Below are 57,671 nucleotides of genomic sequence, written 5' to 3'. Positions count from 1 at the left end.
AGATTTACGAGAACCTTTGAATCCAAGAGCACCAGCTGATGACCAAGCAATTGCATTACCATGCACATCTGTAATCATAACAATAGTGTTATTGAATGTAGCGTGAATATGAGCAACACCAGATTCGATGTTCTTTTTCACACGACGTTTACGTGTTGGTTTAGCCAATTTTTTTACCTCCTATTTTATTTTTTCTTACCTGCAATCGCAACAGCTTTACCTTTACGAGTGCGAGCGTTATTTTTAGTGTTTTGTCCACGGACAGGAAGTCCACGACGGTGACGGATACCACGATATGAACCGATTTCCATCAAACGTTTGATGTTCAAGTTTACTTCACGACGAAGGTCACCTTCAACTTTAATTGCATCAACTTCACGACGGATAGCATCTTCTTGGTCTGATGTTAAATCTTTAACACGGATATCTTCTGAAACACCAGCTGCAGCTAAGATTTTCTTAGAAGTAGCAAGACCGATACCATACACATAAGTAAGTGAAATTACTACACGTTTTTCATTTGGAATATCAACTCCAGCAATACGAGCCATTTTTTCTCCTTTCTATAATTATCCTTGACGTTGTTTGTGTTTTGGATTTGATGGACAAATTACCATAACACGACCGTTACGACGAATAACTTTACAGTATTCGCAAATTGGTTTGACTGATGGTCTTACCTTCATTTTTTAATCCCTCCAATTATTTCGATTATTTAAAGCGGTATGTGATGCGTCCACGTGTCAAATCGTACGGACTCATTTCAACAGTAACACGGTCACCTACCAAAATACGAATGTAGTTTTTACGGATCTTTCCTGATACAGTTGCCAAGATTTGGTGTCCATTTTCTAACTCAACAGTAAACATTGCATTAGGCATCGTCTCAACAACTTTACCTTCAATTTCAATCACATCTTCTTTTGCCACGCAAAAGTCCCCCCCTAAATTTCGATTTGATGTCCTCTGAACACAGAGGTAACAATTATAAGCCAGACTAGCCTATTATATCATGTCTTTTCTACTTATGCAAGTAGAAAATTCTTAAATTATTTTAATGATGAGATAGCTTTAACAATATCTGCAAAAACATCATCAATGTCTTGATTACCTTGAATATCAAAGACAATACCTGCTTTGCGGTAATGTTCAATGATTGGTGCACCTTGAGCGATATTAACATCAAGACGGCGTTTTACAGTTTCAGGTTTATCGTCTTCACGTTGGTAGAAATCATCTTCATTGTAGTCACCAACTGGTGGATTGAATACTTTGTGGAAAGTTTCGCCAGTTTTACGGTTGATAATACGACCACTTAAACGCTCAATAAGTGATTCTGGGTTAACTTCAATGTTAATCACACCATCTAATTTAAGCTCCAAGTTGTTAAGTGTTTCATCTAAAGCGTGTGCTTGTTCGATAGTACGTGGATAGCCATCAAGCAAAAAGCCTTTTCCTGCGATGTCATCTTGTGCTAAACGTTCTTTAACGATACCGTTAGTAACTTCATCGGGTACAAGTTCACCTTTGTCAATGAATGATTTTGCAAGGACACCCATTTCAGTTTTATTTGCCATTGCAGCGCGGAACATATCTCCAGTAGAAATATGAGCTACACCAAATTTTTCAACAATTTTTGCTGCTTGAGTTCCTTTACCAGCACCGGGTAAACCCATGATTAAAAGATTCATGATAGTCTCCTTATTTTGTTTTTAAATAAATTTAACACCGTAGTGCTAAATTTATTCAAAAACAAAATAGAAAGGTTGACTAGGTCAACCTGTATTCTATTCTGCTGTGTTCATGAAACCAACATACTGTCTCTTCAAAAGATAGCCTTCAAGTTGTTTCATACCTTCAATACCGGTTGAAATCAAGATAAGTAAACTTGTTCCTCCAAGAGCAATACTGCTAGATAGGTTCATTGCTTGTTGAGCGATAATTGGAGTTAATGAAATAAACGCCAAGAAAATTGAACCCACAGTAGCTAATTTCTTCAAGAGTGAAGACATGTATTCTTCTGTTTCACGTCCAGGTCGAACACTAGGAATATATGACGCACCTTTTTGTAAGTTTTCTGCTGTTTTTTCAGGATTAACTTGCACAAAAGTATAGAAGAATGAGAATAAAATAATTAGCACCGCGTAAACTACCATACCGCTTGGTGTTTGGTAATTCAAGAATGATTCTAGAGTAGTTAACCAAGGAATGTCTTTTCCATTTGAAATCAACGGAATAATCGTACTTGGAATTGTTGTAATCGAGCTAGCAAAGATAACGGGAATGACGCCGGCCGGATTAATTTTTAAAGGAAGGTAAGAACTTGTAGGCGCACCTTGAACAAGTTTTGTATATTGAATTGGAATTTTGTATTCTGCTTGTTGAACAAAGGTTGTAAAAAATACAATTGCCAATACTGCCACAATCAACAAAGCTACAAAGATGTATGAAGATAATAAATCACTTGAACGTACATTCACAAAGAAATCTTCATAAATTGTTGAGATAGCATTTGGAATCGATGAAATGATACCTGCAAAGATAATCATTGAGACACCATTACCAAAACCTTTGTCGGTGATTTGCTCACCAAGCCATGTCACAATCATACTACCTGTTGTTAACAAGGCACCAATGAGAAGATAAGTCTTAACATTTGGTGTTGATACCAATGAAATATTTGAAAGAGTATTAAATCCTGCTGTAATACCAATAGATTGAACGAAAGCTAGGACGAGTGAAATATAGCGCGTTGCTTGATTAAGCTTACGGCGTCCTACTTCACCTTGTTTACTCCATTCAACAAATTTAGGTAAGATATCCATTTGCAACAGTTGAACGATGATAGATGCTGTGATATATGGGCTAACACCCATAGAAAATACAGAGAAATTGCTCATAGCATTACCAGAAACAAGGTTCAACATATTTAAGAAGGGAAGCTCCCCTAATTGTTCAAGACTTTTCGCATTGATACCTGGCACGGTAATATGTGTTCCAATGCGGAAAACCAAGATGATAAAAAGTGTAAAGAAAATTTTATTTCTAACATTTTTTACCTTTAGTGCATCTTTAAGTAATTTAAAGAACATACTAAGTCCTCCTCATTAGATGACTTCGATTGAACCACCTTTTGCAGTGATAGCTGCTTCAGCAGATTTTGAGAATTTAGCTGCTTTGACAGTCAATTTTTTAGTCAATTCGCCATTACCAAGAACTTTTACACCTGATTTTTCAGCACGGATAATTCCAGCTTCTTTAAGAACAACTGGAGTTACTTCAGTACCGTCTTCAAAGACGTTAAGTTGGTCAAGGTTTACAAGAGCGTATTCTTTAGCATTGACGTTCAAGAAACCACGTTTTGGCATACGACGGAACAATGGAGTTTGTCCACCTTCAAAACCAAGACGTACTTTACCACCGCTACGAGCTTTTTGACCTTTTTGACCACGTCCAGCTGTTTTACCATTACCAGATGAAGTACCACGACCTACACGGTTACGTACTTTACGAGAACCTTCTGCTGGTTTAAGTTCATGAAGTTTCATTATTAATTTTCTCCTTATTTGTAAAATGCTAGCGCCTCTATGAGGGGAAAGGACTCCCCATAGAAACTCGCCTATACTATATCTAGTTTAAGTCGCAAGAGGTTTCTCCGCGACTTAAACTTAAAATTATTATGTTAATTATTTAACATCTTCAACAGTTACCAAGTGTGAAACTGCAGTAACCATTCCACGAATAGCTGGTGTGTCTTCCTTGACAACTGAACTATTCAATTTACCAAGTCCAAGAGCAGCAACTGTTTTGCGTTGTGCAGGAATGCGTCCGATTGGAGACTTAGTCAAAGTAATTTTAATTTGAGCCATTATTATCCCCTTTCTTAAGCTAAATCAGAAACTGAAACACCGCGAAGAGCAGCAACGTCTTCTGCACGTTTAAGTTGTTTCAAACCTTCAACAGTTGCACGAACAATATTGATTGGAGTGTTTGAACCAAGTGATTTAGATGTAACATCTGCAACACCTGCCAATTCAATGACGGCACGTACAGCACCACCAGCGGCAACCCCAGCACCTTCTACAGCAGGTTTCAACAATACTTTAGCTCCACCGAATTCTGAACGAACTTCGTGAGGAATTGTTGTACCAACCATAGGTACTTCGATTAAGTTTTTCTTAGCGTCTTCAACAGCTTTACGAATAGCTTCTGGTACTTCTTGAGCTTTACCAGTACCAAAACCTACACGACCATTACGATCACCAACAACTACAAGAGCAGCAAAGCGGAGACGACGTCCACCTTTAACAACTTTTGTAACACGGTTGATAGCAACAACGCGTTCTTCAAGTTCAACTGCATTATCTTTAAATGCCATTATTAAGTGTCCTCCCTATTAGAATTTCAATCCGTTTTCACGAGCTGAGTCAGCCAAAGCTTTAACACGTCCGTGATAGAGATATCCACCGCGGTCAAACACCACTTCAGAAATACCTTTAGCTACTGCGCGTTCAGCAACAAGTTTACCGACAACAACGGCTTGTTCTGTTTTAGTTCCTTTAGAAACTTCTTTATCAAGAGTTGATGCACTTGCGAGCGTTACACCCGCTACGTCATCAATAACTTGAGCGTAGATGCCTGTATTAGAACGGAAAACGTTCAAACGTGGGCGATCAGCAGTTCCAGAGAGTTTACCGCGAACGCGACGGTGGCGTTTTTGGCGGATTTTATTTTTATCTGGTTTCGAAATCACAATTTTCACCTCTTAATTAATTGATTAATGTCAAAACGACACATTATAAATGCTAGAACATGGACTTTGCAAAAGTAAGTCTTGCAAAATTTCCCACAATCTATTATTTACCAGTTTTACCTTCTTTACTACGTACGTATTCACCAACGTAGCGGATACCTTTACCTTTGTAAGGCTCTGGAGCACGAAGGCTACGGATGTAAGCTGCTGTTTGACCAACAACTTCTTTGTTGATACCGTTAACAACGATAGTAGTTGCAGATGGAACTTCAAATGAAACACCTTCCGGAGCTTCTACTTCGTCTTGGTGAGATTTACCTACAGAAAGTACAAGTTTTGAACCTTGAAGTTGAGCACGGTAACCAACTCCGCGCATTTCAAGTTCTTTTTTGAAACCTTCAGAAACACCAACAACCATGTTGTTCAAGTTAGCACGAGTTGTACCGTGGATTGTTTTCATTTCTTTTGAGTCATCTGGACGGTGAAGTGAAACTTCAGTGCCTTCAACTTTGATTTCAATATTTTTATTAAACTCACGAGTGAGTTCGCCTTTAGGTCCTTTGACAGTTACTACGTTATCATTGTTAGTAACTTCTACACCAGCAGGCAAGTTGATAACTTTATTACCAATACGTGACATAGTTTTTATTTTCTCCTGTTAGATTGTCAAGCCGCATATGCGACAAGTTTTCACGGGGCGACTATTATACAGAATAACTGTATCTATAGTCCATTATTTTTAGTAAGAAACTTTTTCAACAAAATTTGAAAAGAAACTTTATCTTACCAAACGTAAGCAATAACTTCTCCACCAACGTTCTTTTGACGAGCTTCTTTGTCAGTCAAAAGCCCTTCTGATGTAGAGATGATTGCAATTCCAAGTCCGCTAAGGACTTTAGGAACATCTTCACGCTTTGCGTAAACACGAAGACCTGGTTTAGAGATACGTTTCAAGTTAGTGATAACACGTTCACCGTTTTGTCCGTATTTAAGGAATACGCGGATAATACCTTGTTTGTCATCTTCGATAACTTCAACGTTTTTCACGAAACCTTCGCGTTTAAGAATTTCAGCAATTCCTTTTTTGATATTTGATGCAGGTACTTCAAGCACTTCGTGTTTTGCTTGGTTAGCATTACGAATGCGTGTCAAAAAGTCTGCAATTGGATCAGTCATAACCATTATATATTTCTCCTCTTACTAGTAGTTTGAATATTTCACTTGCTAGTTAATGTCGCCCGAGTGGGCTGGTTGTATACTTCTCAGATGAAAAGCGAATTTGAACTCGCCCTATGAACTGTGCAAAATAGATAAATCGACTCGTTTGCAAGCAAACATCTTCGATTTCCTAATTTTGCTTTGTTCATCACGGGTTTAGTACCATAATTTTACCAAGACGCTTTAGTAACGCCTGGGATTTGGCCTTTGTAAGCTAACTCACGGAAGCAAACACGGCAAAGTTTAAATTTGCGGTAAACTGAATGTGGACGGCCACAACGTTCGCAACGAGTGTAAGCTTGCGTAGAGAATTTCGCAGGGCGATGATTCTTAGCAATCATAGATTTTTTAGCCAATTGATTTACCTCCTAAATTATTTTGCAAAAGGCATTCCAAGACCTTTAAGCAATTCACGACCTTCTTCGTCAGTGTTAGCTGTAGTTACGATAACAATATCAAGACCACGGACTTTATCAACATCATCAAAGTTGATTTCTGGGAAGATCAATTGTTCTTTCACACCAAGTGTGTAGTTACCACGTCCGTCAAAAGATTTTGTTGGGACACCGTGGAAGTCACGTACACGTGGAAGTGAAACAGTAACCAATTTATCTAAGAATTCGTACATACGTTCACCACGAAGGGTAACTTTTGCACCGATCGCTACACCTTCACGAAGACGGAAGCCAGCAATTGATTTCTTAGCTTTAGTAATCAATGGTTTTTGACCTGAGATAAGTGCCAATTCAGCAGCAGCTTTTTCAAGGTTTTTAGAGTTATTTACAGCATCACCAACACCCATGTTAAGAACGATTTTCTCAACTTTTGGAACAGCCATAACTGAAGTATAGTTGAATTTTTCAGTCAAAGCAGGAACGACTTCGTTAGTGTATTTTTCTTTTAAGCGATTTACCATTACTTATACTTTCTCCTTTCCTTCGTGATTAATCAAGCACTTCGCCTGATTTTTTGTTGTAACGAACTTTTTTGCCGTCTACAACTTTGTAACCAACACGTCCTGCTACACCATTTTTGTCAAGAACTTGTACATTAGACACATGGATTGGTGCTTCTTTTTCTACGATAGCACCTTGAGGGTTTTCGTTGTTTGGTTTTTGATGTTTTTTAACAATAGCAACACCTTCGACAACAACTTTGTTGACTTTAGGAAGAGCTTTAAGAACTACAGCTTCAACGCCTTTGTCCTTACCAGCAATAACGCGAACTTTGTCGCCTTTTTTTACAAACATTTGGTTTTTCTCCTATTATTTCTTACGCCCTAATGGGCACCCTGCAAATGCAGGGGACTTAGTTTGTGTTTTTTATTGATTAAAGTACTTCTGGTGCAAGTGATACGATCTTCATGAAGCCACCTTCACGTAATTCACGTGCAACAGGGCCGAAGATACGAGTTCCACGAGGAGTTTTGTCATCACGGATGATTACTGCAGCGTTGTCATCAAATTTGATGTATGAACCGTCTGGACGGCGTGCACCAGATTTAGTACGAACAACAACAGCTTTTACGACATCACCTTTTTTAACAGCTCCACCAGGAGTAGCTTGTTTTACAGAAGCAACGATTACGTCACCGATGTTAGCGAATTTACGTCCTGAACCACCAAGAACTTTGATAGTCAAAATCTCACGAGCACCGCTATTATCAGCAACTTTCAAGCGAGTTTCTTGTTGAATCATTTCAAATTTCTCCTTTTAGTTTGATTAGATAATAACAGCTTCTTCCACTACTTCTACAAGACGGAAGCGTTTTGTAGCTGAAAGTGGACGAGTTTCCATGATACGAACGATATCGCCTTCTTTAGCAACGTTGTTTTCATCATGTGCTTTGTATTTTTTAGAATAGTTGATACGTTTACCATAGACTGGGTGGTTACGTTTAGTTTCAACTACAACAGTGATTGTTTTATCCATTTTGTCAGATACTACGCGTCCAACAAGGGTTTTACGTTGATTACGTTCCATTATTAGAATTTCTCCTTTCCCAATCTATTATTTCTTTTCAGATTGCACTGTTTTTACGCGTGCAATTTGTTTTTTAACTTCGTTCAAACGAGCAGTTTGATCAAGTTGACCTGCTGCAGCTTGGAAACGAAGATCGAAAAGTTCTTTCTTAAGTTCGTTTTCTTTCTTAGCAAGCTCTTCTTGAGAAAGACCACGAAGCTCTTTAACAAAATCTTTAATTTCTTGAAGTTTCATGATTTCTCCTTATTCTGCTTCACGTTTCACGAATTTAGTCTTAACTGGCAATTTGTGGCTAGCAAGACGAAGTGCTTCACGTGCAACTTCCTCAGATACACCAGCGATTTCAAACATCACTTTACCACGTTTAACTGGTGCTACCCAACCTTCAGGTGCCCCTTTACCAGATCCCATACGTACACCGATAGCTTTAGCAGTGTATGATTTGTGTGGGAAGATTTTAATCCAAACTTTACCACCACGTTTCATGTAACGAGTCATTGCGATACGGGCAGCTTCGATTTGACGGTTTGTGATCCAGTGGCTAGTAGTAGCTTGAAGACCGTATTCACCGAATGCGACTTCTTTACCACCTTTAGCTTCACCGCGCATTTTTCCACGGAATTCGCGACGGTGTTTAACACGTTTAGGTACTAACATTTGTTATTTGCCTCCTTTAGTGTTTTTACGAGCTGGAAGAACTTCACCACGGTAAATCCAAACTTTAACACCAAGTTTACCGTAAGTAGTGTCAGCTTCTTCCCAAGCGTAGTCAATATCTGCACGAAGTGTATGAAGTGGAACAGTTCCTTCTGAATAGCCTTCACTACGAGCGATATCAGCACCGTTCAAACGACCAGATACTTGAGTTTTAATACCTTTAGCACCTGCACGCATTGTACGTTGGATAGCTTGTTTTTGAGCACGACGGAAAGCAACACGTTGTTCAAGTTGACGTACGATGTTTTCACCAACAAGGTGTGCGTCCAAATCAGGTTGTTTGATTTCAACGATGTTGATGTGAACTTGTTTTCCAGTCAATTTGTTAAGTTTAGCGCGAAGAGCGTCAACATTAGCTCCACCTTTACCGATAACCATACCTGGTTTAGCAGTGTGAAGTGAAACAATTACTTTATTTACAGCACGTTCAATTTCAATACGTGAAACTGAAGCGTCTGCCAATTCTGTTTGAATGAATTTGCGGATTGCAAGATCTTCATGAAGGTAATCCGCGTATTCTTTTTCAGCATACCATTTCGCATCCCAATCACGGATGATTCCGACACGCATACCAATTGGATGTACTTTTTGACCCACGATTTTACCTCCTTATTTTTCTGACACAACTACTGTGACGTGAGTTGTGCGTTTGTTGATTGGTGAAGCTGAACCTTTAGCACGTGGACGGAAACGTTTCATAGTTGGTCCTTCGTTTGCGAAAGTTTCAGATACTACCAAATTAGCTTTTTCCAAACCAAAGTTGTTTTCTGCATTAGCGATAGCAGAGTTAAGAACTTTTTCAACTACGCGAGCTGCTTTGTTTGGGGTGAATTTCAAGATTGCGATTGCGTCAGCAACATTCTTACCACGGATAAGATCAAGTACAAGACGTGTTTTACGAGGTGAAACACGGACTGTACGAGCCATTGCTTTAGCTGAAGTAATTTCTGCCATTGTGTCCTCCTCCTATTAACGACGTGTTTTCTTATCGTCAGCTGCGTGACCTTTGTAAGTACGAGTTGGCGCGAATTCACCAAGTTTGTGACCTACCATGTCTTCTTGGATGTAAACTGGTACGTGTTTACGTCCATCATAAACTGCGATTGTATAACCAATGAAACTTGGGAAAATCGTTGAACGACGTGACCAAGTTTTAATTACTTTTTTCTTTTCGTCATTTGCTTGAGCTTCAACTTTTTTCATCAAATGCTCATCGACGAAAGGTCCTTTTTTAAGACTACGTCCCATTTTGTAGTTTTCTCCTTTAAAATATAGTACCACAGCGGCCTGTGTGCAAAATGCACACTACCGAGCTGGCGGATGATTATTTAACTAAGCGACTGAATTATTTATCGTTACGACGACGAACAATAAGTTTGTCAGATTTAGCTTTTTTGTTACGAGTTTTAAGACCAAGCGCAGGTTTACCCCAAGGAGTAGATGGCGCTTTACGTCCAACTGGTGCTTTACCTTCACCACCACCGTGTGGGTGATCATTAGGGTTCATTACAGAACCACGAACTGTAGGACGGATACCCATCCAACGGCTACGACCAGCTTTACCAAGGTTTACAAGTGATTGCTGTTCGTTACCAACTGTACCGATTGTAGCACGGCAAGTACCAAGAATCATACGAACTTCGCCTGATTGAAGACGAACAAGCACGTATTTACCTTCTTGACCAAGGACTTGTGCAGAAGCCCCAGCAGCACGAATCAATTCAGCACCTTTACCTGGTTGAAGTTCGATATTGTGAATAACTGTACCAACAGGGATGTTAGCAAGCGGAAGAGCGTTACCAACTTTAATATCTGCATCTGGGCCTGAAACGATACGTTGACCAACTTCAAGTCCTTTAGGCGCAAGGATATAAGCTTTCACACCGTCAGTATAATGTACAAGAGCGATGTTAGCTGTACGGTTTGGATCATACTCAATAGTTTTTACAACTGCTTCAACGCCATCTTTGTTACGTTTGAAGTCAATCAAACGGTAGTGACGTTTGTGACCGCCACCCTGGTGACGTACAGTGATGCGACCGTTGTTGTTACGACCAGCTTTGTTTTTAAGTGAAACAAGCAATGATTTCTCAGGAGTGCTTGTAGTGATTTCAGCAAAATCCAAAGAAGTCATATTACGACGACCATTTGTCGTTGGTTTATAAGCTTTAATACCCACGTTATTTCCTCCTTAGATTATTCAGCTTCAGCTGCAAACAACTCGATTGCTTTAGAATCAGCTGTAAGAGTGATGATAGCTTTTTTAGTTTTTGAAGTGAAACCAGTGTAACGACCAACACGTTTTGCTTTTGGTTTAACTGTTACAGTGTTCACGTTTGCAACTTTAACTCCATCAAAAGCAGCTTCAACAGCTTGTTTGATCAAAAGTTTGTGCGCACGAGAGTCAACTTCGAATGTATATTTACCTGCTTCGAGGTCGTACATTGATTTTTCAGTGATTACTGGTTTTTTGATTACGTCGTACAAATTCATTATGCAAGAACCTCCTCGATTGTAGAGATTGCTTCTTTAGTAACAAGAAGTTTGTCGCTGTTTACGATATCAAGAACACTTGCAGTTGTTGCAGTTGCAACTTTAACGTTTGGAAGGTTACGTGCAGAAAGAGCTGCAAATTCGTTTCCTTCTTCAAGGATTACAAGTACTTTTGAGTCAACGTTAAGAGCTGAAAGTACGTTTGCGAATTCAGCAGTTTTTGGAGCTGTAAACGAAAGGCTTTCTACAGCTACAAATTTATCTTCAGCAACTTTAGCTGAGTAAACTGATTTCAATGCAAGGCGACGAACTTTTTGTGGAAGTTTGTATCCGTATGAACGTGGAGTTGGTCCGAAGACTACACCACCACCACGCCATTGTGGTGAGCGGATAGAACCTTGACGAGCACGTCCAGTTCCTTTTTGACGCCATGGTTTACGACCACCACCAGATACGGCAGAGCGGTTTTTAACTGCGTGAGTACCTTGGCGAAGGCTAGCACGTTGGCTGATAACGACATCAAATACTACTGATTCGTTTGGTTCGATACCGAAGATAGCGTCGTTCAACTCAACTGAGCTAACTTCTTTACCAGTTTGGTCAAATAGTTTTACGTTTGCCATTTTAACTGTTTTCTCCTTTCTTATTATTTAGCAGCCTTAACTGCTGATTTGATAGTGATAAGAGATTTCTTAGCACCCGGTACGTTACCTTTGATAAGAATAACGTTTTTCTCTGGGATAACTTGAACAACTTCAAGGTTTTGGATTGTCACACGGTTCCCACCCATACGTCCTGCTAAGTGTTTGTTTTTGAAAACACGGTTAGGCGCAACAGGTCCCATAGAACCTGGACGACGGTGATAACGAGAACCATGAGCCATTGGTCCACGAGATTGACCATGGCGCTTGATAACACCTTGGAAACCTTTACCTTTAGATGTACCAGTTACATCAACAACATCTCCAGCTTCGAATGTATTAACTGTGATTTCTTGCCCAACTTCCAAGCCTTCAATGTTTTTGAATTCACGAATGAAGCGCTTAGGAGCTGTGTTAGCTTTTGCTACATGGCCTTTGGCAGGTTTGTTGCTCAATACCTCACGTTTGTCGTCAAAACCAACTTGAACTGCTTCATAACCGTCTGTTTCAACAGTTTTCACTTGAAGCACAACGTTTGGAGTTGCTTCGATGACAGTAACAGGGATAAATTCACCAGATTCAGTGAAGATTTGAGTCATTCCCACTTTTTTCCCTAAGATTCCTTTTGTCATGAGAGAATATTTCCTTTACTTTAATTTATTTAAAAAGTTTTTAACGAGCGTTTTTTGTGCTCAATCATCAAATCCTTATTAGAGTTTGATTTCTACGTTAACACCACTTGGAAGATCCAATTTCATCAAAGCGTCAACTGTTTTTTGAGTTGGGTTGATGATATCGATCAAGCGTTTGTGAGTACGCATTTCAAATTGTTCGCGTGAATCTTTGTATTTGTGAGTCGCACGAATAACTGTGTACAAGCTACGTTCAGTTGGAAGTGGAACTGGTCCAGCAACTGTAGCACCTGTACGTGTTGCAGTTTCAACAATTTTTTCTGCCGCTGTATCAAGTGTACGATGTTCGTATGCTTTCAAACGGATACGGATTTTTTTGTTTGCCATCTTTTTCTCCTTTTCGTCTATTTAAGATAATAGGCTAGCTCCTCAAGAAAACCAACACACCTTTGCGTGGCAATGCAACCGAGCGTGTCGCAACCTCTTGTATCATAGCTAAAGTTACTGTATTTACAGCACCAGTATATAATATCAGATTTGACAAGAGTTTGCAAGGTTTTTTATCGGATTTTTTTAGTTTTTTTCCAAGAAAATATTTTCAGGTACTACCAACATTTTAAGCATTGACAAAAAAATCAGGCAATCACCTGATTTCTTACATATATAGTTAGCAAAAAGCACTTTGAGTAGGAAGAAACTATCTTTGGAACAAAAAGATGTTATTTATTTCTTGATTCTAGAATTAATTTTTTGAGGACAGGACCTAATAAAAAGATTTGAATTGAAAACACCATTGGAAAATTAAACGTTAGCGTGGTTAAAACCGTTGGAATGAAATTTCCCCATGGATGCTTAAATAAAATAGATGAAACAACTGCCATACTTGGATACATCACACAGACTGTGGAAATCCTTCGTATCGTTGGTCACATGAACGCAGGAATTTCTTCAGACTTTGCCAGTATTGACATCAAGCGAACTGCAATTGGTCCACTGAAGAAGTCTTGAATGAGAAAAACGATGCTTGTAATCCACCACACTTCTTTCAATACGTCCAAAACTAAACATAGTTGGCACCACCGTTATTAAGTGATAAATTGCAATATTCCATGCAAAAACTCATAGTAAATGCCATCCAAAACAATTCCGTTTTTAGAGCAATCTATTCTAAAATGAATAATTTTAAACAACAGAGGAGTGGGCAAAACCACTCCTCTATCGCTGAACAAATTCTAAAAAGCGACTAGCTGCTGAGCGTATTTGAGAAATACTTTTCCTGCTTCATTGAGTTTAACTTGACGTGTCGTTCGGTCAAATAGAGTTGTTCCAAGTTCAGCTTCCAAAGATTTTATATGTTTTGACAAGCTAGATTGCGAAGTAAATAAGTTCTCCGCTGCTTCTAGATAATTTTCTGTCTTTGTTAAGGCAATAAATTCTTTCACATGATTCAGTTTCGTAGCGTTACTTCCTGAAATAAGTTCTTTATTGTAGCATAACAAAAATCACAAAACTTTTCTAATGATTATTTTTTTAAATTAGGTTGTGTCAATTGCTTCATATATTTTTTGTAAAGGGAGTATAAGAAAAGCCAACGGAAAATATTATCTACTAATGTCGCTAACCAAACACCTGTCAAACCAAGTTTTAGGCTAACTCCCAACACATACCCTGAAATAATTCGAATGACCCACATTCCAAATGTTGTGGCGTAAAATGGCAGTTTTGCATTACCTAAACCTTGCCACGCTGCTGTGTAAATAAGTGTACCTGCTGTTGCTGGACCACCGACAAAAGAATAAAACAACACAACAAGGCTAGCTGCCAGCGCTGTTTGGTTGGTCGTGAAAAGATAAGTCAAATGACTACCAAATACATAAACCAAGGCACCGACACAAAGCATCATAATCATCGAAATCAAATACGAATCACGTACCAGTTGTTTAATATCTTTGGTATTTTTTTGTCCAAGACCATGTGCTACAAGAATAACAGTTGCTGTCGCAACACCCATTCCTGGCATATAATTAAACTGCGTCAAGGTTTCCCCAATAGCATTTCCTGCAACGAATTCTGTACCAAATTTGACAATAATCGCAACGATAACCACATCACCAGCACGCATCATTAGACGTTCACCAGCCGCAGGCAAGACTATTTTCAACAAATCACTATCCAAATGCCATTTTATCGTTTTTAAAATATTGCTCATCGGCAATTGACTTGCTAACAACAATGTACCGATAAAACGTGACAAGACCGTTGAGCAAGCAACACCAGCAATACCCCAGTGAAAAACAAAAACAGATACCGCAGAAAAAATCGCATTTAAAACATTGCTCAATAAACTAACATACATTGGTAACTGTGGTTTGCCTAAAGCACGCAAAAACGCGCTCAGCGTTGTCATCAAACCAAGACTAACAATCAAACCACCAACAATCGCCAAATACAGACCACCTGCTTGTGTGACTGTTGTTTCTGTTCCTAGCCAATGAAGAATTGTTTTTCCAAAAAGCAAGGAAAAAAGCCCTAGAACTAAACTGAGACCTAGTGTTACCAAAATCGCCTCAGACTGATATTGCACCGTCTTTTCATTATTTTTTTCACCACGACTTTTAGCTACCAGACTTGAAACCGCAGCTCCGAGAGCAATGAAAATAGCTTGATAAATTGTAATAATATTATTAGCAACAGAGACACCTGAAACGGCAATCAAACCAACCTGAGCAACAAGGTAATTGTCAACCACTCCCATCAGCATCTGCAGCAAATTTTCCATCATAGCAGGAAAAGCCAAGTGAATAATTTTCTTTGTTTGTTTCATACCCTTATCGTAACAGAAAGAAAAGCTGAGAACCAGCCTCAGCTTCTACTTTTATAAATTTAAAGTCCTAAATAATTTTCAACTGCTTTTTGCATATCACCTGTTGCCACAACCGTTTTGTGACGAACCTCAGCTGTTTCAAGTCCATTGACAGCTTTTGGAATGGCAACACCTGATAATTTTTCAAGTTCCTTAACAGCAATAAAATCATCTGCAGGTGCTTGTCCACTAACAGCTTCAACTGCCACACGTGGGAATTTATATGGACTTGCTGTTGAAGCAATCACGGTTGGTGTTTTATCACTTGTGCGCTCTGCGTATTTTTGATAAACAGCTGACGCAACTGCTGTATGTGGGTCCTCAATGTAATCAGATGCTTCATAGACACGTTTGATTTCAGCAGACGTTTCAACTTCTGTTGCATAGCCTGCTTCAAATAAATCAAGAATCGATTGGTCAACATCAGGAAGTGTGTATTCACCCTCTGAGACCAATTGTTCCATCAATGCTTTCGTCTTAGCAGCATCATTTCCCAACAAATGGAAAATCAAACGTTCTAAGTTAGATGATACCAAGATATCCATTGAAGGACTTGTTGTGACTTTAAACTCACGTTTTTTATCATAAGTCCCTGTTGTGAAGAAGTCGGTTAAAACTTTGTTTTCATTTGAAGCACAGATTAATTTACCAACTGGGACACCAATTTGGCTTGCATAGTAAGCTGCTAGAATGTTACCAAAGTTTCCTGTTGGAACTGTAAAGTTTACTTTGTCGCCTGCTTTAATATGACCAGCTTTAACAAGTTGTGCATAAGCATAAACATAATAAACAACTTGTGGTACCAAACGCCCAACATTCATTGAGTTCGCTGATGAAAATTGTGTCTTGTGCGCAAGCAATTTTTCACGCAAATCAACGTCGTTAAACATACGTTTTACATCTGTTTGCGCATCATCAAAGTTACCAGTAATGGCTACAACGTGTGTGTTATCACCAGTTTGTGTTGTCATCTGAAGCTCTTGAATTTTGCTGACACCGTCTTTTGGATAGAAAACAATGATTTCTGTTCCTGGGACATCTGCAAAACCAGCCATTGCAGCTTTACCAGTATCACCTGATGTCGCTGTCAAAATCACGATTTTGTTATCAACGCCTTGTTTTTTAGCTGACGTTGTCAAAAGGTATGGCAAGATTGACAATGCCATGTCTTTAAACGCAATAGTTGACCCATGGAAAAGTTCAAGATTATATTGGTCACCTAATTTAACCAGCGGTGCGATTTCTGGTGTATCAAATTTAGCATCGTAAGCAGAATCAATACAGTAAGCCAACTCTTCTTCTGTGAAATCGTCTAAAAATGCAGACAATACAAGCTTAGCCACTTCTTGGTAAGAAGCATCTTTTAAAGTTTCAAAATCCAATGCCACTTCTGGAAGTGAGACAGGGGTAAATAAACCACCGTCAGTTGCCAATCCTTGTAAGATAGCTTGACTAGCAGTTACTTTGTTATTTTCATCACGAGTTGATTGGTAAATTAACGTCATCACAAATTCCTCATATATATAGATAGTCTTTTGTCTATTTTACCATAATTATCAGAAAATTTATACAAATTTATGATAATTATCGAAAAAAGGGAGTGAGACAAATAAAATCTCCAGTGAAGATTTTATTCATGAGCCTAAAAATTAAAAAGCGAATCAGTAGTTTCAAAGAAACTTGATTTTCAGCAAGTCTTAATTTCTTGTTGCTGATCTAAAACGGTCTATCCCCAGACCGTTTTTGACACTTACTTCGTAAGTTTTATTTCCCGATTGATTATAAAGGTTCCCCGAACCTTGATAACTCACCTCCGCATGGCTCGAAAGATTTGGGGAATCTTTCGAGGTAGGAAATAGAGTCAAGTGAAGCTTGACATCAAAAAGGTTTGGGGAACCTTTTGAGGTTGGAAATGAAGCCAAGCATAGCTCGACTTCAAAAGGGTTGTAAAAGCTTATTAGAACCCACTCAACTACTGCATCTTGTAAATAATAACTATATAAAAAAGCTGAGAATTTTGTCTCAGCCTCTCTAATTTCTTATCTTCCCCAACGTGAATCAACACCAGCAATAGAAATCCAGACGCTTGCCAAGACGTCGTAGAATAAATCAGCCACCTTTTCTTTCTCCTTTCTTCTCACGTTTTATGTCACCTGTATTATAACGCTTCAAACCTATGCTGTAAAGGTATTTTTAAAACTGTTTTGATGTTATTATTTCTTACATGAAATGATAAAAAATTGACATTTTGAACAAAAAAACCAACCGAAGTTGGTTTCTGAAACAAACTAAGAATCCGATTCTCCTTTGGCTGGATTTTTAGCGGATTTTTCAATTGCTTTTTGAATCGTTTTTACATAAAGGTCTGCACCAGTCGTATCACTATCACTGTAATGTACGCCATCAGTACCACTCCAGATTTCTGGGTGTTTAGTTGCTGCTTTATACCAATCTGCCACCGTAACATAATTATAAGTATCAGCCAAAGTCAGCTCATAATCACGAACTTCTTTGACTTGAGCTTCATTATTAGCATTGTAAGGTGTCACAATAATCAAACGATAGCCATCTGGCAGAGCATCAATAAACTGCTGCAAATCTTCTTGGTAATTATCTAGCGAATTAACCCCCACCGCAAGAACTGTTGTTTGCGATAATGTTCCGCTTGAAATTTCATTTTGGAAAATCTCAAAAGCATCATCAAAGCTTCGGCTAACCGCAGCATCCACTTGAGCATCTGGAAGTAAGCTTGAAAATGAAGCACTTGAGCGAAGAGCTACGGAATCTCCAATGACAGTAACATCACTTAAAGCCGTTGCATCCCCAGCAGTTACAGTATGTGTCCGATTCAAATTAGTCTGTGCTTGCTGGAGCGAATTCACCAAAAGACTTGTCTCAAAATCACCAACAGCTGGAGAAATGATAATGGTCACAATTGTCACCAAACCAAACAAAACTCCTCCACCATAAAGCCATTTTTGATAAGGATGTAAATCCAAATTTAAGCCAAGCAATTTGACAGGCTTGCCAGCAAGAAACGGCTCCAACACATAATAAGACAGCGTTGAAAATATCAATGAAAAGATAACCGTTACAAATACCGCTAAACCATTTGACATTAGTTGCGTGAAGATAATGTAAAATGGCCAATGGAAAAGATAAACACCATAACTAACATCTGCCAAATAGTTGATAATAGCGGGCTCTGTGACATTAGGCGTTTGGTCATTTAGCACACGCGCCGCATAAATCATCACCGTTGTAAATAAACTTGCTAATACAAAGCCAAACAAATACGTGATTCGTTGGTCAAATTTCAAAGCAAATGTCAACAGTAGCAACAAAACAAAGCTGAGCAGCATTGTCAAAATACTGCGTTTTGTTGACCAGAGACGAACATTCTTTTTGAAACGTGCCGTTGTTTCTCGAATTCCTGTCATCGTTGCCATCATGGCTCCTAAGAAAAACGGGAAACTGTGGGACAAAGATGAAAAGTAAATTGTCGAAACGTTGTCAACAAAAAACGCTCGAATAAACATTGATAGGAAACTTCCAGTAAAAAATGCTGCAGAAACTGCAAAAATCAAACTACGGAATTTTGCTACATTATCGCGATGTTTTCCTAAAAACCAAACCAAAAATCCCCAAATCAAATAAAAATGCATCTCAATTGCCAAACTCCATGTATGAACAAAGAGATGTGGGATAAATTGCGTTTCGTAATTACCGCCTGTGATAATTTCATAAAAATTCGTTGTAAATCCTACCGCTGCCGCAATTTGACTACCAATACTTGCCACGTAGTCTTTGCGTACCAAGTAAGTAAACGGCATAATGATAAGAATCATCAACACCAACGGAGGCACAATACGATAAAAACGCCTCTTGTAAAAGCCTAAAAGATCAATTTTCTTGTTTTTCGCATATTCATCAATCAGTAAAGCCGTAATCAAATATCCTGAAAATGTAAAGAAAATATCAACACCAATAAAACCGCCTGGAAAAGCCGTTTTAAAGAAATGATAGAGCAAAACGAGCAAGAGCCCCGTCACCCTAACCATTGAAAACCATTTTATTCTCATTTTTGAAAAATCCCCTGTTTAAAGGTTCCTGTATATACCTCTCCATTTTGCGCTGTCAAAGTTCCTTGACCGTCTGGCTGACCATTTTTAAATTCTCCTTGATATGTCCAACCAGAATTTGAGGTAAAAGTTCCTTGACCTTCAAAAACACCATCCACAAAATTACCTTCATAGGTATCACCATTCTCATAAGTCAATTTTCCCTGACCATTCATACGATGATTAACAACATAGCCTGTGTAGGTTATTTTACCATTGTCGTAGGTTAACGTTGTTTTAGATTTCATTGATAGCGTAAAAACGGATAAACCACAGATGATAAGAATCAAAACCGTTAAGAGCTCTATGAGCCCTCGGGTTATTTTTATTTTTTTCATTTTTGCTCAACTTCTCTTTTTAAGAATTTTTTAGCCGCGTTAGCCATTGTTCACAACCACACTTAACCAAATCATAGGTCGCATCAAAATCACCTGTAAACCAAGGATCTGGTACACCACCTTTTACAAAAAGAAAGATTTTGTCATCATACTTTCCTTGTGACATATGTTTCAAATCTGCAACATTTTCCGCATCCATACCAATAATAACATCAAAATCATAGAAATCTTTGCGCGAAATCTGTTGAGATGACTTGTGCCTGTCATAACTAATGTTATGCTTTTTAAAAATACTTTGCGTTCCATGATGAATGGGATTACCATGTTCCCAGCCAGAAGTTGCACGGCTTTCAATAAGCCAACTTTCAGTACCAGATAAATCTTTCATCACAAATTCAGCCATTGGACTACGACAAATATTTCCTAGACAAACAAAACATACTTTTTTCATTTTCTCTCCCTACGTAGCCAATAACTCATTTATTAAAAACTTCTTTTATACATTATAACAAAAAATAGAGCCTTATCACACGACAAATACTCTAACTTCTATTTTTATTTTTAAGAAAAAATTAAGACACCCGATTTACAATATAATCAATCCTAAAACTTTTCTTTTTCATAATCTCCTGAAAGTGCTCCGCTAGCGGGGTTCTTTCTTTTTTATCTCTAAAATCGTTTCACAAAAAAACAATCTGAAATAGATCAGGATTGCAAGGAGATAGAAAAAAGTTTATCTAGGAGTATCTTTAGTATAGATTGGCTTTGACATCTCCCAAACACAGTTTTCATAGATATTTCAAGTGTCTTCAATTTGTTTCCTGATTAAACTAACTGATACAGAAGATTTAATAACTCTTTATTTTACTGAGTCCCAATATCAGCCCTAATGAACTGCTCTAAATCCAACGAATGTTATCCAGACTATTCATTATATTCCAATTTACGACCCGCTATAAAGGCGTTGGTGTTATTCAGGGGCACCTCAAATTCTACGAAACAATTTTTAACTTCCTGACTTGAATATATTTCAATAATTTTGTCACTACACCTAAATTGTTTATATTCATCTTTTGCTACAAAATATTGCTTGCCGATTTTTGTAATCTCTTTTATATTAGGCTTCTAAATGTAGATAAGCCATACGAAATACTTAATCTAGCCCCATTCCCAGAATAATGGCTTCAAATATCATTGGGTAGTTCGGTGACATTCATCATTTTCAGTCTGCCGAGTAAACTAATTTCCTATGGCAGTTAAAACCTAAGGATGACGAATTCCTTCTGCAAACTCTTCATCCTCATAATATAAGTTCTGTTTATATTATGAGGACAAAACCAAAACTTTTAACGAACTGTTTAGCTAAGAAATTATACCCCCCACCAACCAGTTAGGACAATTGAGAAAATATTTAGCATTTATCCATTCCAACCTTTCTGATAATTTATGAGTTTATTTTAACGAAACTTACAAGAAAACAACATGACAAAAATGTCATGTTGTGTCATTATTCCATTCTTCTATTAACTTATTTTCCAAATAAGTATCTCCAATTAAGTTAGCAAATAAAATAGCATTGGAGTAAGATTTTTGTGCCGCTAAAAAATCTTTTTTAAATTGTAAATAATATTTCCACTCAACTAAACTTAAAACTGGACGTCTTTGAAAATCATGAACACTTGTCATGATAGTGTCACTTTTTATAATAATTCGTTTCATAAAAGATTCTCTATGGAATCGTAAAACCAAATCTACATTATTTAACAAAACATTATTTAAAATCAAAGAAGTTTCTGGTGAAAGATTTTCTTGATCTAGTAAACACTCCATTAATTTATCATACAAATCTAAACTATAGATTCCCACAAACGATTTAGCAGAAGCAAGGCAAGCAAAATATAAATCTATCAAAACTAAATCATTAATTTGAAAGTTCTTCTTTCGTATAACTTGGTCAAAGTAATCATTTAAAATTCCTTCACCAAAATTAACATCATCACTGAAATGAACATCAAGCTTCGATTGTAAACAATCAATAATTAAACGTTCTTCTTCAGGTATAACTTCATAGTACTTTTCCGAAATTTCATCAAAATATGAAGTTTGTCTCTTAAGACGTTCCTCATCCCCATAGGTCGGTGTTCGTAATAATAAATACTTTAACTCCTTATACCTAGTGGAAAGTTCTAAATTTTTACCATCAGTTAACTCACCAATGGTTACTCCCAATACTTTTGCAATATATCCCACCTTATTAAGAGTCGGGACAGATTGTCCTTTTTCAATTCTAGCTAGCTGTCTCACAGACAATTCTGTTTCATCACCACAGAATTCCTCACGTGAAATTCCCTTTTTCTCTCTTAATGCACGTACTTTAATCCCAAACTTTTCCAACTTAATCTCCTATCAGCAAAAAAAGTATACACTTCATATTTTAGCATATATCCTCAGCCCTTGACAAAATAATTTCTTTAAAAATATCGAATTTTCTGACAAAAATACATAAAAAATGTCTGAGACAAATAGTCTCAGACATTCTATTACTTTAATCTCCTAAACCGATACGGTTAAAGATCTCATCAACACGTTTAGTGTAGTATGATGGATTGAACAATTCATCGATTTCTTCTTGTGTTAAACGTGAAGTAACTTCTTCATCAGCTTCAAGAAGTGGTTTGAAGTCAACTTGGTTATCCCAAGAATAAGCTGTCTTAGGTTGAACAAGGTCATAAGCTTGTTCACGTGTCATTCCTTTTTCAATCAATTTAAGCATTACACGTTGGCTGAAAATAAGACCAAAAGTAGACCCCATGTTGCGAATCATGTTTTCTGGGAAAACAGTCAAATTTTTCACGATATTGCCAAAACGGTTAAGCATGTAATCAATAAGGATTGTAGTATCTGGTGAGATAATACGTTCAGCAGATGAGTGAGAGATATCACGTTCATGCCAAAGTGACACATTTTCGTAAGCTGTTACCATATGACCACGAACAACACGTGCAAGACCTGTCATATTTTCTGAACCGATTGGATTGCGTTTGTGAGGCATAGCTGAGCTACCTTTTTGCCCCTTAGCGAAAAATTCTTCAACTTCACGTTGTTCAGATTTTTGCAGACCACGGATTTCAGTTGCCATACGTTCAATTGATGTTGCAATGCTAGCAAGAACTGCAAAGTATTCTGCATGAAGGTCACGCGGAAGAACTTGTGTTGAAATTTCTTGTGCACGAATACCAAGTTTTTCACACACATAAGCTTCAACAAATGGTGGAATGTTAGCGAAGTTACCAACAGCACCTGAGATTTTACCAGCTTCAACACCAGCAGCAGCGTGTTCAAAACGTTCGATGTTACGTTTCATTTCACTGTACCAAGTTGCCAATTTCAAACCAAAGGTAGTTGGCTCAGCATGGACACCGTGAGTACGTCCCATCATGATTGTAAATTTATGTTCTTTAGCTTTGTTAGCAATGATTTCAAGGAAATTATGCAAATCTTTGCGGATGATTTCATTAGCTTGTTTGTAAAGGTAACCATAAGCTGTATCAACAACGTCAGTTGATGTCAAGCCATAGTGCACCCATTTACGTTCTTGCCCAAGACTTTCAGAAACTGCACGAGTGAATGCCACAACGTCGTGACGTGTTTGTTGTTCAATTTCTAAAATACGGTCAACGTCAAAGCTTGCATTGGCACGGATTTTAGCGACATCCTCTTTAGGAATTTCTCCCAATTCAGCCCAGGCTTCGTCAGCCAAAATTTCAACTTCAAGCCAAGCTTTGTATTTGTTTTCTTCACTCCAAATTGCCGCCATCTCAGGGCGTGAATAACGATCGATCATGTTTAAGATATTAAGGGCGTTAAGTGAATACGGTTAACACCCTAGCTCCTTTCCTTTTTTTAGTTATATCAATAAAATAACTAACACAATTAATTAAAATCTTCCTTACCAATTTCAACAGATGGATAGTGAGGTAAAGTTGTTAAATCTGTATCAAGTGGTAAATCATAAACAGCAAGGTAATCATTGAGGTACTTATTTGTCAGCTCTGCCATTTTTTCAGAAATACGAGACTTATCAGAAGAAGCAAAAACGTCTTCAACGATAGCTTTCTCAGCATTATCAATATAAGCATGAACAATGATTTTCAGCATATTTCCTCCGATTAACACTTTAAAAATCCATTCCTTCCCCCATTTCCGCAATGGTATCTGGTTCATCACTAAACAAAGTAATGTGTCCCATTTTGCGGTTATGTTTTGCCTCTAGTTTACCATAAAGGTGGAGGTGAGCGCTAGGATTTTCTTGCACATAAGCTTGTGCTTTTTCCATGTGTTGCCCAAGAACATTCAGCATAACAGCTGGTTGATGGAGGTAAATTCTTGGAAGTGGCAAGCCGAGAATTCCCAAAATATGTGTGTCAAATTGTGAAAAATCACAGGCTTCAATTGAATAGTGTCCTGAATTATGGGGACGTGGTGCAATTTCATTGATGATGATATCATCAGGTGTCGCAAACATTTCGACACAAAGTGTACCAGATAATTCCAGTTTTTCAGCGATTTGAACAGCCATAGCCTGCGCTTTTTGAGCAAGTTCATCAGAAATGCGAGCTGGTACAATTGTTTTAGATAAGATATTATTGCGATGAATATTTTCTTGTACTGGAAAAACGGTCATATCCTTGCCATTTCCTGAAACAATCACTGAAATTTCAAGGTCAAAATTCACAAATTCTTCCAAAACACATTCGCAAGAATTGGCTAATTTGTTAGCGTCAGCTAAGTTTTCAACTGATTTAATCACGATTTGACCATGACCATCATAACCGCCAGTTGCTGTTTTTAAAACGTATTTCTTAGATAAATCAATATCCTCAAGGTCAAGACTTGATGTGACGACCTTGTACGGTGCTACTTTCACACCTGCTGTTTTAGCTAGAAAGTCTTTTTCAAAGATACGGTTTTGCGAAATACGAAGCAAATCAGTTCCTTGCGGTAATTGCCCTTCCTTGACAACCACATCCAAAGCATCCGCATCAACATTTTCAAACTCATAAGTGAGCACATCGCAGCGTTTTGCTAGTTCACGCATAGCTTCAACATCATCGTAAGGTGCCACAATCATATCACTCACACGTGAAGCTGGGCAATCTGCTGCGGGGTCCAAAGTAACCACTTTATGCCCCATATAGATAGCTGAAATAGCCATCATTTGCCCAAGTTGTCCACCACCGATAATACCGATTGTTTTAGTCGAGTTCATCTGTTGAAGCCTCCGCAACTTTACCTTGTTCAAGTGCATAGTTTTCTAGTTTTTCTGCCAATTCAGTATCTTCAATTGCCAAAATACGAAGAGCTGTTAGGGCAGCATTAGTTGCTCCTGACTCTCCGATAGCCATAGTTGCCACAGGCACTCCGCCAGGCATTTGAACGATTGAATAAAGCGAATCCAGTCCGCTAAGCGCGCGTGATTTCACAGGAACACCAATAACTGGAAGTGTTGTTTTAGCTGCGACCATACCAGGCAAATGAGCAGCACCACCAGCACCAGCAATAATCACCTTAATACCACGCCCTCGTGCTTCTTCGGCGTGTTTAAACATCAAATCTGGTGTACGGTGCGCAGAAACAACTTTCTTTTCATACGCCACACCAAATTGATCAAGTACCTCTGCTGTTTTTTTCATGGTAGCCCAATCAGATTTACTACCCATGATAACTGAAATTAATGGTTTCATTATTTTCCTTCCAATTGTTTTATATCTTCAACATCAACAACATGATAGCCAAGTTCTTTTAATTTTTGAGCAAAGAGCCCACTACCTGCCACTTTTTGTCCAGAAAAGTTTCCATCATAGACTTGATTAACACCACATGACGGACTGCGTGATTGTAAAATTGCTAAATCAATTGACTTTCCAGCCATTTCATCTAGACAACGCTTAATGCCCTTTTCAAACATCTCATCATAACAATTACCAGCAACATCAACAACACGACCGTCACGCAATTCAACTGGTTCTCGTGGTGTAGGCAAACCTGCTAACACTTCTGGACAAACAGCTATCACATCTTTGTCAACAACATAATCTACAAGGGCTTGATTGTAATTATGACCTCCGTTATACTTACATCTTTCGCCCAAAAGACAAGCGCTGACTAAAATACATTTTGGTTTAACGTCCAATAGCTTTGCTTCCGATATCGTTTCGATAGAAAAGACCTGTTGTGTCTTGAGTTGCAAGTTCAGCATAGATAGCATCTTGTGCTGATTTAACATCTTCCTTAGTTGTTACCAACATGTAAACCCGACCACCATTTGAAAGAAGTGCTTTATCATCAGCAAATTTAGCACCTGCATAATAAGTGATAATATCACCTGACGTTTTCTCTGGAAGGCGGACACCTTTTTCATAAGCAACTGGATAACCTTCTGAAGCCACAACAACACCAAGAGTGACCCCTTTGTCTGTCCAAGTGATTTCTGGAGCTTTGCCATCTAAAATGTCAGTGATATTTTGAGCAAAATCAGATGTCAAACGTGGTAAGATAACTTGGGTTTCAGGGTCACCAAAACGTGAGTTAAATTCGATAACTTTTGGACCATCAGCTGTCAAAATAAGTCCTGCATAAAGAACACCAAGATATGGACGCCCTTCCGCAATCATACCATTAAGAACTGGCTTCACAATTGTTTCTACAGCTGTGTCAACAACACTTTGTGGCAAATGTGGAACTGGTGCATAAGCTCCCATACCACCAGTATTAGGACCTTTATCGTCATCAAAAGCACGTTTGTGGTCTTGTGCAGTTGGCATGATATAGAATTTATCACCATTAACAAAGGCAAATAATGAAAATTCTTCACCATCAAGAAATTCTTCAATGACCACACGCGCACCAGAATCACCAAATTTATTATCAAGCAACATTTCATGCGCCGCTTCGATCGCTTGTTCTACTGTTTCGGCAACGACAACACCTTTACCAAGCGCCAAACCGTCAGCCTTAACAACAATTGGTGCACCGTGTTCTTCAATATAGCTCTTTGCTTGCTCAAAATCTGAGAAAGTGCCGTAAGCAGCTGTTGGAACATGGTATTTAGCCATGATTGATTTAGCAAAATCTTTAGACCATTCAAGCTCTGCAGCTGCTTTACTTGGTCCAAATGCTTTCAAACCAGCAGCATTAAAATCATCAACGATTCCTGTAGCCAAAGCATCATCAGGTCCGATAAATGTCCAAGCAATATCATTAGCTTTCGCAAAATCAATCAGCTTAGAATGTTCGGTAATACCGATATTTACCAAATCAAGTCCATCAAGTGTCATGCCATCATTACCAGGTGCTACAAAAACCTGATTCACTTGAGGAGATTCCAACAGCTTCTTAGCAATAGCGTGCTCGCGCCCACCAGAGCCAACAACTAAAAGTTTCATAAGTAAAAATACCTCAATACAAACATCACAAGAGCCTAAGCTCCAAACTCAACAAAGTACGCAAAATATATTTTACGAATTATATAAAAACATTATAACATATTTGTTCGGAAATTATCAAAACCCATATAACAAGTTTGTAAAATTTTATAAAAAACAGGAAACTATTTTGTGAAAGAACCACAATCAAATCCTTGTTTTTTAATTATTTCAAAATAATCTCTTCTTTTGCGAATTTGTATAAGCTAGAAGCAACCAACAAACTCGTTAATGACATCAAACAAGATGTTTTTGGCTTAGTGAGGAAAAGTTCGACAGAGCTACTCTGCACTACTTTTTTCATTTTCAAAAATGATAAAGTAGTGACATCTTGTAAAATCTTAGTGCTGTATGATGCTATATGTCAAGGATTGAAAATGAAATCACTAAAACTAGGAATCATTCATGACAGAGAATGATATTAAATATTAAAGGACAATTTTTGAAATTGATATCAATACAATAAACTCTGGGTAGCCATTCCTATTAACGGATAAAAAATTCAAATTCATGGTTATACTTTAATCACTTTTTCAAGGTTACAGGTGTCTATTCTTGCTGTCTTCAAATATTTTAGGCACAAATCATTCCTTTTGGTCATGCTTACACAGGAATATCTGTTATATTTTCACTTACTTCATTGGTAGAAAAAAATCCCAATCTAAAATAGATTAGGATTTGCAGGGGTATGAAAAAAAGTTTATTTAGGAGTGTCTCTAGTATAGGTTTGTTTGCTTAAGAGAGACTGAAAATTTTCTTTCAGAAAACTTAAAAAGCACCTCAACCAATTTGGCTAAGGTACTTGCTATTATATTAATACCTCTTAATCTTAATGACGGAAGTGACGAACACCTGTAAATACCATGGAAATGCCGTATTTATCAGCCATATCGATAGATTCTTGATCACGGACTGAACCGCCAGGTTGGATAATTGCTTTCACGCCTGCTGCAGCAATTTCTTCAACGTTATCCGCAAATGGGAAGAAGGCATCACTAGCAAGAACAGCACCGTCAAGACGGTCTTTGGCTTGGTCAAGAGCGATACGAACAGAAGCTACACGGTTTGTTTGACCAGGACCAACCCCAAGTGTCATGTGGTCATTTGTCACAATGATACCGTTAGATTTCACGTATTTGATAGCTTTCCAAGCAAATTCAAGCGCTGTTTTTTCTTGGTCGTTTGGTTGACGTTTTGTTACAACTTTCCAATCAGCTGGATTTTCTTCGACAACATCTTGGTTTTGAACCAAAAGCCCACCGACAACACCAGTGTATTCTTTTTCAACTTGGCTAGCCTCTTGAGCTTCAAATGGCAATTGAAGAATACGCAAGTTTTTCTTCTTAGTTGTCAAGATTTCAAGGGCTTCTTCTGAATAACTTGGTGCAATGATGATTTCAAGGAAGATAGCGTGCATTTTCTTAGCTGTTGCGGCGTCAACTTCACGGTTAAGTACAACAATTCCACCAAAGATTGAAACTGGGTCTGATTCATAAGCATAGTCCCAAGCTGTTTCAATATCATCAGCTTGTCCGATACCACACGGGTTCATGTGTTTAAGGGCAACAACAGTCGGACGGTCTTTGAAGTCACGGATAATGCGGATTGCAGCGTCAGCGTCGCGGATGTTGTTAAATGACAATTCTTTACCATTCAATTGCTTAGCAGAAGCAATTGAATAATCTGTTGGCAAAGCTTTTTGATAGAAATCAGCGTCTTGTTGAGGATTTTCACCATAACGCATTGGTTGTTTCAAATCGTAAGTGATTGTGAGTTTTTCAGGTTTTGTTTCACCAACTTGTTTTGTGAAATATTCTGCAATTAAAGCATCATAAGCTGCTGTATGACGGAAAACTTTTGCTGCCAAACGTTGACGAATTTCAAAGCTTGTGTCACCATTAGCTGACAATTCATCTAAAACAACAGCGTAGTCAGCTGGATCAACGACAACTGTTACACTAGCATGGTTTTTAGCAGCAGAGCGAAGCATTGAAGGACCACCGATATCAATATTTTCAACCGCATCAGCGTAAGTCACTTCTGGTTTCAAGATTGTTTCTTTGAATGGGTAAAGGTTAACCACAACAAGATCAATCAATTCAATGTGGTTATCTTTTGCAGCTTGAAGGTGGCTGTCAAGGTCACGACGAGCCAAAAGACCACCATGAATATTTGGATGAAGTGTTTTCACACGACCGTCCATCATTTCTGGGAAGCCAGTCACATCATCAATCGCGATAGTGTCAACACCTGCTTTATCAAGCGCAACTTTTGTTCCACCAGTCGAGATAATATCCCAACCAAGTTTTTTCAATTCTTGAGCAAATTCAACAATGCCCGCTTTATCAGAAACACTAATTAGTGCACGTTTTGTCATTTCAGTCCTACTTTCTATAAAAAATAAACCAGTCAATCATAATGCCAGCAATAAGCCTGATAGCATAGCTAAACTAAGACGCATGGATTTTCAAGATTATCAAATAGTACATTTACTATAAAGGCAACGACAATAAAAGTTAATATAAACACCAAAATCTTTTTCATCATAACCTCCTAATAAACTAGCATGCCAATAGATATGCTATCAAATGCGCTGACTACTTTTTCTCAACTCCTAAGCTCTCTAAAACTTCTGGGTAGAGTTTATACTCATTTTCATGAATACGAGCTTCAAAACTGTCAATGGTATCATCAGCCAGACGAGGCACACGGACTTGTTTAATCACTTTTCCCGTGTCAACGCCATTGTCAACCCAGTGAATAGTAACACCAGACTGGTCAACACCTGCTTCCCAAGCATCATCAATACCATGAGCACCTGGAAATTCTGGCAGATAAGCTGGGTGAATATTAATGATACGACCTTCGTAAGCTGCTAGTAAAGTCGGACCAACAATCTTCATATAACCAGCTAGGCAAATCAAATCAATATCATATTTTTCAAGCAAAGTAACAATAGCCTCTTCGTAAGCTACTTTATTGTCAAATTCTTTGAGCTCAAAAGCATGAGCTGTCACACCGAGTTTTTCTGCACGTTCTAAGACATATGCATCTCGGTGATCTGAAAAGACAAATTCAACTGGAAATTGCTCCGCAATGACTTGAAAATTTGACCCATTACCACTCGCAAAAACTGCGATTTTTTTCATTATTTAATCACCACACTTGCATCAGCTTTTTTAACAATACGACCAAGTTCGTAAACTGGTTCGTCAAGCAATTCTTTCACGCGCTCGACCTTATCAGGGCTAACTGCCAACATCAAACCAATACCCATGTTGAAGATTTCAAACATTTCTTCGTGGTTGATGTTACCGTATTTTTCAAGAGCTTTGAAAATTGGAAGAACAGGAACTTTATCTTCTTCGATTTCAGCAGCTAAATCATCCGCAAACATACGTGGGACATTTTCAATAAAACCACCACCAGTAATGTGAGCAATACCGTTAACCAATTCTTCTTTGATAAGTGGAAGCACCGCTTTAACGTAGATACGTGTTGGTTCAAGAAGAACTTCTTTTAATTTTTTGCCTTCAAGTTCAGGAAGCACTTCTTCACCTGTGTAATCAGCAAAAACACGACGGACAAGTGAATAACCATTTGAGTGAATCCCACTTGAAGCAAGTCCAAGAAGAAGATCACCATCAGAAACTTTTGAACCATCAATGATTTGTGATTTTTCAGCAACACCTACTGCAAAACCAGCCAAATCATAATCATCTTCACCATACATACCAGGCATCTCAGCAGTTTCACCACCGATAAGAGCTGCGCCAGATTGAACACAACCTTCAGCAACACCTGCAACGACTTGTTCAAGTTTTGCAGGTTCATTTTTACCAGTTGCAATGTAATCTAGGAAGTAAAGTGGTTCCGCACCAGCTGCAATGATGTCATTAACACACATGGCAACACAGTCTTGACCGATTGTATCGTGTTTATCGTATTTAATGGCAAGCATAAGTTTTGTTCCCACACCATCAGTTCCTGAAATCAAAACAGGTTCTTTCACACCAGTTTTTGTAAGGTCGAACATACCACCAAAGCCACCAAGAGCTCCCATAACACCTGCACGTTCAGTACGCGCAACATGTTTTTTGATACGTGCAACAACTTCATAACCCGCTTCAACATCAACACCAGATTGAGCATAAGCATTTTTTGTCATAATATTTTTCTCCTTTTGGGAAATAGCAGAGCTATTAAAAGTTCTATTTATTTTCATTAACTTCATGAATATAGAAGCTTGTTTTTTCTTCTAAGCTCTTGAGGTAAGGTTCTTCGTAATCGTAAAGTGGTGTTGGATACTTACCGTCAAAGTAAGCCACACACAAACCACCATTAGGCGCATCTGTATCAAGACCGATTGATTCAATCAAACCGTCAATTGACAAGTAAGTCAAGCTATCAGCACCGATAATCTCACAAACTTCATCTTTAGTGTGGTTAGCTGAAATCAATTCACGACGATTTTGAATATCGATACCGTAGAAACATGGGTATTTCAATTCTGGACTACCGATTGCCACATGAACTTCTGTAGCACCAGCTTCACGAAGCAAACGAACGATACGGCGTGATGTAGTTCCACGCACGATAGAATCATCAACCATGACCACGCGCTTACCTTTAACAACACCAGATACGGCTGAGAGCTTCATGCGAACACCTTGCTCACGCAACTCTTGTGTCGGTTGAATGAAAGTACGTTGTGTGTACTGATTTTTCACCAAGCCCATTTCATTTGGGAGACCTGATTCTTCAGCAAATCCCATCGCTGCTGAAAGTGATGAATTCGGTACACCAACAACAATATCAGCTTCATGTTGAAATTCCTGTGCCAAACGTTTCCCCATATTTTTACGAGCCGTGTGAACATTGACACCATAAATATCACTGTCAGGACGTGCAAAATAGATATATTCCATTGAACAGATAGCAAGCTGTGTATCATTTGTGTAAGTGTCATACTGAATACCATTGTCATCAATGATAACAAGTTCTCCTGGTTTTACATCACGAACCCATTTAGCACCAACCACTTCAAAGGCACACGTTTCGCTTGATACTACCCAAGCACCATTTGCCATTTGCCCAATTGATAACGGACGAAAACCATTTGGGTCAAGCGCAGCAATCAATTTATCTTCTGTCATCAAAAGATAAGCAAAGCCACCTTTGACAGTGTTCAACGCTTCTTTGACTTTACCGATAAACTCAGGATTATGGCTACGGCGAATCAAATGCATTAGAATTTCAGTATCAGATGAGGCATTAAAAATCGCCCCTTGGTCTTCCAATTCTTTTTTCAATGATACTGCATTTGTCAAATTACCATTATGACAAAGCCCAAATTGCTCGTCTGTAAAGTTGTAAAGAAATGGTTGAATATTATTAATAGACGCAGAGCCAGCAGTCGCATAGCGAACGTGACCAATAGCTGCAGTTCCTGTTAATTTTTCCAAATCAGCAGGATTTTTAAAGACTTCTGAAAGAAGACCAGTATTACGGTGCTGAAGAAGTTTGCCGTTATCGTTTGTGACGATACCAGCACCTTCTTGACCGCGGTGTTGAAGACTGTGGAGTCCAAAATAAGTCACTTGAGCTGCTTGAGGGTGTCCCCAAATCCCAAAAACACCACATTCTTCATTTAGAGATTTAACTTCGTATGTCATTATTTTTATTACCTAGAACTAAATTATAAGGAATTTTTTCTCCTTTTGATAAGTTGACAAAAGAGGGTGAGACAAGCCTCAGCTCTCTTGCCTATGTATTTGTATTTAGAATTTCAAGACGCAATCGCAGTCATGTCATTTCTATAAAATATATTTTTAAAAATAGTATTACCCTTTAGTAAAATATTCAACAGCGCTACGGAACAAGTGTTGGTCTTTATTTCCTGGAATATTTTGGAAAAGACCGTCTTCGTAACGTTCTGAATGTCCCATTTTACCAATGATTTGACCGTTCTTGCTTGTGATACCTTCAATCGCATTTACTGAGCCATTTGGATTGTATTTAGAATCCATACTTGGTTTACCGTCAAAGTCAACGTATTGGCTGAAGATTTGTCCATTATCACGAAGTTCTGCAAATTCTTCATCTGTTACGACGAATTTACCTTCACCATGTGATACTGGAATAGCATGAATGTCACCCACTTCAACACCTGCTAGCCAAGGTGAATTCGTATTGGCAATACGTGTTTCAACCATTTTCGCCACGTGTTGGTTAGCATCATTGTAGAAAAGAGTTGGACTTGTTTCAGTCGCATCTTCAAAGTTACCATATGGAAGAAGACCTGATTTCACAAGGGCTTGGAATCCATTACAGATACCGATGATAAGACCTCCTTTTTCAATAAAGCTGTCAATAGCTGCGCGGACTTTTTGGTTCAACAAGATATTGACAATGAATTTAGCCGAACCGTCTGGTTCATCAGCAGCTGAGAAACCACCTGCAAAGAAGATGATGTTAGCTTGACTGATATTATCAACCATTGTGTCAACAGATGCTTCAATTGCTGCTTCATCAAGTGTCACAAATGGTACCAAGTTAACTTTTGCACCTGCTTGTTCAAAGGCTTTAGCTGAATCGTACTCTGAGTTTGTACCAGGGAATACTGGGATGTAAACCAATGGTTCAACAACTTTTTTACTTGCTTTAATCACTGCATCTGAAACAACTGCTGGAACATCTTCAAGTTTTGTACTTTGTTCAAATTCAGTTGGATAAACATCTTCAAGTTTGCCCTCAAAGGCTGACAAAAGTTTATCTCCTGCAAGGTTGACACCATTGACAGCAAGTGTAAAGTCAGCTGTTGTTTCACCGATTTTGCTAACTTCAGCAATTTCTTCAGTAGATGTAAAGATAAAACCACCGAGTTGTGCTGTCAAGCTAGTTGCAAGCTCTGCCAATTCTACTTTAGCTCCGATATGGTTACCAAAAGCTGCAAGTGCCAAGCTTTCAATCACACCACCATATTTAACAGCTGAAGCTGATGTGATATGGTGTGCTTTTTGAATTGTTTCAAATTTAGCAAAATTAGCTTTAATCAAATCAAAATCAATCTCTTGTGAAATAGCTTGCCCTGGAATGTAGTAAATGTATTCATCAGCTGCTTTAAATTCTGGCGAAAGAACCTTACGACTTTCAGCTGTTGTCACACCAAAAGCAACCAATGTTGGTGGTACTGTCAATTCTTCAAATGTACCAGACATTGAGTCTTTACCACCGATTGATGGTAGACCAAGTTGCAATTGCGCTTCGATTGACCCAAGAAGGGCTGAGACTGGTTGTCCAAAGCGTTCAGCTTGTTTATCCATACGTTGGAAATATTCTTGATAAGAGAAGCGTGCTTTAGACCAATTCGCACCTGTTGCCACCAAACGTGCTGTTGCTTCGATAACAGCATAAGCTGCACCATGATATGGTGACCATTCAGCAATATAAGGGTTGAACCCTTGTGCCATAACTGACGTTGTTGTTGTTACACCGTTTTGAACAGGAAGTTTTTGAACTGAACTTTCTGTTGGTGTGATTTGATAACGACCACCAATCGGATGATTAACCGTTGAACGACCAACAGAGCTATCAAAGATAGTTTGTAAACCTTTTTGACTAGCGTGATTAAGGTCAGAAAGAACATTTACAGTATCAGATTCAAGTGTCGCAGCTGAAGTGGTACGTTGTTCTGGCATGTCAACTTGACTGTCAACAACATTAGCATCAACCACCACGCGCACACCGTTTGTATCAAGGAAACGACGTTCAATATCAACGATTGTTTGACCATTCCAAGTCATAACAAGATTTGGTTTTTCAGTAACTGTGGCAACCACTACCGCGTCAATATTTTCTTTATGACATTCTGCCACGAAAACCTCAACATCTTTCGGACGAACCACAACAGCCATACGTTCTTGTGATTCAGAAATGGCAATTTCAGTTCCATTAAGTCCTTGGTATTTCAAAGGCACTTTGTTAAGGTCAATTTCGAGACCGTCAGCTAATTCACCAATTGCCACACAGACACCACCAGCACCAAAGTCGTTTGATTTTTTAATGAGGCGAGTCACATTACCATTACGGAAAAGACGTTGAATTTTACGTTCTTCAATGGCATTCCCTTTTTGTACTTCTGCACCAGCTGTTTCAACAGATTCAACCGTTTGAACTTTAGATGAACCAGTTGCACCACCGACACCGTCACGACCAGTTTTACCACCGAGAAGAATAACCACGTCACCAGCTTCTGGTTTCTCACGAACAACATTTCCTTTAGGAGCTGCACCGACAACGGCACCGAGTTCCATACGTTTAGCGACAAATCCTGGGTGGAAATATTCTTTAACATAAGTTGTGGCAAGACCGATTTGGTTACCATATGAAGAATAACCATGTGCCGCTGTTTTAGAAATCACTTGTTGTGGCAATTTACCAAGACGTGTTTCTGAAATTGGTGTTGTAATATCACCAGCACCTGAAATACGCATTGCTTGATAAACATAAGAACGTCCTGACAATGGGTCGCGGATTGCACCACCGATACACGTTGCGGCACCACCAAATGGTTCAATTTCCGTTGGGTGATTGTGTGTTTCATTCTTGAACATCAAAAGCCATGGTTCTTTAACACCGTTCACATCAACTTCAATTTCAACAGAACATGCGTTAATTTCGTCTGATACTTCCATATCGTCCAAGCGACCATTCGCACGTTCATAACGACCAAAGATTGTCGCCATGTCCATCAATGTTTGTGGCTTTTCAGAACGTCCAAGTTCATCACGCATAGCAATATATTTATCATAAGTTGCCTGTAATTGTTTTTGAAATTTAGACGCTGAGAAATCAATATGTTTAAGCTCAGTTTCGAAAGTTGTGTGGCGGCAGTGGTCTGACCAATAAGTATCCAAAACTTTCAATTCTGTTTCCGTTGGCACGCGTCCAATTGATTTGAAGTACTCTTGGATAAAGACAAGGTCATCAACTTCCATCGCCAAACCTTGTTCAGCTTTATAATCAGCAAATTCAGCCGCTGTATAAGTCTTGAAGAAATCAAGATTTGGAATCGTTTTGTCTGATTCTGAAAATGCTTGTGGCGCAATTCCTGTTGTAATATCTTTAAAACGAGAATCTACTGGATTAAGAAGATAGTTCTTAACCGCATCAAGTTCAGCAGTATCAATATCCTTGTTAACAAGATAAAGTTGAGCCGTATTAACTGTTACATCATTACTGCTGCCAAGAAGAAGCAATGCTTCTTGTGATGACGCTGCACGTTGGTCAAATTGACCTGGAAGTGATTCAATAGCAAAGAAAGCATAGTTAGAAAGTTCAGCAACCACATCACTCTCAGCCAAAATATTATCCGTTACTTGTTCAGAAAAAATGTGTTTTTCAGCACGTTCGAAAAGCGAATCTGCCAAATTAAAAACATCGTAAACTTGAATAATGCGTAAATCAGTCAAACTTGTTAATTGAAGATTGTGTTTGAGTTCTTTAACAAGCGCCTGAGCCTTAATGTTAAAATTTGATTTTTTCTCAACGAAAATTCGTTTATTCATTTTTTACCCTTTTTAGAATTCTTCTTTCTACTTAATTAGAAATCACAGTTTTTAGTTAAGCCCTTTGAGTTTTTCAAGGACAACTTCGTAAACATCTGTCAAACTACCTAAATCACGACGGAAAACATCTTTATCCATGTGATGACCTTCAGCATCCCAAAGACGACAGTTATCTGGTGAAAATTCATCTGCAAGAATAATTTTGCCATCTTTGTCTTTACCAAATTCCAATTTGAAATCAATCAAATTAAGACCAATTTGGATGAACCAATCTTTCAAAAGGTCATTAATACGACGTGTTTCTGCTTTAATATAAGCAATATCTTCATCACTTGCAATACCAAGGAATTTTACGTGTTCATCATTGATAAATGGGTCATCCAAATCATCATTTTTGTAGTAAAATTCAACGATTGGAGTATCTAATTTGATTCCTTCTTCAACACCAAAGCGTTTTGAGAATGAACCAGCAGTAACATTACGCAAAACAACTTCAAGTGGAACAATATCAACTTTTTTATTTAATTGTTCGGTTTCTGACAATTGTTTAACAAAGTGAGTCGCCACACCTGCTTCATTCAATTTCGTAAAAATTAAAGATGAGATTTGATTATTAAGAATGCCTTTACCTTTAATAGTCTCTTTACGAGCACCATTAAGCATTGTCGCTTGGTCTTTATAGACTGAAATAATCAAATTCTCATCTTCTGATGTAGTGTAAATATCTTTTGCTTTTCCCGTATAAATAAGTTGTCGTGACATATTTTGTTCGCCTTTCGCTTTTATTCTACTAAATTTTAACACATGATGTTACCAATTTCAACATTTAGCAGACTTTTAAACGAAATAAAAATAAAAACGTTCGAAATTAGCGAACGTTTTTGCTTAATTTACGCGATTATAGAAATATTCCATCATTTCTCCCATACATTTCATATTTTCAACATCTTCGTCAGGAATTTCCAAATGAAACTCATCTTCTAAATTGATAATAAATTCCGTTAGGGTAATCGAATCAACTCCCAAATCATCATGTAAAGTTGTCGTTTGAGTAATGTTTAACTCTGGTTTATGCAATTGCTCCTTAATGATGAAACAAATCCTTTCAAAAATAGCCTCTTTTGTCATCTCTTACTCCCCTTATTTAATCCTTTGGTGTGAAAGTTTCTACTAATTGACCAACCACATTCGTTTCTAACATTGTACGAACTTGTCTGATTGTATAGTAAACAGCTTGCGCATCGCTTGAACCATGACATTTCACAATAGGCGCTTTAAGCCCAAAAAGAACTGCACCACCTGCACTTGAATAGTCCATGGTATCTTTTAATTGATATAAACTATCCTTCAAAAGAAGGGCTCCCAATTTTGCTTTCAAACCACCTGATTTAATAGAAGATTTCAAACCTCCCATGATGTTAAGGGCAGTTCCTTCCATTGTTTTTAAGACAGCGTTTCCCGTGAAACCATCCGATACCACAACGTCTGCAACACCATTCATCAAATCACGCGCTTCAACATTTCCGACAAAGTTCAAAGAAGCATCTTCTGCTAATAGCGCATAAGCTTCTTTATGAAGTGGATCACCTTTCGTTGCCTCAGTTCCATTATTAAGCAAACCAACACGTGGCTTAGCAATATCACGAACATTCTTTGCATAAAACGACCCTAAAATAGCATACTGATGTAAATGTTTAGGGGTATTCTCAGCATTAGCCCCAAGGTCCAACATATCATACCCTCTACCATCAAGTGTTGGCAAAGTGGACATAAGCCCTGGACGGTCAATACCTTTAATACGCCCAACAACGAACAATCCTGCCGCAAGGAGCGCACCTGTATTCCCTGCTGAAATGACAGCGTCTGCTGTCCCTTCTTTTACAGCATTAGCCCCAAGTACCATGCTAGCTTTCTTCTTACGACGAATAGCTTTAGCTGGTTCATCATCTGAATTAATTTTTTCTTCTGTATGAATAATTGAAACACGCTCTGTTGCAGTCAAATACTCTTTTATCTTAGATTCATCTCCATAAAGTTGAATTTCAATATCTGAGAATTCTGCTAACGCACGATTAACTCCTTCGATAATAGCTTTAGGGGCATTGTCGCCACCCATAGCATCAACAGCAATTTTTTTCATATCAATTTTTTCCTCACAAAACATTATCACTTCATTATAGCATGATTCCCAATTTTTTTCAGTTCCAGAAAATATCACAATACCTTTTCAAAAAGATATCTTCTCAATGACACACCTCTAAATAAAAAGCTGTTAGTGCTCACTCTACAAATCAAACAGCACTAACAACCATTATTTCATAATATTTCCCCAAGTCCCTAAATCATCAATGAATTTTTTACTTTTCAAACGAAGACCGACATAATTATCATAAATATCATCAATAAATAAACGCAATTTTCGTTTCATCTCAGGCTTAACTGAAATCGTCTTTAATTCATCAAAATGAATGGCTTGAAATCGGTCCACCAGGTACAGCACATTCGGATCAAGATGACTACGATAATCATCTTTACCATAATGCTCTGGACAAAGTAGACCAGAATATTTATGCGAAAAATCAAAGGGCAATCCAATCCGATGACAAAAAGCACATTCATGAAAATTAAGACTAACACCAAATCGTTCTAAAAGTTGAATCTCAAAAATATTAGTCAAAATTTCGTAGTCAAGTCCCTCTTCCATTAAGGAAAGCGTCTTATTAAAAAATGTAAACAACTGGGGGTCTGCCACACCGTCTGGCACAGCTGCATCTGCCAATGCTGTCACATAAGAAGCATAGGACAATCTAAACAAATCTGCATTAATTTCCTTAAAAGACTCAACTTCCTTATAATCTTCAATGAAGGACAGACCCGTATCATTAATTTTTAGAATAAATTTTGCCGCCGTTAACGGCTGAATAACAGAATTAAACCGAGATTTACCAGCATGTTTAACAAAAAACATATGCTTCCCATTAGTTTCTGTAAAAATTTTGACTAGCTTATCATCCTCACGATAATTACGATTATAGAGGACAAGACCATAAGTTTCCTTAGTTTGCATGTTCTTCCATAAATTCTTTCAAGCGTTCCATCGCTGTTGTGATTGTTTCCATGCTAGCCGCATAAGAAAGACGTAGATAACCCTCACCATACTTACCAAAAGCCACACCAGGAATGAAAGCAACTGCTTTTTCACGCGCAAAATCTTGACAGAACTTAAACGAATCTTGTTCATAACCAGCAGGAATTTTCGCAAAAATGTAAAAAGCACCGTCTGGTTTAATAATCTTAAAGCCAAGAGCAGACATCTTATCAATGATATAATCGCGACGTTTGGTATATTCAACTTTCATTGGTAGTGCATCATCTTTACCAACAGAAAGAGCTTCAATCGCAGCAAATTGAGCCATTGTCGCAGCAGCTGTTACCAAATATTGGTGACTCTTAATCAACTGTGCTGTGAAAATAGCTGGTGCAAAAATCAAACCAATTCGCCAACCAGTCATAGCATGAGATTTTGAAAGCCCATTAATCAAAATCGTTTGCTCTGGAAGATATTCAGCAATTGACACATGCGATTCATCATTATAAGTCAATTCGGAATACACTTCATCTGAGATGACAAAAACATCATATTTTTTAAGAACATCGGCCAAATCCTTAATTTGCTCACGTGAATAAGTCACACCAGTTGGATTAGTTGGATAATTAAGCAAAACTGCTTTTAAGTTATCACCTTGTTCCAAAATCGCTTTTTCAAGCATTTCTGGTGTCAATACAAAATCATTTGCCGTTGTATCAATTTCAACAATTTCAGCACCAACAAGATTTGCAATTGGCTCATACCCAGGGTAAGCTGGTGCTGGCAAAAGAACCGTATCTCCTGGTTCCAAAATCGCTGTTAAAGTTGCTGACAAAGCTTCCGTTGCACCAATCGTAACCAAAATTTCATTGTCAGGATTGTAAGACAAATTATATTTTGACTTCACAAAATCTGCAGCAGCTTGGCGAAGCGTTGACAACCCTGCCATACCAGTATAATGTGATTGATTCGCATCAATAGCCGCTTTGGCAGCTTCTTTTACATGATTAGGAGTTGTAAAATCAGGCTCACCCAAAGTTAACTTCATAATCCCTGGCACATCTGAAATTGATTGGTCAAATTGACGAATCAATGATACTTCGATTTTATCTAAGTTTTTATTAAAACGGTTTGTTAAACTCATAGTCTCACCTCAAAATCTAATTACATCTATTATACATAAAATTCAGATAATTAAATAGCCTTTTTAGACTTATCCACAGCTCTATCTTTAAAAAGATTTTATTAAATTATCCACATGTTAAGATTTTCCAAAATAATTTAAACAGAAAAACCGTCAGACAAAAATCCAACGGTTTTTAACATGAAAGCTAATAAAAGTCGTCTTATTTAGCAGTCCCCATTTCAAATAATGGTGACAAAGGACGTTTTTCGTGAATACGAGTAATTGCTTCAGCGATTAATTCAGCAATTGAGATTTGTTCAATTTTATCAATCAAACGTTCTTCTGAAAGATAGATAGTATCCAAAACAACCAACTTTTGAATAGCTGATTTTTCAATATTTTCAAGTGCAGGACCAGAAAGAACAGGGTGAGTACATGATGCATATACTGCTGTTGCACCAGCTTCAGCAAGAGCATCCGCTGCATGACAAATAGTACCTGCTGTATCAATCATATCATCAATCAAGATACATTTTTTACCTTTAACATTACCAATGATGTTCATAACTTCACTGGTATTCATTTTAGTAACACTACGACGTTTATCAATGATAGCAATCGGTGTTTGGAGGAATTGTGCCAATTTACGAGCACGTGTCACACCACCATGGTCAGGACTAACGACAACAACATCGTCTCCAACCAATCCATGACGATCAAAGTAATCAGCGATCAACGGAGCACCCATCAAATGATCGACTGGAATATCAAAGAACCCTTGAATTTGAGCGGCATGCAAATCAACAGTCAAAAGACGATCAACTCCTGCAACTTCAAGCATATTAGCTACTAATTTAGAAGTAATCGGTTCACGCGAACGAGCTTTACGGTCCTGACGAGCGTAACCATAGTAAGGGATAACCACACTAATTTTTTCAGCACTAGCACGTTTAAGCGCATCAACCATAATCAAGATTTCCATCAAATTATCATTAACTGGTGAGCTAGTTGACTGCAAAATAAAGACATGGTGTCCACGAATTGATTCTTCAATGTTGACTTGGATTTCACCATCAGAAAATTGACGAACAGTCGATTTTCCAAGTTCAATACCCATAGCCGAAGCAACTTTTTCTGCTAATTCTTTGTTTGACGACAAGGCAAACAATTTTAAATCAGAATAAGACATGATTTCCTCCAAAGTTTTTATCCTATACCATTTTATCGTTTTTTCCAGTATTTTTCAATGACAAATCCGTTAAATCCCTATAAATACAAGGAAATCCGAATAAAAACAAAAAGAGAAGGGAATTCCTTCTCAATTAGTTATTATTGATAGATGTAGTAAACAGTACCGCCACCCCAAGTTGATGAAGCTGGGTTAAACCATCCACGGTAGTTACCAATAGATGAGTTACCAGCATAGTTAGCTTCCATAACTTGGATATTCGTAGAACTTTGAACTGCAGTTACATATGCAACGTGTCCATATCCACCACCATCATAAGGCCATACAGCAACCGCACCAACTTGTGGTGTAGTACCTACAGAATGACCTGCAGCCTGTGCACTAGCAATCCATTGATTTGCATTACCCCAGTTGTTTCCAACCCATGAAGCAAGTGATTTAACACCCCAAGTACATTGACCAACAGGATAAGTGTTCACTGAGCTTGATGATGAAGAACTTGAAGATGAGTTACTTGAACTGCTTGATGACGAAGAACCTGAAGATGAGTTACTTGAACTGCTTGATGACGAAGAACCTGAAGATGAGTTACTTGAACTGCTTGATGATGAAGAACCTGAAGATGATGAGCTACTTGATGTATTTGTTGTAGTAGTTGGAGTAACTGTAGCAGCTTGTTGAGTTGAAGAGGTATCTTCAGTTGTTGTAGATGCAGCAGTCGAATCTTGTGATGAAGTATCCGTTGTAGTATCAACGGTAGCTGTACCATTTTCAACTGATTGTTGTGCTTGTGCTACAGATGCAGCTTGTGCTTGTGCTTCTGCTGCTGCCTGTGCTGCAGCTGCTGCCTGTGCTGCAGCTGCTTCTGCTGCTGCTTGTTCAGCTGCTTCTTTCTGAGCCACTAAGCTTGCTTTTACATCTTCTGCAGTTGCCAATTGAGCTGATAAATTCAATTGAGCTGCTTCCAATTCAGCTTGTTGAGTTGCCAAAGCTGCTTGGTTTTGTTCAATAGTTGCTTTATTAGCAGCTACTGTATTGATAGCTGCTTGGTTTTCAGCTTGTTTTTGTTCGATAACAGCTTTATCTGCTTCTTGTTGTTCCAACATTTTTTCGTTTGCAGAAACAACTTCACGAACAGCAGCTACACGATTAATAGCATCTGAAATTGATTTAGAATTCAAGATAGTATTAATGTAGCTTGTAGCTGTGTTAGTTTTTTGAGCGCTACGGGCTTGTTTTTTCAAAGATTCATTACGAGCAACAATCTTGCTTGAAAGAGCTTGAATCTCTTCACTCAATTTTTGAGATTCTGCTTCGAGTTGAGCATTTTGCGCTTCCAAGTCAGCTTGTTGTGATTGAAGTGAAGTCACTTGTTCTTGAAGAACAGCAACTTGACTTTGAGCAGCTGCTTGCTCAGATGTAAGATTACTGATGACTGCATCTTGTGCAGCGATTTGTGTATCATAATCATCCGCATTTACTGTGGCAGCTGCGGTTCCAAGTGTTACACCACTAACAAGAACAGCTGATAAAATTCTTTTTTTCATATAAATTAAACTACTCCTTTTTGATAAGACATTATTATTTTACCAAAAAATCACGCAATTAATATTACGTGATTGTTACATTTGTATTTTGTTCAGGTAATTTATCTCTCCAAAAATACTTTTTTAAACACTTTTTGGAAGATTAAGTACATAAGAATATTGTAAATAAGAGTTGGTGCAAAGCAATAAGCTATAAAATAGGTCATTGACATCGTTGTCATTCCAAGCAGAATTGCTCCTAATTCCCCAACAATTTCAAACAAAAACAAAATAATAATATAAAAAATTAATGTTTGAAAATTGCGCATAAAGAAACTTTTACTAATTTTACTAGTAAAAATGACTAGAATTGGTAGTAAAAAGATAACTAAACCAATTCGGTTTAAATAGTAAATATCAAATATCCCACCCAAAACAAGCGAACTGATAAACATAAAATACTTATGCTTATCGTGATAAAAGTACAAAACAGCTAATAGTAATAAATGACTAGAAATCATCAAATGATAAGAAAATATTGAACTCGCTAAAAAAGATAGTTGTCCATCAATTAACATTAATAGCAAAAGTAACAATAGTAAAAAATACTTATTTTTATAAAATTTCACTTTAATCACCAACAATTGTTACATAAGAAATATCAGAGAAGTCTGCTGTCGGAGTCACATAGACAATACGCTCCAAACTTTCTGAACTATTTTTTACACTAGAAACCGTACCGACAGCAATATTGGCAACAGTATCACCATCTAGACCACTCGTTACCACACTATCTCCTTCTTCAATATCCACAGAAGAATTCAAATTTGTAATTACAAAACATTTTTTATCCGAATCATAAGATTCCAATAAACCATAAACTTCTGCTGAAGAGGTCGTAATCTTAATTGGAATATTAAAATCTGAACCATTTGATAAAAGTGTTATACTCGAAGTCGTAGAATCTACATCAGACACTGTACCAATTAGACCACCACCTGACAAGGCTAACATTTTTTTCGTTATATTATTCTTCTTTCCTAGCTTAACAGTTAACGAATTATACCAAGAAACAGGGCTTCGGACAATAACCTTTCCAGTAGCTGAAAATTGAGAAGTAATTGATGATAAAGCTCCAATCTCACTATTAAGCTCCTCATTTTCTTCTTTTAAAGAATCAATTAATTCACTTTGATCCTCTAACTCTGCAACTTTTTGCTTTAATTCCTTGTTCTCAGAATACGTATTAAAAAGATCTCTAATTTCCTCATTAGCAGAATCTAAGAAGCGAAAAGGAGTTGAAACTACGGAATCCACACGAGCAATAACACTCCTTATAGGAGAGGAAATTGCAGAAACTATCCCAAAATTTCTAAATAAAAAAGCTAAAGACATGCCTAGAAGCAATAAAATCAATACCGCGAAAAAAACAAAACGAGAGATTCTTAATTTTTTCAAGATTTTGCACCAACTATCCTAAAATATAAAAAATAAAACGAGATATCCAAAGATAATCTCGCTTTAAAATAGCACGGAGAATAAGGGATTCGAACCCTTGCGCCAGTTACCCGACCTAACGATTTAGCAAACCGTCCTCTTCAGCCTCTTGAGTAATTCTCCATTCCATGTATGGGCACAAGTGGACTCGAACCACCGACCTCACGCTTATCAGGCGTGCGCTCTAACCAGCTGAGCTATGCGCCCATGAAAGTTGGAATAACCAATATAAATAAAAGCGGGTGACGAGAATCGAACTCGCGACAACAGCTTGGAAGGCTGTAGTTTTACCACTAAACTACACCCGCATAAAAAATATAAAACTAATGGCGCGAGACGGAATCGAACCGCCGACACATGGAGCTTCAATCCATTGCTCTACCAACTGAGCTACCGAGCCTTCTATTGCGGGAGCAGGATTTGAACCTACGACCTTCGGGTTATGAGCCCGACGAGCTACCTAGCTGCTCCATCCCGCGTCAACAATACTAAAGGAGGATGTGGGATTCGAACCCACGCACGCTTTTACACGCCTGACGGTTTTCAAGACCGTTCCCTTCAGCCGGACTTGGGTAATCCTCCAAACTATAATATATAAAAATATATGGACCTTGTAGGACTCGAACCTACGACCGCTCGGTTATGAGCCGAGTGCTCTAACCAGTTGAGCTAAAGGTCCAAAGTCATCCATAATATCTTATAGCGGCGAAGGGGATCGAACCCCCGACCTCCCGGGTATGAACCGGACGCTCTAGCCAGCTGAGCTACACCGCCATCAATCGGGAAGACAGGATTCGAACCTGCGACCCCTTGGTCCCAAACCAAGTGCTCTACCAAGCTGAGCTACTTCCCGAAATATGCACCCTGCAGGATTCGAACCTGCAACCGCCTGATTCGTAGTCAGGTACTCTATCCAGTTGAGCCAAGGGTGCATCTTATTTAAATTTAAATTTTCTGCCGAGGACCGGAATCGAACCGGTACGAAGGTTACCCTTCGCAGGATTTTAAGTCCTGTGCGTCTGCCAGTTCCGCCACCCCGGCCTCTACAAGCGAACGACGGGGTTCGAACCCGCGACCCCCACCTTGGCAAGGTGATGTTCTACCACTGAACTACGTTCGCATAAAGAGTATTCTATGCCGGCTACATGACTTGAACACGCGACCCTCTGATTACAAATCAGATGCTCTACCAACTGAGCTAAGCCGGCTACTTTCTTATTTAATGCGGGTTAAGGGACTTGAACCCCCACGCCGTTAAGCGCCAGATCCTAAATCTGGTGCGTCTGCCAATTCCGCCAAACCCGCATATTAATATGACCCGTACTGGGCTCGAACCAGTGACCCTCTGATTAAAAGTCAGATGCTCTACCAACTGAGCTAACGAGTCTAACGGTCCCGACGGGAATCGAACCCGCGATCTTCGCCGTGACAGGGCGACGTGATAACCGCTACACCACGGGACCTTTAGTATATTTACCATCTTAATGGGAGTTAACGGGATCGAACCGCTGACCCTCTGCTTGTAAGGCAGATGCTCTCCCAGCTGAGCTAAACTCCCTTTTGCTAAGCGACTACCATATCTAACAGGGGGCAACCCCCAACTACTTCAGGCGTTCTAGGGCTTAACTGCTGTGTTCGGCATGGGAACAGGTGTATCTCCTAGGCTATCATCACTTAACTCTGATTGATTATCCAATCAAAATTGAATACCTATATATTCTAACAAGTTTCCGACACGCTGTCAATTCTTCTCAGTTACTTTGGATAAGTCCTCGAGCTATTAGTATTAGTCCGCTACATGTGTCACCACACTTCCACTCCTAACCTATCTACCTGATCATCTCTCAGGGCTCTTACTGATATTAAATCATGGGAAATCTCATCTTGAGGTGGGCTTCACACTTAGATGCTTTCAGCGTTTATCCCTTCCCTACATAGCTACCCAGCGATGCCTTTGGCAAGACAACTGGTACACCAGCGGTAAGTCCACTCTGGTCCTCTCGTACTAGGAGCAGATCCTCTCAAATTTCCTACGCCCGCGACGGATAGGGACCGAACTGTCTCACGACGTTCTGAACCCAGCTCGCGTGCCGCTTTAATGGGCGAACAGCCCAACCCTTGGGACCGACTACAGCCCCAGGATGCGACGAGCCGACATCGAGGTGCCAAACCTCCCCGTCGATGTGAACTCTTGGGGGAGATAAGCCTGTTATCCCCAGGGTAGCTTTTATCCGTTGAGCGATGGCCCTTCCATGCGGAACCACCGGATCACTAAGCCCGACTTTCGTCCCTGCTCGAGTTGTAGCTCTCGCAGTCAAGCTCCCTTATACCTTTACACTCTGCGAATGATTTCCAACCATTCTGAGGGAACCTTTGGGCGCCTCCGTTACCTTTTAGGAGGCGACCGCCCCAGTCAAACTGCCCGTCAGACACTGTCTCCGATAGGGATCACCTATCTAGGTTAGAGTAGCCATAACACAAGGGTAGTATCCCAACAACGCCTCCACCGAAACTAGCGTCCCGATTTCATAGGCTCCTACCTATCCTGTACATGTGGTACAGATACTCAATATCAAACTGCAGTAAAGCTCCATGGGGTCTTTCCGTCCTGTCGCGGGTAACCTGCATCTTCACAGGTACTAAAATTTCACCGAGTCTCTCGTTGAGACAGTGCCCAAATCATTACGCCTTTCGTGCGGGTCGGAACTTACCCGACAAGGAATTTCGCTACCTTAGGACCGTTATAGTTACGGCCGCCGTTTACTGGGGCTTCAATTCACACCTTCGCTTACGCTAAGCGCTCCTCTTAACCTTCCAGCACCGGGCAGGCGTCACCCCCTATACATCATCTTACGATTTAGCAGAGAGCTGTGTTTTTGATAAACAGTTGCTTGGGCCTATTCACTGCGGCTGACTTAAAGCCAGCGCCCCTTCTCCCGAAGTTACGGGGCCATTTTGCCGAGTTCCTTAACGAGAGTTCTCTCGCTCACCTGAGGCTACTCGCCTCGACTACCTGTGTCGGTTTGCGGTACGGGTAGAGTATAATTAACGCTAGAAGCTTTTCTTGGCAGTGTGACATCACTAACTTCGCTACTTAACTTCGCTCCCCATCACAGCTCAATGTTAGAGATACAAGCATTTGACTCATATCACACCTCACTGCTTAGACGTGCTCTTCCAATCGCACGCTTTAGTTAGCCTACTGCGTCCCTCCTTCACTATATACTCTAGTACAGGAATATCAACCTGTTGGCCATCGGATACACCTTTCGGTCTCTCCTTAGGTCCCGACTAACCCAGGGCGGACGAGCCTTCCCCTGGAAACCTTAGTCTTACGGTGGACAGGATTCTCACCTGTCTTTCGCTACTCATACCGGCATTCTCACTTCTATGCGTTCCAGCGCTCCTCACGGTACACCTTCTTCACACATAGAACGCTCTCCTACCATACCTATAATAGGTATCCACAGCTTCGGTAATATGTTTTAGCCCCGGTACATTTTCGGCGCAGGGTCACTCGACTAGTGAGCTATTACGCACTCTTTGAATGAATAGCTGCTTCTAAGCTAACATCCTAGTTGTCTGTGCAACCCCACATCCTTTTCCACTTAACATATATTTTGGGACCTTAGCTGGTGGTCTGGGCTGTTTCCCTTTCGACTACGGATCTTAGCACTCGCAGTCTGACTGCCGATTATATCTCATTGGCATTCGGAGTTTATCTGATATTGGTAATCCGGGATGGACCCCTCAATCAAACAGTGCTCTACCTCCAAGAGACTTAACATCGACGCTAGCCCTAAAGCTATTTCGGAGAGAACCAGCTATCTCCAAGTTCGTTTGGAATTTCTCCGCTACCCACAAGTCATCCAAGCACTTTTCAACGTGCCCTGGTTCGGGCCTCCAGTGAGTTTTACCTCACCTTCACCCTGCTCATGGGTAGGTCACATGGTTTCGGGTCTACGACATGATACTAAAGCGCCCTATTAAGACTCGGTTTCCCTACGGCTCCGTCTCTTCAACTTAACCTCGCATCATATCGTAACTCGCCGGTTCATTCTACAAAAGGCACGCTCTCACCCATTAACGGGCTCGAACTTGTTGTAGGCACACGGTTTCAGGTTCTATTTCACTCCCCTCCCGGGGTGCTTTTCACCTTTCCCTCACGGTACTGGTTCACTATCGGTCACTAGAGAGTATTTAGGGTTGGGAGATGGTCCTCCCGGATTCCGACGAGATTTCTCGTGTCTCGCCGTACTCAGGATACTGCTAGGGTTTAAGATTATTTCGATTACGAGGCTATTACTCTCTTTGGCTTACCTTCCCAGGTAATTCTTCTATAATCTTGCGTCCCACAACGCAGTCCTACAACCCCGATGTGTAAACACATCGGTTTGCCCTCTTGCCGTTTCGCTCGCCGCTACTAAGGCAATCGCGTTTGCTTTCTCTTCCTGCAGCTACTTAGATGTTTCAGTTCACTGCGTCTTCCTCTTCATTACCTTAACAGTAATGAGTGACATGCTTCACATGCCGGGTTCCCCCATTCGGACATCTCTGGATCAATGTTTACTTACAACTCCCCAAAGCATTTCGTCGTTAGTCACGTCCTTCATCGGCTTCTAGTGCCAAGGCATCCACCGTGCACCCTTATTAACTTAACCTTATTTTGGTCTATTGACCTTAAACTCATTAAATCACAGCGTTTCGGTTTATTTCTTGTTACTTTCTACAATTATTTCTAATTGTGGAATTTGATATAGATATTCAATTTTCAATGGACAATCACTTTGAATCTTTCGATTCAATGGAGCCTAGCGGGATCGAACCGCTGACCTCCTGCGTGCAAAGCAGGCGCTCTCCCAGCTGAGCTAAGGCCCCACAAGACCTCTCAAAACTAAACAAGACTACCAAACGTGCTTCCGTTTTTCCTTAGAAAGGAGGTGATCCAGCCGCACCTTCCGATACGGCTACCTTGTTACGACTTCACCCCAATCATCTATCCCACCTTAGGCGGCTGGCTCCTAAATGGTTACCTCACCGACTTCGGGTGTTACAAACTCTCGTGGTGTGACGGGCGGTGTGTACAAGGCCCGGGAACGTATTCACCGCGGCGTGCTGATCCGCGATTACTAGCGATTCCGACTTCATGTAGGCGAGTTGCAGCCTACAATCCGAACTGAGATTGGCTTTAAGAGATTTGCTTGCCGTCACCGACTTGCGACTCGTTGTACCAACCATTGTAGCACGTGTGTAGCCCAGGTCATAAGGGGCATGATGATTTGACGTCATCCCCACCTTCCTCCGGTTTATTACCGGCAGTCTCGCTAGAGTGCCCAACTAAATGATGGCAACTAACAATAGGGGTTGCGCTCGTTGCGGGACTTAACCCAACATCTCACGACACGAGCTGACGACAACCATGCACCACCTGTCACCGATGTTCCGAAGAAACTTTCTATCTCTAGAAATAGCATCGGGATGTCAAGACCTGGTAAGGTTCTTCGCGTTGCTTCGAATTAAACCACATGCTCCACCGCTTGTGCGGGCCCCCGTCAATTCCTTTGAGTTTCAACCTTGCGGTCGTACTCCCCAGGCGGAGTGCTTAATGCGTTAGCTGCGGCACTAAGCCCCGGAAAGGGCCTAACACCTAGCACTCATCGTTTACGGCGTGGACTACCAGGGTATCTAATCCTGTTTGCTCCCCACGCTTTCGAGCCTCAGCGTCAGTTACAGACCAGAGAGCCGCTTTCGCCACCGGTGTTCCTCCATATATCTACGCATTTCACCGCTACACATGGAATTCCACTCTCCCCTTCTGCACTCAAGTTTAACAGTTTCCAAAGCGAACAATGGTTAAGCCACTGCCTTTAACTTCAGACTTATTAAACCGCCTGCGCTCGCTTTACGCCCAATAAATCCGGACAACGCTCGGGACCTACGTATTACCGCGGCTGCTGGCACGTAGTTAGCCGTCCCTTTCTGGTAAGTTACCGTCACTGTGTGAACTTTCCACTCTCACACACGTTCTTCTCTTACAACAGAGCTTTACGATCCGAAAACCTTCTTCACTCACGCGGCGTTGCTCGGTCAGGGTTGCCCCCATTGCCGAAGATTCCCTACTGCTGCCTCCCGTAGGAGTCTGGGCCGTGTCTCAGTCCCAGTGTGGCCGATCACCCTCTCAGGTCGGCTATGTATCGTCGCCTTGGTGGGCCGTTACCCCACCAACTAGCTAATACAACGCAGGTCCATCTACTAGTGATGCAATTGCATCTTTCAAGCATCTAACATGTGTTAAACACTGTTATGCGGTATTAGCTATCGTTTCCAATAGTTATCCCCCGCTAGTAGGCAGGTTACCTACGCGTTACTCACCCGTTCGCAACTCCTTCTACTCTAGCAAGCTAAAGTAGTCAGCGTTCTACTTGCATGTATTAGGCACGCCGCCAGCGTTCGTCCTGAGCCAGGATCAAACTCTCATTTAATCTTGTTCTCATTCTGTCACTGACAGATTTATTTCTTAACAGGTCGATTTCTCAACCCGCACGTTTGGTTCGTCTTGTTCAGTTTTCAAAGGTCTTTGTGAATTTATAAAATCCACATCGGGAAGACAGGATTCGAACCTGCGACCCCTTGGTCCCAAACCAAGTGCTCTACCAAGCTGAGCTACTTCCCGAAATATGCACCCTGCAGGATTCGAACCTGCAACCGCCTGATTCGTAGTCAGGTACTCTATCCAGTTGAGCCAAGGGTGCATCTTATTTAAATTTAAATTTTCTGCCGAGGACCGGAATCGAACCGGTACGAAGGTTACCCTTCGCAGGATTTTAAGTCCTGTGCGTCTGCCAGTTCCGCCACCCCGGCCTCTACAAGCGAACGACGGGGTTCGAACCCGCGACCCCCACCTTGGCAAGGTGATGTTCTACCACTGAACTACGTTCGCATAAAGAGTATTCTATGCCGGCTACATGACTTGAACACGCGACCCTCTGATTACAAATCAGATGCTCTACCAACTGAGCTAAGCCGGCTACTTTCTTATTTAATGCGGGTTAAGGGACTTGAACCCCCACGCCGTTAAGCGCCAGATCCTAAATCTGGTGCGTCTGCCAATTCCGCCAAACCCGCATATTAATATGACCCGTACTGGGCTCGAACCAGTGACCCTCTGATTAAAAGTCAGATGCTCTACCAACTGAGCTAACGAGTCTAACGGTCCCGACGGGAATCGAACCCGCGATCTTCGCCGTGACAGGGCGACGTGATAACCGCTACACCACGGGACCTTTAGTATATTTACCATCTTAATGGGAGTTAACGGGATCGAACCGCTGACCCTCTGCTTGTAAGGCAGATGCTCTCCCAGCTGAGCTAAACTCCCTTTTGCTAAGCGACTACCATATCTAACAGGGGGCAACCCCCAACTACTTCAGGCGTTCTAGGGCTTAACTGCTGTGTTCGGCATGGGAACAGGTGTATCTCCTAGGCTATCATCACTTAACTCTGATTGATTATCCAATCAAAATTGAATACCTATATATTCTAACAAGTTTCCGACACGCTGTCAATTCTTCTCAGTTACTTTGGATAAGTCCTCGAGCTATTAGTATTAGTCCGCTACATGTGTCACCACACTTCCACTCCTAACCTATCTACCTGATCATCTCTCAGGGCTCTTACTGATATTAAATCATGGGAAATCTCATCTTGAGGTGGGCTTCACACTTAGATGCTTTCAGCGTTTATCCCTTCCCTACATAGCTACCCAGCGATGCCTTTGGCAAGACAACTGGTACACCAGCGGTAAGTCCACTCTGGTCCTCTCGTACTAGGAGCAGATCCTCTCAAATTTCCTACGCCCGCGACGGATAGGGACCGAACTGTCTCACGACGTTCTGAACCCAGCTCGCGTGCCGCTTTAATGGGCGAACAGCCCAACCCTTGGGACCGACTACAGCCCCAGGATGCGACGAGCCGACATCGAGGTGCCAAACCTCCCCGTCGATGTGAACTCTTGGGGGAGATAAGCCTGTTATCCCCAGGGTAGCTTTTATCCGTTGAGCGATGGCCCTTCCATGCGGAACCACCGGATCACTAAGCCCGACTTTCGTCCCTGCTCGAGTTGTAGCTCTCGCAGTCAAGCTCCCTTATACCTTTACACTCTGCGAATGATTTCCAACCATTCTGAGGGAACCTTTGGGCGCCTCCGTTACCTTTTAGGAGGCGACCGCCCCAGTCAAACTGCCCGTCAGACACTGTCTCCGATAGGGATCACCTATCTAGGTTAGAGTAGCCATAACACAAGGGTAGTATCCCAACAACGCCTCCACCGAAACTAGCGTCCCGATTTCATAGGCTCCTACCTATCCTGTACATGTGGTACAGATACTCAATATCAAACTGCAGTAAAGCTCCATGGGGTCTTTCCGTCCTGTCGCGGGTAACCTGCATCTTCACAGGTACTAAAATTTCACCGAGTCTCTCGTTGAGACAGTGCCCAAATCATTACGCCTTTCGTGCGGGTCGGAACTTACCCGACAAGGAATTTCGCTACCTTAGGACCGTTATAGTTACGGCCGCCGTTTACTGGGGCTTCAATTCACACCTTCGCTTACGCTAAGCGCTCCTCTTAACCTTCCAGCACCGGGCAGGCGTCACCCCCTATACATCATCTTACGATTTAGCAGAGAGCTGTGTTTTTGATAAACAGTTGCTTGGGCCTATTCACTGCGGCTGACTTAAAGCCAGCGCCCCTTCTCCCGAAGTTACGGGGCCATTTTGCCGAGTTCCTTAACGAGAGTTCTCTCGCTCACCTGAGGCTACTCGCCTCGACTACCTGTGTCGGTTTGCGGTACGGGTAGAGTATAATTAACGCTAGAAGCTTTTCTTGGCAGTGTGACATCACTAACTTCGCTACTTAACTTCGCTCCCCATCACAGCTCAATGTTAGAGATACAAGCATTTGACTCATATCACACCTCACTGCTTAGACGTGCTCTTCCAATCGCACGCTTTAGTTAGCCTACTGCGTCCCTCCTTCACTATATACTCTAGTACAGGAATATCAACCTGTTGGCCATCGGATACACCTTTCGGTCTCTCCTTAGGTCCCGACTAACCCAGGGCGGACGAGCCTTCCCCTGGAAACCTTAGTCTTACGGTGGACAGGATTCTCACCTGTCTTTCGCTACTCATACCGGCATTCTCACTTCTATGCGTTCCAGCGCTCCTCACGGTACACCTTCTTCACACATAGAACGCTCTCCTACCATACCTATAATAGGTATCCACAGCTTCGGTAATATGTTTTAGCCCCGGTACATTTTCGGCGCAGGGTCACTCGACTAGTGAGCTATTACGCACTCTTTGAATGAATAGCTGCTTCTAAGCTAACATCCTAGTTGTCTGTGCAACCCCACATCCTTTTCCACTTAACATATATTTTGGGACCTTAGCTGGTGGTCTGGGCTGTTTCCCTTTCGACTACGGATCTTAGCACTCGCAGTCTGACTGCCGATTATATCTCATTGGCATTCGGAGTTTATCTGATATTGGTAATCCGGGATGGACCCCTCAATCAAACAGTGCTCTACCTCCAAGAGACTTAACATCGACGCTAGCCCTAAAGCTATTTCGGAGAGAACCAGCTATCTCCAAGTTCGTTTGGAATTTCTCCGCTACCCACAAGTCATCCAAGCACTTTTCAACGTGCCCTGGTTCGGGCCTCCAGTGAGTTTTACCTCACCTTCACCCTGCTCATGGGTAGGTCACATGGTTTCGGGTCTACGACATGATACTAAAGCGCCCTATTAAGACTCGGTTTCCCTACGGCTCCGTCTCTTCAACTTAACCTCGCATCATATCGTAACTCGCCGGTTCATTCTACAAAAGGCACGCTCTCACCCATTAACGGGCTCGAACTTGTTGTAGGCACACGGTTTCAGGTTCTATTTCACTCCCCTCCCGGGGTGCTTTTCACCTTTCCCTCACGGTACTGGTTCACTATCGGTCACTAGAGAGTATTTAGGGTTGGGAGATGGTCCTCCCGGATTCCGACGAGATTTCTCGTGTCTCGCCGTACTCAGGATACTGCTAGGGTTTAAGATTATTTCGATTACGAGGCTATTACTCTCTTTGGCTTACCTTCCCAGGTAATTCTTCTATAATCTTGCGTCCCACAACGCAGTCCTACAACCCCGATGTGTAAACACATCGGTTTGCCCTCTTGCCGTTTCGCTCGCCGCTACTAAGGCAATCGCGTTTGCTTTCTCTTCCTGCAGCTACTTAGATGTTTCAGTTCACTGCGTCTTCCTCTTCATTACCTTAACAGTAATGAGTGACATGCTTCACATGCCGGGTTCCCCCATTCGGACATCTCTGGATCAATGTTTACTTACAACTCCCCAAAGCATTTCGTCGTTAGTCACGTCCTTCATCGGCTTCTAGTGCCAAGGCATCCACCGTGCACCCTTATTAACTTAACCTTATTTTGGTCTATTGACCTTAAACTCATTAAATCACAGCGTTTCGGTTTATTTCTTGTTACTTTCTACAATTATTTCTAATTGTGGAATTTGATATAGATATTCAATTTTCAATGGACAATCACTTTGAATCTTTCGATTCAATGGAGCCTAGCGGGATCGAACCGCTGACCTCCTGCGTGCAAAGCAGGCGCTCTCCCAGCTGAGCTAAGGCCCCACAAGACCTCTCAAAACTAAACAAGACTACCAAACGTGCTTCCGTTTTTCCTTAGAAAGGAGGTGATCCAGCCGCACCTTCCGATACGGCTACCTTGTTACGACTTCACCCCAATCATCTATCCCACCTTAGGCGGCTGGCTCCTAAATGGTTACCTCACCGACTTCGGGTGTTACAAACTCTCGTGGTGTGACGGGCGGTGTGTACAAGGCCCGGGAACGTATTCACCGCGGCGTGCTGATCCGCGATTACTAGCGATTCCGACTTCATGTAGGCGAGTTGCAGCCTACAATCCGAACTGAGATTGGCTTTAAGAGATTTGCTTGCCGTCACCGACTTGCGACTCGTTGTACCAACCATTGTAGCACGTGTGTAGCCCAGGTCATAAGGGGCATGATGATTTGACGTCATCCCCACCTTCCTCCGGTTTATTACCGGCAGTCTCGCTAGAGTGCCCAACTAAATGATGGCAACTAACAATAGGGGTTGCGCTCGTTGCGGGACTTAACCCAACATCTCACGACACGAGCTGACGACAACCATGCACCACCTGTCACCGATGTTCCGAAGAAACTTTCTATCTCTAGAAATAGCATCGGGATGTCAAGACCTGGTAAGGTTCTTCGCGTTGCTTCGAATTAAACCACATGCTCCACCGCTTGTGCGGGCCCCCGTCAATTCCTTTGAGTTTCAACCTTGCGGTCGTACTCCCCAGGCGGAGTGCTTAATGCGTTAGCTGCGGCACTAAGCCCCGGAAAGGGCCTAACACCTAGCACTCATCGTTTACGGCGTGGACTACCAGGGTATCTAATCCTGTTTGCTCCCCACGCTTTCGAGCCTCAGCGTCAGTTACAGACCAGAGAGCCGCTTTCGCCACCGGTGTTCCTCCATATATCTACGCATTTCACCGCTACACATGGAATTCCACTCTCCCCTTCTGCACTCAAGTTTAACAGTTTCCAAAGCGAACAATGGTTAAGCCACTGCCTTTAACTTCAGACTTATTAAACCGCCTGCGCTCGCTTTACGCCCAATAAATCCGGACAACGCTCGGGACCTACGTATTACCGCGGCTGCTGGCACGTAGTTAGCCGTCCCTTTCTGGTAAGTTACCGTCACTGTGTGAACTTTCCACTCTCACACACGTTCTTCTCTTACAACAGAGCTTTACGATCCGAAAACCTTCTTCACTCACGCGGCGTTGCTCGGTCAGGGTTGCCCCCATTGCCGAAGATTCCCTACTGCTGCCTCCCGTAGGAGTCTGGGCCGTGTCTCAGTCCCAGTGTGGCCGATCACCCTCTCAGGTCGGCTATGTATCGTCGCCTTGGTGGGCCGTTACCCCACCAACTAGCTAATACAACGCAGGTCCATCTACTAGTGATGCAATTGCATCTTTCAAGCATCTAACATGTGTTAAACACTGTTATGCGGTATTAGCTATCGTTTCCAATAGTTATCCCCCGCTAGTAGGCAGGTTACCTACGCGTTACTCACCCGTTCGCAACTCCTTCTACTCTAGCAAGCTAAAGTAGTCAGCGTTCTACTTGCATGTATTAGGCACGCCGCCAGCGTTCGTCCTGAGCCAGGATCAAACTCTCATTTAATCTTGTTCTCATTCTGTCACTGACAGATTTATTTCTTAACAGGTCGATTTCTCAACCCGCACGTTTGGTTCGTCTTGTTCAGTTCTCAAAGGTCTTTGTCTCTCGTGAGACAACTTCTATATTCTATCAAA

The 57,671-nt window shown here is 40.4% G+C and carries 55 protein-coding genes, 28 tRNA genes and 6 rRNA genes (1 of these 89 running past the window's edge); 1 reads left to right on the top strand and 88 read right to left on the bottom strand.

Annotation, left to right across the window (positions count from 1 at the left end):
* The 27 genes from rpsK to rpsJ all read right to left on the bottom strand — a co-directional run.
* Window positions 1–168, bottom strand: the 5' end (the start) of a protein-coding gene (gene rpsK, locus CCC20_RS06130; RefSeq protein ID WP_003062885.1) for a 30S ribosomal protein S11. 216 nt of this gene lie to the left of the window's left edge; 168 of the gene's 384 nt are visible here — the first part of the coding sequence; its start codon is at window positions 166–168; the stop codon falls past the left edge of the window.
* Between the two features lie 17 nt (window positions 169–185).
* Window positions 186–551, bottom strand: coding sequence for a 30S ribosomal protein S13 (gene rpsM, locus CCC20_RS06125; RefSeq protein ID WP_003062883.1), 366 nt, complete (start codon window positions 549–551; stop codon window positions 186–188).
* Window positions 552–569: 18 nt separating this feature from the next.
* On the bottom strand, window positions 570–686 hold the full coding sequence (gene rpmJ / locus CCC20_RS06120) for a 50S ribosomal protein L36 (protein ID WP_002959355.1): 117 nt from the start codon (window positions 684–686) through the stop codon (window positions 570–572).
* 25 nt (window positions 687–711) lie between these two features.
* Window positions 712–930, bottom strand: coding sequence for a translation initiation factor IF-1 (gene infA, locus CCC20_RS06115; protein WP_001040189.1), 219 nt, complete (start codon window positions 928–930; stop codon window positions 712–714).
* Window positions 931–1,049: 119 nt separating this feature from the next.
* On the bottom strand, window positions 1,050–1,691 hold the full coding sequence (locus CCC20_RS06110) for an adenylate kinase (RefSeq protein WP_003062880.1): 642 nt from the start codon (window positions 1,689–1,691) through the stop codon (window positions 1,050–1,052).
* A 96-nt stretch (window positions 1,692–1,787) separates the two neighbouring features.
* Window positions 1,788–3,092 carry a preprotein translocase subunit SecY gene (gene secY, locus CCC20_RS06105; protein WP_117479683.1) on the bottom strand — a complete coding sequence of 435 codons (1,305 nt, stop codon included), beginning with the start codon at window positions 3,090–3,092 and terminating at the stop codon, window positions 1,788–1,790.
* A 15-nt stretch (window positions 3,093–3,107) separates the two neighbouring features.
* A complete protein-coding gene (rplO, locus tag CCC20_RS06100) occupies window positions 3,108–3,548 on the bottom strand; it encodes a 50S ribosomal protein L15 (RefSeq protein ID WP_003062876.1) in 441 nt (146 codons plus the stop codon).
* A 138-nt stretch (window positions 3,549–3,686) separates the two neighbouring features.
* Window positions 3,687–3,869, bottom strand: a complete 183-nt coding sequence (gene rpmD, locus CCC20_RS06095) for a 50S ribosomal protein L30 (RefSeq protein ID WP_003062874.1) — start codon at window positions 3,867–3,869, stop codon at window positions 3,687–3,689.
* A 14-nt stretch (window positions 3,870–3,883) separates the two neighbouring features.
* Window positions 3,884–4,378: a 30S ribosomal protein S5 gene (gene rpsE, locus CCC20_RS06090; protein WP_003062871.1), complete on the bottom strand. Its 495-nt coding sequence runs from the start codon at window positions 4,376–4,378 to the stop codon at window positions 3,884–3,886.
* A gap of 18 nt (window positions 4,379–4,396) precedes the next feature.
* Entirely contained in the window at window positions 4,397–4,753 is a 357-nt protein-coding gene (gene rplR, locus CCC20_RS06085) for a 50S ribosomal protein L18 (RefSeq protein ID WP_003001342.1), read from the bottom strand.
* A gap of 103 nt (window positions 4,754–4,856) precedes the next feature.
* Window positions 4,857–5,393 carry a 50S ribosomal protein L6 gene (gene rplF, locus CCC20_RS06080; protein ID WP_003062866.1) on the bottom strand — a complete coding sequence of 179 codons (537 nt, stop codon included), beginning with the start codon at window positions 5,391–5,393 and terminating at the stop codon, window positions 4,857–4,859.
* 143 nt (window positions 5,394–5,536) lie between these two features.
* Window positions 5,537–5,935 carry a 30S ribosomal protein S8 gene (rpsH, locus tag CCC20_RS06075; protein ID WP_003062864.1) on the bottom strand — a complete coding sequence of 133 codons (399 nt, stop codon included), beginning with the start codon at window positions 5,933–5,935 and terminating at the stop codon, window positions 5,537–5,539.
* A gap of 206 nt (window positions 5,936–6,141) precedes the next feature.
* Entirely contained in the window at window positions 6,142–6,327 is a 186-nt protein-coding gene (locus CCC20_RS06070) for a type Z 30S ribosomal protein S14 (protein ID WP_003062863.1), read from the bottom strand.
* A gap of 17 nt (window positions 6,328–6,344) precedes the next feature.
* On the bottom strand, window positions 6,345–6,887 hold the full coding sequence (gene rplE / locus CCC20_RS06065; protein ID WP_003062861.1) for a 50S ribosomal protein L5: 543 nt from the start codon (window positions 6,885–6,887) through the stop codon (window positions 6,345–6,347).
* 28 nt (window positions 6,888–6,915) lie between these two features.
* Window positions 6,916–7,221 (bottom strand): 50S ribosomal protein L24, encoded by a 306-nt coding sequence (gene rplX, locus CCC20_RS06060; protein WP_003062858.1) that lies wholly within the window; start codon window positions 7,219–7,221, stop codon window positions 6,916–6,918.
* A 79-nt stretch (window positions 7,222–7,300) separates the two neighbouring features.
* Entirely contained in the window at window positions 7,301–7,669 is a 369-nt protein-coding gene (gene rplN, locus CCC20_RS06055; protein ID WP_003062856.1) for a 50S ribosomal protein L14, read from the bottom strand.
* 24 nt (window positions 7,670–7,693) lie between these two features.
* Complete coding sequence (rpsQ, locus tag CCC20_RS06050) at window positions 7,694–7,954, bottom strand: 30S ribosomal protein S17 (protein ID WP_002885836.1); 261 nt, start codon at window positions 7,952–7,954, stop codon at window positions 7,694–7,696.
* Between the two features lie 27 nt (window positions 7,955–7,981).
* Window positions 7,982–8,188 (bottom strand): 50S ribosomal protein L29, encoded by a 207-nt coding sequence (rpmC, locus tag CCC20_RS06045; RefSeq protein ID WP_003062854.1) that lies wholly within the window; start codon window positions 8,186–8,188, stop codon window positions 7,982–7,984.
* A gap of 9 nt (window positions 8,189–8,197) precedes the next feature.
* Entirely contained in the window at window positions 8,198–8,611 is a 414-nt protein-coding gene (gene rplP, locus CCC20_RS06040; RefSeq protein ID WP_003062852.1) for a 50S ribosomal protein L16, read from the bottom strand.
* A gap of 3 nt (window positions 8,612–8,614) precedes the next feature.
* Entirely contained in the window at window positions 8,615–9,268 is a 654-nt protein-coding gene (gene rpsC, locus CCC20_RS06035; RefSeq protein WP_003062850.1) for a 30S ribosomal protein S3, read from the bottom strand.
* Between the two features lie 12 nt (window positions 9,269–9,280).
* Window positions 9,281–9,625: a 50S ribosomal protein L22 gene (gene rplV, locus CCC20_RS06030; protein WP_003062848.1), complete on the bottom strand. Its 345-nt coding sequence runs from the start codon at window positions 9,623–9,625 to the stop codon at window positions 9,281–9,283.
* Between the two features lie 15 nt (window positions 9,626–9,640).
* Window positions 9,641–9,919, bottom strand: coding sequence for a 30S ribosomal protein S19 (rpsS, locus tag CCC20_RS06025; RefSeq protein WP_000533765.1), 279 nt, complete (start codon window positions 9,917–9,919; stop codon window positions 9,641–9,643).
* 97 nt (window positions 9,920–10,016) lie between these two features.
* Window positions 10,017–10,850, bottom strand: a complete 834-nt coding sequence (rplB, locus tag CCC20_RS06020; RefSeq protein WP_003062844.1) for a 50S ribosomal protein L2 — start codon at window positions 10,848–10,850, stop codon at window positions 10,017–10,019.
* A 17-nt stretch (window positions 10,851–10,867) separates the two neighbouring features.
* Entirely contained in the window at window positions 10,868–11,164 is a 297-nt protein-coding gene (locus CCC20_RS06015) for a 50S ribosomal protein L23 (RefSeq protein ID WP_003062842.1), read from the bottom strand.
* Entirely contained in the window at window positions 11,164–11,787 is a 624-nt protein-coding gene (gene rplD / locus CCC20_RS06010; RefSeq protein WP_003062840.1) for a 50S ribosomal protein L4, read from the bottom strand. The genes CCC20_RS06015 and rplD overlap by 1 nt, the downstream gene beginning before the upstream one ends.
* A gap of 23 nt (window positions 11,788–11,810) precedes the next feature.
* A complete protein-coding gene (gene rplC / locus CCC20_RS06005; RefSeq protein WP_003062838.1) occupies window positions 11,811–12,437 on the bottom strand; it encodes a 50S ribosomal protein L3 in 627 nt (208 codons plus the stop codon).
* A 78-nt stretch (window positions 12,438–12,515) separates the two neighbouring features.
* Window positions 12,516–12,824 (bottom strand): 30S ribosomal protein S10, encoded by a 309-nt coding sequence (rpsJ, locus tag CCC20_RS06000; RefSeq protein WP_009853211.1) that lies wholly within the window; start codon window positions 12,822–12,824, stop codon window positions 12,516–12,518.
* 444 nt (window positions 12,825–13,268) lie between these two features.
* Here rpsJ and CCC20_RS05995 point away from each other — a divergent pair, with 444 nt between their 5' ends.
* Entirely contained in the window at window positions 13,269–13,445 is a 177-nt protein-coding gene (locus tag CCC20_RS05995; protein WP_155589463.1) for a hypothetical protein, read from the top strand.
* 224 nt (window positions 13,446–13,669) lie between these two features.
* On the opposite strand, the gene CCC20_RS05990 is transcribed toward CCC20_RS05995, so the two are convergent.
* From CCC20_RS05990 to CCC20_RS05690, 61 genes are all read right to left on the bottom strand, one after another.
* The gene (locus tag CCC20_RS05990) at window positions 13,670–13,879 is read right to left on the bottom strand and encodes a LysR family transcriptional regulator (RefSeq protein WP_043910068.1); all 210 of its coding nucleotides are present in this window, start codon (window positions 13,877–13,879) and stop codon (window positions 13,670–13,672) included.
* 80 nt (window positions 13,880–13,959) lie between these two features.
* Window positions 13,960–15,261, bottom strand: a complete 1,302-nt coding sequence (locus CCC20_RS05985; protein WP_287179478.1) for an MATE family efflux transporter — start codon at window positions 15,259–15,261, stop codon at window positions 13,960–13,962.
* A gap of 59 nt (window positions 15,262–15,320) precedes the next feature.
* Complete coding sequence (gene thrC, locus CCC20_RS05980) at window positions 15,321–16,805, bottom strand: threonine synthase (protein ID WP_058692611.1); 1,485 nt, start codon at window positions 16,803–16,805, stop codon at window positions 15,321–15,323.
* A 783-nt stretch (window positions 16,806–17,588) separates the two neighbouring features.
* Entirely contained in the window at window positions 17,589–19,382 is a 1,794-nt protein-coding gene (locus CCC20_RS05975; RefSeq protein WP_117575820.1) for an acyltransferase family protein, read from the bottom strand.
* Window positions 19,379–19,759 carry an MORN repeat-containing protein gene (locus tag CCC20_RS05970; RefSeq protein WP_003062826.1) on the bottom strand — a complete coding sequence of 127 codons (381 nt, stop codon included), beginning with the start codon at window positions 19,757–19,759 and terminating at the stop codon, window positions 19,379–19,381. Before CCC20_RS05970 ends, CCC20_RS05975 begins: the two co-directional genes overlap by 4 nt.
* Before the next feature lie 19 nt (window positions 19,760–19,778).
* Window positions 19,779–20,210 (bottom strand): low molecular weight protein-tyrosine-phosphatase, encoded by a 432-nt coding sequence (locus tag CCC20_RS05965; RefSeq protein ID WP_003062824.1) that lies wholly within the window; start codon window positions 20,208–20,210, stop codon window positions 19,779–19,781.
* 1,043 nt (window positions 20,211–21,253) lie between these two features.
* Window positions 21,254–22,153 carry a helix-turn-helix domain-containing protein gene (locus CCC20_RS05960; protein WP_003062822.1) on the bottom strand — a complete coding sequence of 300 codons (900 nt, stop codon included), beginning with the start codon at window positions 22,151–22,153 and terminating at the stop codon, window positions 21,254–21,256.
* Between the two features lie 151 nt (window positions 22,154–22,304).
* On the bottom strand, window positions 22,305–23,603 hold the full coding sequence (gene purB / locus CCC20_RS05955; protein ID WP_003062820.1) for an adenylosuccinate lyase: 1,299 nt from the start codon (window positions 23,601–23,603) through the stop codon (window positions 22,305–22,307).
* An 89-nt stretch (window positions 23,604–23,692) separates the two neighbouring features.
* The gene (locus CCC20_RS05950) at window positions 23,693–23,917 is read right to left on the bottom strand and encodes a hypothetical protein (protein WP_003062817.1); all 225 of its coding nucleotides are present in this window, start codon (window positions 23,915–23,917) and stop codon (window positions 23,693–23,695) included.
* A 19-nt stretch (window positions 23,918–23,936) separates the two neighbouring features.
* Entirely contained in the window at window positions 23,937–25,028 is a 1,092-nt protein-coding gene (purK, locus tag CCC20_RS05945) for a 5-(carboxyamino)imidazole ribonucleotide synthase (protein WP_003062815.1), read from the bottom strand.
* A complete protein-coding gene (gene purE, locus CCC20_RS05940) occupies window positions 25,015–25,503 on the bottom strand; it encodes a 5-(carboxyamino)imidazole ribonucleotide mutase (RefSeq protein ID WP_003062813.1) in 489 nt (162 codons plus the stop codon). The genes purK and purE overlap by 14 nt, the downstream gene beginning before the upstream one ends.
* Window positions 25,503–25,952, bottom strand: a complete 450-nt coding sequence (locus CCC20_RS05935; protein ID WP_003062811.1) for a 2-thiouracil desulfurase family protein — start codon at window positions 25,950–25,952, stop codon at window positions 25,503–25,505. The genes purE and CCC20_RS05935 overlap by 1 nt, the downstream gene beginning before the upstream one ends.
* Window positions 25,942–27,204 (bottom strand): phosphoribosylamine--glycine ligase, encoded by a 1,263-nt coding sequence (gene purD / locus CCC20_RS05930; protein ID WP_003062809.1) that lies wholly within the window; start codon window positions 27,202–27,204, stop codon window positions 25,942–25,944. Before purD ends, CCC20_RS05935 begins: the two co-directional genes overlap by 11 nt.
* Window positions 27,205–28,072: 868 nt before the next feature.
* Window positions 28,073–29,620 carry a bifunctional phosphoribosylaminoimidazolecarboxamide formyltransferase/IMP cyclohydrolase gene (gene purH / locus CCC20_RS05925; RefSeq protein ID WP_048791389.1) on the bottom strand — a complete coding sequence of 516 codons (1,548 nt, stop codon included), beginning with the start codon at window positions 29,618–29,620 and terminating at the stop codon, window positions 28,073–28,075.
* Window positions 29,621–29,840: 220 nt separating this feature from the next.
* Entirely contained in the window at window positions 29,841–30,392 is a 552-nt protein-coding gene (gene purN / locus CCC20_RS05920; protein ID WP_003062803.1) for a phosphoribosylglycinamide formyltransferase, read from the bottom strand.
* Entirely contained in the window at window positions 30,392–31,411 is a 1,020-nt protein-coding gene (gene purM / locus CCC20_RS05915) for a phosphoribosylformylglycinamidine cyclo-ligase (protein WP_013851392.1), read from the bottom strand. Before purM ends, purN begins: the two co-directional genes overlap by 1 nt.
* 43 nt (window positions 31,412–31,454) lie before the next feature.
* Complete coding sequence (gene purF / locus CCC20_RS05910) at window positions 31,455–32,918, bottom strand: amidophosphoribosyltransferase (RefSeq protein WP_003062799.1); 1,464 nt, start codon at window positions 32,916–32,918, stop codon at window positions 31,455–31,457.
* Window positions 32,919–33,086: 168 nt separating this feature from the next.
* Window positions 33,087–36,812, bottom strand: coding sequence for a phosphoribosylformylglycinamidine synthase (locus tag CCC20_RS05905; RefSeq protein WP_013851391.1), 3,726 nt, complete (start codon window positions 36,810–36,812; stop codon window positions 33,087–33,089).
* A 51-nt stretch (window positions 36,813–36,863) separates the two neighbouring features.
* The gene (gene purC / locus CCC20_RS05900; protein ID WP_041974149.1) at window positions 36,864–37,574 is read right to left on the bottom strand and encodes a phosphoribosylaminoimidazolesuccinocarboxamide synthase; all 711 of its coding nucleotides are present in this window, start codon (window positions 37,572–37,574) and stop codon (window positions 36,864–36,866) included.
* A gap of 123 nt (window positions 37,575–37,697) precedes the next feature.
* Complete coding sequence (locus CCC20_RS05895) at window positions 37,698–37,940, bottom strand: acyl carrier protein (RefSeq protein ID WP_003062793.1); 243 nt, start codon at window positions 37,938–37,940, stop codon at window positions 37,698–37,700.
* A gap of 16 nt (window positions 37,941–37,956) precedes the next feature.
* Window positions 37,957–38,952: a phosphate acyltransferase PlsX gene (plsX, locus tag CCC20_RS05890; protein ID WP_285395057.1), complete on the bottom strand. Its 996-nt coding sequence runs from the start codon at window positions 38,950–38,952 to the stop codon at window positions 37,957–37,959.
* Window positions 38,953–39,123: 171 nt separating this feature from the next.
* On the bottom strand, window positions 39,124–39,879 hold the full coding sequence (gene recO, locus CCC20_RS05885; protein WP_003062788.1) for a DNA repair protein RecO: 756 nt from the start codon (window positions 39,877–39,879) through the stop codon (window positions 39,124–39,126).
* On the bottom strand, window positions 39,869–41,044 hold the full coding sequence (locus tag CCC20_RS05880) for a pyridoxal phosphate-dependent aminotransferase (protein ID WP_058692598.1): 1,176 nt from the start codon (window positions 41,042–41,044) through the stop codon (window positions 39,869–39,871). Before CCC20_RS05880 ends, recO begins: the two co-directional genes overlap by 11 nt.
* A 202-nt stretch (window positions 41,045–41,246) precedes the next feature.
* Entirely contained in the window at window positions 41,247–42,215 is a 969-nt protein-coding gene (locus CCC20_RS05875) for a ribose-phosphate diphosphokinase (RefSeq protein WP_003062784.1), read from the bottom strand.
* Between the two features lie 140 nt (window positions 42,216–42,355).
* Window positions 42,356–43,762 carry a PcsB-like coiled-coil domain-containing protein gene (locus CCC20_RS05870; RefSeq protein ID WP_117575828.1) on the bottom strand — a complete coding sequence of 469 codons (1,407 nt, stop codon included), beginning with the start codon at window positions 43,760–43,762 and terminating at the stop codon, window positions 42,356–42,358.
* Window positions 43,763–43,863: 101 nt separating this feature from the next.
* On the bottom strand, window positions 43,864–44,370 hold the full coding sequence (gene mreD / locus CCC20_RS05865) for a rod shape-determining protein MreD (RefSeq protein WP_013851386.1): 507 nt from the start codon (window positions 44,368–44,370) through the stop codon (window positions 43,864–43,866).
* A 1-nt stretch (window position 44,371) separates the two neighbouring features.
* Window positions 44,372–45,199 (bottom strand): rod shape-determining protein MreC, encoded by an 828-nt coding sequence (gene mreC, locus CCC20_RS05860; protein ID WP_041974156.1) that lies wholly within the window; start codon window positions 45,197–45,199, stop codon window positions 44,372–44,374.
* A 74-nt stretch (window positions 45,200–45,273) separates the two neighbouring features.
* Window positions 45,274–45,361, bottom strand: a tRNA-Ser gene (locus tag CCC20_RS05855).
* Window positions 45,362–45,371: 10 nt separating this feature from the next.
* Window positions 45,372–45,445 (bottom strand) — tRNA-Ile (locus CCC20_RS05850).
* A 30-nt stretch (window positions 45,446–45,475) separates the two neighbouring features.
* Window positions 45,476–45,546: transfer RNA gene (locus tag CCC20_RS05845), tRNA-Gly, on the bottom strand.
* Window positions 45,547–45,565: 19 nt separating this feature from the next.
* Window positions 45,566–45,638 (bottom strand) — tRNA-Phe (locus CCC20_RS05840).
* Window positions 45,639–45,643: 5 nt separating this feature from the next.
* A tRNA-Met gene (locus CCC20_RS05835) sits at window positions 45,644–45,717 on the bottom strand.
* 13 nt (window positions 45,718–45,730) lie between these two features.
* Window positions 45,731–45,820: transfer RNA gene (locus CCC20_RS05830), tRNA-Ser, on the bottom strand.
* 23 nt (window positions 45,821–45,843) lie between these two features.
* Window positions 45,844–45,917, bottom strand: a tRNA-Ile gene (locus tag CCC20_RS05825).
* Window positions 45,918–45,938: 21 nt separating this feature from the next.
* Window positions 45,939–46,012, bottom strand: a tRNA-Met gene (locus tag CCC20_RS05820).
* A gap of 5 nt (window positions 46,013–46,017) precedes the next feature.
* Window positions 46,018–46,091: transfer RNA gene (locus CCC20_RS05815), tRNA-Pro, on the bottom strand.
* Window positions 46,092–46,096: 5 nt separating this feature from the next.
* Window positions 46,097–46,170, bottom strand: a tRNA-Arg gene (locus CCC20_RS05810).
* Window positions 46,171–46,193: 23 nt separating this feature from the next.
* A tRNA-Leu gene (locus CCC20_RS05805) sits at window positions 46,194–46,279 on the bottom strand.
* Window positions 46,280–46,286: 7 nt separating this feature from the next.
* Window positions 46,287–46,358, bottom strand: a tRNA-Gly gene (locus CCC20_RS05800).
* 15 nt (window positions 46,359–46,373) lie between these two features.
* Window positions 46,374–46,446, bottom strand: a tRNA-Thr gene (locus tag CCC20_RS05795).
* A gap of 15 nt (window positions 46,447–46,461) precedes the next feature.
* Window positions 46,462–46,543: transfer RNA gene (locus CCC20_RS05790), tRNA-Leu, on the bottom strand.
* A 9-nt stretch (window positions 46,544–46,552) separates the two neighbouring features.
* A tRNA-Lys gene (locus CCC20_RS05785) sits at window positions 46,553–46,625 on the bottom strand.
* Between the two features lie 3 nt (window positions 46,626–46,628).
* Window positions 46,629–46,701: transfer RNA gene (locus tag CCC20_RS05780), tRNA-Asp, on the bottom strand.
* A 22-nt stretch (window positions 46,702–46,723) separates the two neighbouring features.
* Window positions 46,724–46,796, bottom strand: a tRNA-Val gene (locus CCC20_RS05775).
* A 4-nt stretch (window positions 46,797–46,800) separates the two neighbouring features.
* A 5S ribosomal RNA gene (gene rrf / locus CCC20_RS05770) occupies window positions 46,801–46,916 on the bottom strand.
* Between the two features lie 82 nt (window positions 46,917–46,998).
* Window positions 46,999–49,899, bottom strand: a 23S ribosomal RNA gene (locus tag CCC20_RS05765).
* 144 nt (window positions 49,900–50,043) lie between these two features.
* A tRNA-Ala gene (locus CCC20_RS05760) sits at window positions 50,044–50,116 on the bottom strand.
* A gap of 55 nt (window positions 50,117–50,171) precedes the next feature.
* Window positions 50,172–51,720: ribosomal RNA gene (locus CCC20_RS05755) — 16S ribosomal RNA — on the bottom strand.
* Between the two features lie 117 nt (window positions 51,721–51,837).
* Window positions 51,838–51,911: transfer RNA gene (locus tag CCC20_RS05750), tRNA-Pro, on the bottom strand.
* Window positions 51,912–51,916: 5 nt separating this feature from the next.
* Window positions 51,917–51,990: transfer RNA gene (locus CCC20_RS05745), tRNA-Arg, on the bottom strand.
* 23 nt (window positions 51,991–52,013) lie between these two features.
* Window positions 52,014–52,099 (bottom strand) — tRNA-Leu (locus tag CCC20_RS05740).
* A 7-nt stretch (window positions 52,100–52,106) separates the two neighbouring features.
* Window positions 52,107–52,178: transfer RNA gene (locus CCC20_RS05735), tRNA-Gly, on the bottom strand.
* A gap of 15 nt (window positions 52,179–52,193) precedes the next feature.
* Window positions 52,194–52,266, bottom strand: a tRNA-Thr gene (locus CCC20_RS05730).
* Between the two features lie 15 nt (window positions 52,267–52,281).
* Window positions 52,282–52,363: transfer RNA gene (locus tag CCC20_RS05725), tRNA-Leu, on the bottom strand.
* A gap of 9 nt (window positions 52,364–52,372) precedes the next feature.
* A tRNA-Lys gene (locus CCC20_RS05720) sits at window positions 52,373–52,445 on the bottom strand.
* Between the two features lie 3 nt (window positions 52,446–52,448).
* Window positions 52,449–52,521, bottom strand: a tRNA-Asp gene (locus CCC20_RS05715).
* A gap of 22 nt (window positions 52,522–52,543) precedes the next feature.
* Window positions 52,544–52,616, bottom strand: a tRNA-Val gene (locus CCC20_RS05710).
* Between the two features lie 4 nt (window positions 52,617–52,620).
* A 5S ribosomal RNA gene (rrf, locus tag CCC20_RS05705) occupies window positions 52,621–52,736 on the bottom strand.
* An 82-nt stretch (window positions 52,737–52,818) separates the two neighbouring features.
* Window positions 52,819–55,719: ribosomal RNA gene (locus CCC20_RS05700) — 23S ribosomal RNA — on the bottom strand.
* 144 nt (window positions 55,720–55,863) lie between these two features.
* Window positions 55,864–55,936 (bottom strand) — tRNA-Ala (locus tag CCC20_RS05695).
* 55 nt (window positions 55,937–55,991) lie between these two features.
* Window positions 55,992–57,540, bottom strand: a 16S ribosomal RNA gene (locus CCC20_RS05690).
* Together the 16S, 23S and 5S rRNA genes with 28 tRNA genes alongside form the textbook arrangement of a ribosomal RNA operon.
* Window positions 57,541–57,671 lie beyond the last annotated feature (131 nt).

Origin of the sequence: Streptococcus sp. LMAG:39 (assembly GCF_008680485.1) — a bacterium.
Lineage (GTDB): Bacteria > Bacillota > Bacilli > Lactobacillales > Streptococcaceae > Streptococcus > Streptococcus pasteurianus.
This window is presented reverse-complemented; position numbering and strand designations above follow the sequence as displayed.

Coding starts and splice junctions, on each gene's coding strand:
- rpsM (WP_003062883.1), bottom strand. CDS start 551: ATGGCTCGTATTGCTGGAGTTGATATTCCAAATGAAAAACGTGTAGTA.
- rpmJ (WP_002959355.1), bottom strand. CDS start 686: ATGAAGGTAAGACCATCAGTCAAACCAATTTGCGAATACTGTAAAGTT.
- CCC20_RS06110 (WP_003062880.1), bottom strand. CDS start 1,691: ATGAATCTTTTAATCATGGGTTTACCCGGTGCTGGTAAAGGAACTCAA.
- secY (WP_117479683.1), bottom strand. CDS start 3,092: ATGTTCTTTAAATTACTTAAAGATGCACTAAAGGTAAAAAATGTTAGA.
- rplO (WP_003062876.1), bottom strand. CDS start 3,548: ATGAAACTTCATGAACTTAAACCAGCAGAAGGTTCTCGTAAAGTACGT.
- rpmD (WP_003062874.1), bottom strand. CDS start 3,869: ATGGCTCAAATTAAAATTACTTTGACTAAGTCTCCAATCGGACGCATT.
- rpsE (WP_003062871.1), bottom strand. CDS start 4,378: ATGGCATTTAAAGATAATGCAGTTGAACTTGAAGAACGCGTTGTTGCT.
- rplF (WP_003062866.1), bottom strand. CDS start 5,393: ATGTCACGTATTGGTAATAAAGTTATCAACTTGCCTGCTGGTGTAGAA.
- rpsH (WP_003062864.1), bottom strand. CDS start 5,935: ATGGTTATGACTGATCCAATTGCAGACTTTTTGACACGCATTCGTAAT.
- rplE (WP_003062861.1), bottom strand. CDS start 6,887: ATGGTAAATCGCTTAAAAGAAAAATACACTAACGAAGTCGTTCCTGCT.
- rplX (WP_003062858.1), bottom strand. CDS start 7,221: ATGTTTGTAAAAAAAGGCGACAAAGTTCGCGTTATTGCTGGTAAGGAC.
- rplN (WP_003062856.1), bottom strand. CDS start 7,669: ATGATTCAACAAGAAACTCGCTTGAAAGTTGCTGATAATAGCGGTGCT.
- rpsQ (WP_002885836.1), bottom strand. CDS start 7,954: ATGGAACGTAATCAACGTAAAACCCTTGTTGGACGCGTAGTATCTGAC.
- rpmC (WP_003062854.1), bottom strand. CDS start 8,188: ATGAAACTTCAAGAAATTAAAGATTTTGTTAAAGAGCTTCGTGGTCTT.
- rplP (WP_003062852.1), bottom strand. CDS start 8,611: ATGTTAGTACCTAAACGTGTTAAACACCGTCGCGAATTCCGTGGAAAA.
- rplV (WP_003062848.1), bottom strand. CDS start 9,625: ATGGCAGAAATTACTTCAGCTAAAGCAATGGCTCGTACAGTCCGTGTT.
- rpsS (WP_000533765.1), bottom strand. CDS start 9,919: ATGGGACGTAGTCTTAAAAAAGGACCTTTCGTCGATGAGCATTTGATG.
- CCC20_RS06015 (WP_003062842.1), bottom strand. CDS start 11,164: ATGAATTTGTACGACGTAATCAAAAAACCAGTAATCACTGAAAAATCA.
- rplD (WP_003062840.1), bottom strand. CDS start 11,787: ATGGCAAACGTAAAACTATTTGACCAAACTGGTAAAGAAGTTAGCTCA.
- rplC (WP_003062838.1), bottom strand. CDS start 12,437: ATGACAAAAGGAATCTTAGGGAAAAAAGTGGGAATGACTCAAATCTTC.
- rpsJ (WP_009853211.1), bottom strand. CDS start 12,824: ATGGCAAACAAAAAAATCCGTATCCGTTTGAAAGCATACGAACATCGT.
- CCC20_RS05995 (WP_155589463.1), top strand. CDS start 13,269: ATGAAATTTCCCCATGGATGCTTAAATAAAATAGATGAAACAACTGCC.
- CCC20_RS05985 (WP_287179478.1), bottom strand. CDS start 15,261: ATGAAACAAACAAAGAAAATTATTCACTTGGCTTTTCCTGCTATGATG.
- thrC (WP_058692611.1), bottom strand. CDS start 16,805: ATGACGTTAATTTACCAATCAACTCGTGATGAAAATAACAAAGTAACT.
- CCC20_RS05975 (WP_117575820.1), bottom strand. CDS start 19,382: ATGAGAATAAAATGGTTTTCAATGGTTAGGGTGACGGGGCTCTTGCTC.
- CCC20_RS05970 (WP_003062826.1), bottom strand. CDS start 19,759: ATGAAAAAAATAAAAATAACCCGAGGGCTCATAGAGCTCTTAACGGTT.
- CCC20_RS05965 (WP_003062824.1), bottom strand. CDS start 20,210: ATGAAAAAAGTATGTTTTGTTTGTCTAGGAAATATTTGTCGTAGTCCA.
- purB (WP_003062820.1), bottom strand. CDS start 23,603: ATGATCGATCGTTATTCACGCCCTGAGATGGCGGCAATTTGGAGTGAA.
- CCC20_RS05950 (WP_003062817.1), bottom strand. CDS start 23,917: ATGCTGAAAATCATTGTTCATGCTTATATTGATAATGCTGAGAAAGCT.
- purK (WP_003062815.1), bottom strand. CDS start 25,028: ATGAACTCGACTAAAACAATCGGTATTATCGGTGGTGGACAACTTGGG.
- purE (WP_003062813.1), bottom strand. CDS start 25,503: ATGAAACCATTAATTTCAGTTATCATGGGTAGTAAATCTGATTGGGCT.
- purD (WP_003062809.1), bottom strand. CDS start 27,204: ATGAAACTTTTAGTTGTTGGCTCTGGTGGGCGCGAGCACGCTATTGCT.
- purH (WP_048791389.1), bottom strand. CDS start 29,620: ATGACAAAACGTGCACTAATTAGTGTTTCTGATAAAGCGGGCATTGTT.
- purN (WP_003062803.1), bottom strand. CDS start 30,392: ATGAAAAAAATCGCAGTTTTTGCGAGTGGTAATGGGTCAAATTTTCAA.
- purM (WP_013851392.1), bottom strand. CDS start 31,411: ATGACAAAAAATGCTTATGCTCAATCTGGTGTTGATGTTGAAGCGGGT.
- purF (WP_003062799.1), bottom strand. CDS start 32,918: ATGACATACGAAGTTAAATCTCTAAATGAAGAATGTGGTGTTTTTGGG.
- CCC20_RS05905 (WP_013851391.1), bottom strand. CDS start 36,812: ATGAATAAACGAATTTTCGTTGAGAAAAAATCAAATTTTAACATTAAG.
- purC (WP_041974149.1), bottom strand. CDS start 37,574: ATGTCACGACAACTTATTTATACGGGAAAAGCAAAAGATATTTACACT.
- CCC20_RS05895 (WP_003062793.1), bottom strand. CDS start 37,940: ATGACAAAAGAGGCTATTTTTGAAAGGATTTGTTTCATCATTAAGGAG.
- plsX (WP_285395057.1), bottom strand. CDS start 38,952: ATGAAAAAAATTGCTGTTGATGCTATGGGTGGCGACAATGCCCCTAAA.
- recO (WP_003062788.1), bottom strand. CDS start 39,879: ATGCAAACTAAGGAAACTTATGGTCTTGTCCTCTATAATCGTAATTAT.
- CCC20_RS05880 (WP_058692598.1), bottom strand. CDS start 41,044: ATGAGTTTAACAAACCGTTTTAATAAAAACTTAGATAAAATCGAAGTA.
- CCC20_RS05875 (WP_003062784.1), bottom strand. CDS start 42,215: ATGTCTTATTCTGATTTAAAATTGTTTGCCTTGTCGTCAAACAAAGAA.
- CCC20_RS05870 (WP_117575828.1), bottom strand. CDS start 43,762: ATGAAAAAAAGAATTTTATCAGCTGTTCTTGTTAGTGGTGTAACACTT.